This window comes from Brucella sp. NBRC 12950, from assembly GCF_030268145.1.
Classification (GTDB): domain Bacteria; phylum Pseudomonadota; class Alphaproteobacteria; order Rhizobiales; family Rhizobiaceae; genus Brucella.
Window position 1 is genome coordinate 57,672 of sequence record NZ_BSQC01000001.1, and the last position, 56,996, is coordinate 114,667.

Consider the following 56,996-nt stretch of genomic DNA (forward strand, 5'->3'; position numbering starts at 1 on the left):
GGGGTTTTCTTTTGATCTATCGTGAGACCAATTAGTCGATGTCGAAGGAAACGCCCTGTGCGAGCGGCAGAGCCTTCGAGTAGTTGATGGTGTTGGTTGCGCGGCGCATATAGCCCTTCCACGCATCCGAACCCGATTCACGGCCGCCACCAGTTTCCTTTTCGCCGCCGAATGCGCCGCCGATTTCAGCACCCGAAGTACCGATATTGACGTTTGCAATGCCGCAATCCGAACCTTCAACCGAAAGGAAGCGCTCTGCTTCCTGAAGGTTCAGCGTGAAGATCGACGAGGACAGGCCTGCGCCAACTTCATTGTGGCTCGCGAGCACGTCGTCGAAGTCGGAATACTTCATGACGTAAAGGATCGGTGCGAAGGTTTCTTCGAGAACCGGACCCTGCTGCTTTGGCATTTCGACGATAGCCGGACGCACGTAGTAAGCGTTTTCATGGCCAGCGTCGACGCGTTCGCCGCCCTGTACCTTACCGCCGTGAGCGGCTGCTTCCTTGAGTGCCTTCTGCATGTTGTCGAAAGCAACCTTGTCGATCAATGGACCAACCAGAGCTGTGGTTTCGAGCGGCGAACCAACGGTAACGCTGGCATATGCCTTCTGCAGACGTGGAACGAGAGCGTCGTAAACGCTTTCATGCACGAACAGACGACGGAGCGTGGTGCAACGCTGACCAGCGGTGCCCATTGCACCGAAAGCGATTGCACGCAGCGCCATGTCGAGATCGGCCGATGGGCAGACGATACCGGCATTGTTGCCGCCGAGTTCGAGGATTGCACGCGCAAAACGCTTTGCAAGGCGTGGACCAACTTCGCGGCCCATGCGGGTCGAACCGGTTGCCGAAAGAACAGGAACCTTCGGGCTGTCAACGAGAACTTCACCAACCGTACGGTCGCCGAGTACAACTTCAGCCAGACCTTCTGGAGCGTCGCCAAAACGCTTGATGGCGCGCTTCAGGATTGCGTCACATGCAATAGCGGTGAGCAGGGTCTTTTCAGATGGCTTCCAGACAACCGAGTTACCGCAAACGATAGCAAGAGCGGAGTTCCATGCCCAGACAGCAACAGGGAAGTTGAAGGCCGAGATAACGCCGACAACGCCAAGCGGATGCCAGGTTTCCATCATGCGATGGCCAGCGCGTTCGGTTGCGATGGTGAGACCGTAGAGCTGACGCGACAGACCGACTGCGAAATCGCAGATATCGATCATTTCCTGTACTTCGCCGAGGCCTTCCGAAGGGATCTTGCCAGCTTCGAGCGAAACGAGACGGCCGAGATCTTCCTTGGAAGCGCGGAGTTCTTCACCCAGAAGGCGGATCAGTTCGCCACGCTTTGGAGCTGGAACAGTGCGCCAAGCGCGGAAAGCTTCGTCAGCCTTGTCGATGATCTTGACTGCATCTTCTTTGCTGTGGGTTTTGATCGAAGCGATCTGTTCACCGGAGACCGGGCTGAAGCCAGCGAGGTCGCCCGACGTGTAGATGGCTGCGTCAACGCCAAGCTTTGAAAGCAGATCAGCGGCTTCTTTTTTCACGTCGAGTTTTTTAACAGCGGTGTTCATATTAATCCTCTTAGCCTGTCTAATTATTATTCTGCTGCTTCAAGACCGCTCAGGCGGGCCTGTACAGCTTCGATGGATTCGCGTTCGATACGGGCATAATGCTCGAATTCATTAAGAACCTTGGCGCCAAGGTCTTCCTCGAAACGCTTCTGGTTCGGGCTTTCCACAAAATCCTGCGCGTCGTCGTCGCCAAGATTGGACTGGAAGATACCAGCGGCACTGACCGGCAGGAAGTCTTCATAGATGATCGGATCGAACTGGACTGCGCCGCCTTCGATCAGAGTTTCGATATCGGTATCGGGTTTGAATGCTGCAAGACGTGCGGCATCCTTGACCGAATAGGCGAAATAGCCAAGCGCTTCTTCACGCACGCCTGCCCATGTGTCAGGGAAAGCGGCAAAGGTGTCGCTCAGTGCCTTCACATATTCAGCCGAGTTTGAACCATCTGGCGCTGGGCGCGCAACTGCGCGGGTGTCATTGAGCAGCTTGTCGTAAAGCGCCCGACCCTTTGGTGTTAACGCTACGCCACGCTGTTCGATTTCACCGAAACGGGCAGTGTGGGAGCCTGGTGTCCAGGTGCCGTCTGCGCTTACGAACGAAACTTCTTCTTCCAGTGCCTTGAACGAGGTCTGGCGCAGAAGGATCGGGCATTTGCGGGTTGGTGGACCTTCGACAACTGCCTTCGGGTTGATGCCGCGATCTGGCATCTGAACCTGCACGGCGTCGATGTCGAGCGTGCGTGGTGTCAGGTGGTTGATGTGCGGACCCTTGAAGGAAACAACGTCGGCGATCAGGCGATGCGCATCGTGGAGGCGATGGTAAAGCTCGGCACTGACATTGGCATGATCGTGCCAGCGGAACGTTTCGAGCACTTCTGCAACGAAGGTCTTCGCATCAGCTTCATCGAGGCCACCATTGGCTTCCGCCTTTTCGACAAGCGCAATCGCGCCCGGCGTGAAGATGTTGCGCTTCGCGAGCACGTCTTCCGATTCTGCGCGCAGTTTCGCATCAGAGATCAGATCAAGGCGCAGCAACGAGGTGAAAACACGGAACGGATTGTGCTTGAGTGCTGCATCGTCGATCGGGCGGAAGGCGGTGGAATGCACTGGCACGCCAGCAGCGCTCAAATCGTAGTAGCCAACCGGGAACATGCCCATGACCGAGAAAACGCGGCGCATCATCGACAGCTCAGCGGCAGTGCCCAAACGAATTGCACCGTGACGTTCTTCGGAAATGCGTTCGAGCGAATCTGTTTCCGTCAGACGCTCATGCAGATGCTTGTCGTCTGCGAGAACCTTTGCGTTCACATCGGAGACGAGTTCCATCAATGTGCCATAAGCAGGCACTTCTTCCTTATACATGGCCGACATGGCTGCCGAAAAGGCGGAGCGAATGGCGTCCGGTGAAACGAATTTCTGCGCGTTCATTGCAAGAGCTTCCGTAGAAGTTGGATCGTCTGCTTGGGAGGTATGTTAGAAAATAAAAAACACACCGCGATTATGATGAAAATGTATCATATCAGCCGTTTTGCCGTTATGATCGCGACGAACGCAACTATGTTAATGCGAGATTGGAATGAAGCTTAGCAGGAGACTGATCCCCGACATTGCCACGCTGCAAGCGTTTGAATGTGCGGCTCGACATGGCAGTTTCACGCAGGCTGCCAACGAATTGAACCTCACGCAGAGTGCTGTCAGTCGTCAGATCAAGGATCTCGAAAGCCAGCTCGGTGTATTGCTGTTTGAGCGCATCCGCCAGCGCATTCTTCTCTCAGATGCAGGGCGAAAATTCCTGCCGGAAGTGCGGCGTCTGCTCAACCAGACTGAGGACACGATGCTGCGCGCCATGGCGTCGGCGCAGTCGACCTCTTCATTCAGTGTAGCAACGCTGCCGACATTCGGTACGCGCTGGCTGATGCCGCGTATTCCGGATTTCGTCGAAAAACATCCCGGCATTGCAATCAATGTGGCCTCGCGTTCCGGCGTTTTTGACTTTGAAGAGCAGCCTTTCGATCTTGCCATCCATTATGGCCAGCCGGTCTGGGCACATGCGACCTGCACTTTCCTATGTTCAGAGGTGATTGTGCCTGTTGCAAGCCCGAGCCTTCTTAAAGCGCGCCATCCGGCAACCCCGGAAGAGCTGGAAAACGAGCCGCTGCTGCATCTCGCGACACGGCCTAAAATGTGGGCGCAATGGTTTGAAAGCTGTGGTGTTGAAGGCAAGTCCGCTTATCGTGGCCACCGTTTTGATCAGTTTTCGATGGTGATCGGGGCGGCACTTGCAGGCCTTGGCTTCGCACTGTTGCCGCTTTATCTGATTGAACAGGAATTGCGTAACGGCGAACTGGTCATGCTTTTCGAGCAGCCGATGCGGACCGAAAATGACTATTATCTGGTGGTTCCGGAAGGCAAACTTGAGAACCCGCTGACGCAGGTTTTCTGTCAGTGGATCGCAGGACAGGTGGGGAACGTCGTTCTTTAGTATAGGTCATTCCCAACCGGCATGAAATGTTGCAGAAATATTGCTGTTCTTGTGGCTTCCACAGCATGAAATAGTTGCGACGGTAAAAACCGCCAGTTTTCCAAAATAAGAAATGGTTGCCATCAATGTTGAACGATCCTCGCTCGCATGGTCTTTGGGAGAAGACCGCTCCAGCCGCACCCAAGACCACATCGCTGAAAGGTGATCTGTCTGCCGATGTGGTGATTGTGGGCGGCGGATTTACCGGCCTTTCGACGGCTTTGCATCTGGCTGAAAAAGGCACCAACGCCGTCGTGCTGGAAGGCATTGAAATCGGCTACGGCGGCTCGGGCCGCAATGTGGGCCTCGTCAATGCGGGCATGTGGGTTATGCCGGATGATCTGCCGGGCGTGCTTGGTCATCAATATGGCGACCGTCTGCTCGATGTACTCGGCAATGCGCCGAAGCTGGTTTTTGAAATCATCGAGAAACACAAGATTGCCTGCGAAGTTGAAAAGCAGGGTACGCTGCATTGCGCTGTTGGCAAGAAGGGTCTCAAGGAACTTGAAGACCGCTATGAACAGTGGGCGCGGCGCGGTGCCAATGTGAAGTTGCTCGACGCGCAGGAAACCGAAGCCAAGGTCGGCACCAAGGCCTATTCCGGGTCGCTGCTCGATCTGCGCGCCGGTACAATTCAGCCGCTTGCCTATGTGCGCGGGCTTGCACATGCAGCCGTTGCTGCCGGTGCCCGGATTTTCACGGGAAGCCTTGTGACCGGCGCCAGCGAACAAAACGGCAAATGGGTGGTCAAGACTGCTTCCGGCACGGTGACAGCCGATTGGATAGTGGTTGCAACCAACGCCTATACCAATGTGCCATGGCCGGAAGTACGCGCCGAGCTTGTGCACCTTCCATATTTCAACATGGCCACCAAGCCTCTCTCGGACAATATTAAGCGTTCCATTCTGCCGGAGCGTCAAGGTGCATGGGACACCAAGGAAGTTTTGTCGTCTTTCCGCTTTGACCAGCAGGGCCGTCTTGTGTTTGGCAGCGTCGGTGCGCTGCGCAATACAGGTGCGAGTGTGCATAAGGCATGGGCAAAGAAGTCGCTGAAACGTCTCTTCCCGCAAATCGGTGAAGTGGAATTTGAGTCGGAATGGTACGGCAAGATCGGTATGACCAATGACAGTCTGCCGAAGTTCCATCGCCTTGCACGCAATGTTGTTGGCTTCTCGGGTTATAACGGACGCGGTATTGCGCCGGGCACAGTGTTCGGCAAGCATCTTGCAAAGCTCGTTTCAGGCGAGATCGGGGAAGCTGATCTGCCACTGCCGGTTAGCGATCCGAGGGAACAGAGTTTCCGTGGTCTGCGCGAAGCCTATTATGAAGCGGGCGCTCAGGTAGCACACGCGGCTGAGATAATTATCTAAAGCTGCTTCACATTGTCATATAATTGAAGCCTAAGCCCTTTATGGCATCCGCATCGCTTCCGGGGTGGAAGAGATGCGGAAGGCAAATCAATCTGAAATGCCCTTCGCAGACCGTATATCTGCCGGAGGGCATTTTGCTTTCTGAAATCGTTTCCGATTTTCTGGCAGATGTTTTACAGACTTGTTTGACAGGTGAGTCATGAACAGGAATGATCGCGCTTCTCGATATGACAGTATCTGCGCCATTTCAGCTCGTATGCAGCGTAATCACGCTGGAGCAGCGGCACATGCTGCTGAAAATCACACAGAAATTCGAGGAGCAAACTCCATGACCAAGATGTTGAAGCGGGCTACGGCCATTCCAGCTCTTCTTGCTCTGTCCATGGCTGTCGCACAGGCTGACACGCTGACGCTTTACACGTCGCAGCCGGAAGCCGATGCGACCAAGACGGTTGAAGCTTTCCGCAAGGCCAATCCGGACACGGATGTGCAGATTTTCCGTTCGGGAACGAGCGAACTCCTCACCAAGCTTGCCGCTGAATTTTCAGCTGGCGCGCCACAGCCTGACGTTCTGCTGATCGCTGATGCGGTGACGATGGAAGGTCTCAAGAAGGACAAGCGCCTTCTACCTTACACGGACGCCAAGGTTGATGGTTTTGCTGCGGATAGCTATGACGCCGACAAGACCTATTTCGGCTCCAAGCTGATCACCACCGGTATCGCTTATAATACCGGTGCAAGCCAGAAGCCTGAACATTGGGCCGATCTCGCAAAGGTTGACTATAAGGGCCAGGTTGTCATGCCAAGCCCGCTTTATTCGGGTGCTGCGGCCTATCTCCTGAGCGGTTTCGCGCTCAACAAGGATCTCGGCTGGGATTATTTCAAGAACCTCAAGTCCAATGAACTGGCAAGCGTCAAGGGCAATGGCGCGGTTCTGAAGTCGGTTGCAAGTGGCGAAAAGCCATATGGCATTCTCGTTGACTTCATGGCGCTCAATGCCAAGGCCAAGGGTTCGCCGATCGAGTTCGTCTTCCCGTCGGAAGGTGTGCCTGCCGTGACCGAACCCGTTGCGATCATGGCGACCGCCAAGAACGTCGATGGTGCCAAGAAGTTCGTTGATTTTATCCTGTCGGACGATGGCCAGAAGCTGGCACTTGAGCAGGGCTATCTGCCTGCCAAGGACGGCGTCGGTCGCCCTGCATGGCTGCCGGAAGGCACCAAGATCAACATCATGTCTATCGACACTCAGAAGGTTCTCGATCAGACTGATGCCGACAAGAAGCAGTTCTCCGAGCTGTTTGGCGGATAAAAAGCGAAAATGCGGATGTTTCGAGATCTTCAGGGCCGTGATACGGCCCTGATTGTTGGTGTAACGCTGATTGTTGCGGTGCTGTCGCTCTCACCGATGGCGCGTCTGCTTGTTGAGCTTGTTGCGCCGCAGGGACAGCTTTCGACATCCGTTCTTTCTGAAACATTGAGCAGCCGCTCGACATGGATTGCCACATGGCATTCTCTGCAGATCGGTATTGGCGGCACGCTGCTGGCGTTGGTATTTGGCATTATTGCGGCGTTGCTCGTCGGCCTCACAGACATGCGCGGGCGCAATGTCTTTGTGCTATTTTATGTGACCCCGCTGCTGATTGCCCCGCAGGTGACAGCGCTGGCTTGGCTCCAGCTTTTCGGGCCTTCCAGCCAGTTCCTCAAGATCATTGGCATGGCGCCGCCGCTGGGAAGCCGCAATCCGCTCTATTCCGTCTGGGGCATTATCTTTCTGCTGGGCGTGCAATATGGACCGCTGGTCTTTCTGATTGCGCGCGCTGGTCTGCGCAAGCTTCCACGCGAGCTGGTGGAGGCCGGTCTGAGTGCCGGTGCCAGCAAATGGACCGTTCTGCGAACCATCATTCTGCCGCTGATGACGCCATCGATCATCGGTGCTGCTGCCTTGGCTTTCGTGTCGTGCGTCGGCAATTTCGGCATCCCGGCGTTTCTGGGGATTCCATCGAATTACCTCGTTTTGCCAACGTTGATTTATCAGCGTCTTGCGGGCGGTGGGCCAGCGGTGCTCTCCAGCGTCGCGGTGCTTTCTGTGCTGATCGGTCTGATCGCCTTGGCAGGGATCGCAGCACAGGATTATGCCTCGCGCCGTCGCGATTTCCGCATCGTTTCAACGTCGCTTCCAGCTGCACCTTTTGCGCTTGGCGTATGGCGTGTGTGGGCGGAACTGGCTGCTTGGCTGTTGATCGTGATCGTGCTGTTTCTGCCGCTGATCGGTTTGACGCTTTCAGCACTGGTTCCGGCCTATGGCGTGCCGCTTACATTTGCGACGGCAACGCTTGAAAATTTCCGCTTTGTGATGCTTGAACACAGCGGTTCAGCCCGCGCTTTTGGCAATAGCCTGATGCTGTCCTTTGCGGCGGCTGTTTTTGCTGTGCTGATTGCGGTTCCGCTTGCCTATATGCTCGCTTGGCGCAAACGGCGCTGGACGCCGATCCTCAATTTTGCAGCCGAGATGCCCTATGCGTTACCGGGCGTGGTGCTGGCCATCGCCTGTCTGCTGATGTTCTTAAAGCCGCTGCCGGTGGTGGGTGTCAGTCTCTATAATACCCTCTGGATCATCCTGTTTGCCTATCTTGCGCGCTTCTTCGTGCTGGCGCTGCGGCCAACGGTTGCTGGCCTCCACCAGATTGACCGTGCGCTGGAAGAAGCCGCGCGAATTGCAGGTGCTGGTCTTTTCTATCGGCTCAGGACCATTATATTTCCTCTTGTCGCACCAGCGACGCTTGCAGGCGGCGTGCTCATTTTCATGACCGCATTCTGTGAGCTGACGGTTTCAGCGCTTCTCTGGGCGTCGGGATCGGAAACGCTGGGCGTGGTGATGTTTTCTTTTGAACAGGCGGGCGATTCCGCCTATGCGGCTGCCATATCCATTCTGGCCGTTGCGGTGACATTCATGCTGATGCTTGCAACAAATCTGTTTGCGCGGCGTCTTCCAAACGGGGTGCTGCCATGGCGCGACTGAAAATCGCTTCTGTTTCCAAGGCCTTCAACGAGTTTCAGGCCCTGTCTGAAGTGTCGCTCGATGTGAAGGACTGCGAGTTCGTTGCCATTCTCGGACCATCGGGCTGCGGCAAGACCACGCTTCTGCGGATGATTGCAGGTTTTGAAGATGTTGACGGCGGCGAAATCCATATTGGGGACAGCCGCGTTTCTCATGTTGACGGCAACGTGCCACCGGAAAAGCGGCAGGTTGGCATCGTCTTCCAGAATTATGCGCTGTGGCCGCATATGACGGTCGCTGAGAATGTCGGCTATAGTCTGCGAGTGGCAAAGGTTGCCAAAGCCGAGCGCGAGGCCCGCGTCCGCCAAGCGCTGGCGCTGGTCGATCTGGACGGTTTTGGTGATCGCCGCCCGGCCAATCTTTCGGGTGGTCAGCGGCAGCGTGTGGCTTTGGCTCGCTGTCTGGTAGCAGCCCCTTCGCTGGTCTTGTTTGACGAACCGCTTGCCAATCTTGATGTGCATTTGCGTGCTTCGATGGAAGACGAGTTTGCGGCTTTCCACAAGCGCACCGGTACGACGATTATTTACATCACGCATGACCAGGCCGAGGCCATGGCGCTTGCTGACCGGATTGCAGTTCTCGATCACGGCAAGCTTCAGCAGTTCGATACGCCGCGCAAGCTTTACGAGGAACCGGCCAGTGAAATGGTCGCGTCCTTCATCGCGCATGGCATGGTTCTGCCTGCGGAGGTCGTGTCCTTTGCGCAGGCGGGACATTGTGAGGCGCTGGTGCTGGGAAGCCGTGCTGAGGTGCGTTGTTCCGGCATTGAAATGCCGCGTGCCAATGCGCAGCTCTGCATTCGCGCAGAAGATCTGGCATTGACTGAAACCGGCGGCATCCCTGTGCGGGTCAAGCGTTCAGTCTATCGCGGTGGCGGTTCGCGCATCGAGGCAAATCCGCTCACCAAGCCGGATATTCACCTGCATTTCGAAGTGCGCGATCCGGTAAGACTGGAAGAAGGCGATGAGGTTCGCATCGCTATTCGCGGTGGCTGGATCATTCCCACCGATGAAATGCCGGTGAGAAAAGTCTCAACCGGCTTTCCAATCGGTAACAAGATTTAGCTTATTTCTTCTTCATCGCTTCCAGAAGGGCTGCACCGAAACCGCCGGTTGACGGCTGTTCCTGTTTGCGCGGGGTGAAGTTTTGCTTTTGTGCAGGTTTCGTGTCGCGCTGCGCATTGTTGCGCGGGGCAGGGGCTTCGCCGCCGTCCTTGCGCATTGTGAGGCCGATGCGCTTGCGTGGCACATCCACTTCGGTCACGCGTACCTTCACCACATCGCCAGCCTTGACCACTTCATGCGGGTCTTTGACAAACTTATCAGCGAGCTGCGAAACATGGACAAGTCCGTCCTGATGCACACCGATATCGACAAAGGCACCAAAGGCCGCAACATTTGTGACGGTGCCTTCCAGCATCATGCCGGGTTTCAGATCCTTGATGTCATCGATGCCATCGGCAAAAGTCGCTGTCCTGAATTCAGGGCGGGGATCTCGGCCCGGCTTATCAAGCTCGGCAATAATGTCGCGCACGGTTGGCAGACCAAAACGCTCATCGACAAAGACGCGCGGATCAAGGCTTTTGAGTGCTGCGCTATCACCCATGAGGCTGCGCACATCGCGGCCGCAGGCGGAAACGATCTTTTTGGCAACGCCATAGGCTTCCGGGTGAACGGAGGACGCATCAAGCGGCTCGGTGCCGTTGGCGATACGCAGAAAGCCTGCACATTGTTCAAAAGCGCGGTTGCCGAGGCGAGCGACTTTCAGAAGTTCCTTGCGGTTCTTGAAGGCGCCTGCGCCATCGCGATGCGCAACAATTGCTTCGGCAAGAGACTTTCCCAGACCCGATACACGCGCCAGCAGTGAGGCGGATGCCGTGTTGAGATCAACGCCGACAGCGTTCACCGCATCTTCGACCACTGCATCGAGCGAACGTGCCAGACGAGACTGATCGACATCATGCTGATACTGGCCAACACCGATAGATTTAGGCTCGATCTTGACGAGTTCTGCCAGTGGGTCCTGCAGGCGGCGGGCGATGGAAACGGCACCGCGCAGCGATACGTCGAGCTGCGGAAATTCGTTCGCTGCTGCTTCTGACGCCGAATAGACCGATGCACCTGCTTCCGACACGATGACTTTGAGCGGTTTTGGCGCTGGCAGGTCGTTGAGCATATCCACGACAAGACGTTCGGTTTCGCGGCTGCCTGTGCCGTTGCCAATCGCAATCAGCTCGATCTTGTGTTTGCGGATGAGGCTTGCAAGCTCGGCTTGTGTGCCACGCACATCGTTCTTTGGCGGAAACGGATAGACCGTTGTTGTGTCGAGCAGTTTGCCAGTGCCATCGACGATTGCGACTTTGACGCCGGTGCGGATGCCCGGATCAAGGCCCATGGTGGCACGCGAACCGGCAGGGGCGGCGAGCAGCAGGTCTTTGAGGTTGCGGGCGAAGACGTTGATGGCTTCTTCCTCCGCGCGTTCACGCAGGTCGCGCATGAGGTCGAGTGACAAGGAGAGTGAGAGCTTGACGCGCCATGCCCAGCCTGCAACTTCCATCAGCCAGCGGTCACCGGGCAGGGTTGCGCCGATATTATAGGCGGCTGCAATTTTGCATTCGACCGGCTTTACAGGCGAGGTGTCGTCGGCGTCGATTTCAATGTCGAGCGACAGAAAATCCTCGTTGCGACCGCGCAGCATGGCCAGAGCGCGGTGGCCTGCAACATTTGCCCAGCGTTCGAAATGGTCGAAATAATCGGAGAACTTCGCGCCTGCGTCCTGTTTGCCATCCACAACTCTGGAGCGCAGAACAGCGCGATCTTTGAGATAGTTACGCAGATTACCGATCAGTTCAGCATTCTCGGTGAAGCCTTCGGCGATGATGTCGCGCGCGCCTTCAAGAGCTGCTTTGACATCGGCAACGTCGCCCGTGACATATTGTGTGGCAATCTCTGCGGGGACCAGTCTGCGGTCGCTCAGAATAGCTTCGGCAAGCGGTCCAAGACCACGTTCGCGGGCGATTTCTGCTTTGGTGCGGCGCTTAGGCTTATATGGAAGATACAGATCTTCAAGCTCGGCCTTGGTCTGGACGCCTGCGATTTTCAGCTCCAGTTCCGGCGTCAGCTTTTCCTGCCCGCGGATCGATTCCAGAATGGAAGTGCGCCGTGCTTCAAGCTCACGCAGATAAGAAAGTCGCTCATCCAGCGTGCGCAGCTGCGTATCGTCAAGGCCGCCGGTTACTTCTTTGCGGTAACGGGCGACGAACGGCACAGTCGAGCCTTCATCGAGAAGACCAATGGCTGCTATGGCCTGTTCGGGCTTTGCGTTGATCTCCGCTGCAATGATTGCGGCAATTCGCTTAATATCGTTGGCCATATTCATTCCAATCTCAAATCTTTACGCGAACATAGTCGGATAGGTTTTTGACGCAATCACGACCGCCATAATGGTCCACAGGAAAGCATGTATATTCTTTGTTCACGCGCCTGTGAACGCGTAGGGTCTTTTAAAATCGGAATTGAGCGATACATATATCGTGAAATGACGATATGAATGAAGATCAGCGAGGTGACCATGATGTCGGACATTCAATCTGTAGCACAGCCTAATTCATTGGCTATGCCGTTGGACGAGATACTCAAAGCACTTGGCCATCCAGTTCGTCTCGACATTTTAAGCTGGCTCAAGCAGCCGGAGAAGCATTTCTCCGCTCAGCACATGCCCCTGGAGATGGGTGTGTGCGCCGGTCAGTTCGAGCGGTGCGGCCTCTCCCAGTCCACCGTTTCTGCTCATTTGTCCGTGCTGACGAAAGCGGGGCTGATTACGCCCCACCGCGTTGGCCAATGGACCTTCTACAAGCGCGATGAGGAGGCGATTGCCGCCTTGCTCAAATCACTGTCCGATCTTTAATCCCATTTGCCCAATCGTTCCCACTTGAAGGAAATGTATCTATGGCCACATTGTTCGATCCAGTTACAGTCGGCGATCTCAAGCTTGCCAACCGTATCGTTATGGCACCGCTGACGCGCAATCGCTCGCCCCGCGCTGTGCCAAACGACCTCAACGTCACCTATTATGAACAGCGCGCAAGTGCTGGTCTCATCATCACCGAGGCAACGCCGATCAGCCATCAGGGACAGGGCTATGCCGATGTGCCGGGCCTTTATTCGGACGAGCAGCTTGCTGGCTGGAAGCGCGTCACTGACGCTGTTCACAGCGCAGGCGGCAAGATCGTCGTGCAGATGTGGCATGTGGGCCGTATTTCGCACGACAGCCTGCAGCCAAATGGCGGCAAGCCGGTTGCGCCTTCGGCCATCACAGCCAAGTCGAAGACCTATCTCGTGCATCCAGACGGCACCGGCGAATTTGCACCAACCTCAGAGCCACGCGCGCTTGAAAAGAGCGAGCTTCCAGAAATCGTTGCGACCTATGCCAAGGCTGCAAAGGATGCGGTTGAAGTGGCTGGTTTTGACGGCGTCGAAATCCATGCTGCAAACGGCTATCTGATCGACCAGTTCCTGCGTTCGGACAGCAATCATCGCACCGATGAATATGGCGGCTCCATCGAAAACCGCGCACGATTCCTGTTTGAAGTGGTAGACGCAATCACCAAGTCGGTTGCGCCGGGCAAGGTTGGCATTCGTCTTTCGCCGGTAACGCCTGCCAATGATGCATCGGATTCCGATCCGCAGCCGCTGTTTGACTATGTGCTCGAAAAGCTTGCCTCTTACGGTCTTGCATATGTTCATATCATCGAAGGTGCGACCGGCGGCCCACGCGATTTCCAGCAGGGTCCACAGCCATTCGATTATGCGCGTCTGAAGCAGGTTTATCGCGATGCCGGTGGCGAAGCTGCCTGGATGGTCAATAATGGCTATGATCGTGAACTGGCTGAACAGGAAATCGAAAGCGGCCGCGCTGATGTGGTTGCCTTTGGCAAGCCGTTCATCTCCAACCCTGACCTTGTCCGTCGTTTGAAGGACAATTCACCGCTCAACGAGCTGGATCAGCAGCATATGTATGGCGGTGGCGCTAAGGGTTACACGGATTATCCGATCCTCGCCTAATAGAAGTGAAAAAAGCCGCCATGCCAGTCTGCAAATGGCAATTTGTTTGCGTTCCGATGCTCATGTACCCGAAAGTACACTCCGCTTCGGTGCTCGAAAATCACCATTTTCGCCACGGCCTGCCGCTTTTTAATTCAGACACTTACTCATAAAATAAAAAGCCCGGCTTTGAGCCGGGCTTTTTTATTACAGACGTGCGCGCGTTGAGCGCGGTGTTGCCAACAATAGATTGGTTTCGCTGGCCTTGATCCCCGGCACCAGCCGGATGCGGCGCAGCACAGCATCGAAATCTGTCAGCGTTGCAGCACCCAGCTCCACCACCAGATCGAAACGACCATTGGTGGTGTGGATGGCTGAAATTTCGGAGAAGCCGCCAAGCGCCTTGACCACACGGTCGGCGACATGGCCTTCGATTTCGATCATCATGATACCACGCACCGGCAGATCAACCGCGTCAGACCGCAGGATCACCGTATAGCCGATGATGTCGCCGGACTGTTCCAGACGCTCCATGCGGGAGCGGACGGTTGCGCGCGAAACGCCGAGATCGATCGCCACATCCGAAATGCTGCGCCGGCCATTGTGACGTAAAAGCGTAATAAGCTTTTCATCCAGATCGTCCATGTTTTCTCCATTTTGAAAAGCCAATCCGACATTCTGATAAACCAAACCGTTAAAATTGCCAATCCGGTTGCTTCACATCGCCAAGCTTAAATGGTCAATCTATGGCGATAGAGCGGCTCCAGTTGCTACAGAATCGTGAGCCGCTCCATCTTTTTGTTACTATGCATTTGCCTACGCAAAACCGCTTCGCACTTTTGCTGGAAATGCTTTAATTTCTCAGGAGTAGCACTTTATGCATTGCAAGATTTTGGGATTGCCGGTTCAGGAAGGCACTGGACGTCTGGGCTGCAATATGGGGCCCGACGGTTATCGAGCCGCTGGCATTGCGGATGCGATTCGTGAACTCGGTCATGAGTTTACCGATCTGGGAAATCTGGCCCCGGCTGAACAGCGCCCGCTGACCCATCCCAATCCTGTGATCAAGGCTTTGCCGCAAGCTGTCGCCTGGATCGAAGCCATCAGTGAAGCCGCTTATCGTGAGAGCGAAGACGGTTTCCCGATCTTCCTCGGCGGCGATCATCTGCTTGCAGCAGGCACTGTTCCCGGCATTGCACGTCGCGCCGCGGAAAAGGGTCGCAAGCAATTTGTGCTGTGGCTTGATGCGCATACGGATTTCCATACGCTGGAAACAACGGGCAGTGGAAATCTGCACGGTACGCCTGTGGCCTATTACACGGGCCAGAAGGGCTTTGAAGGCTATTTCCCGGCATTGGCAGCACCGATTGATCCGGCCAATGTCTGCATGATGGGTATTCGCAGTGTTGATCCGGCAGAACGCGATGCGATCCAGAAAACTGCTGTTTCTGTTTTTGATATGCGCCTTATCGATGAGCACGGTGTGGCAGCGCTGCTGCGCCGCTTCCTGCAGCGCGTGAAGGACGAAAACGGTCTTCTGCATGTGAGCCTGGACGTCGATTTCCTTGAGCCGTCGATTGCGCCAGCTGTCGGCACCACGGTCCCGGGCGGCGCGACCTTCCGTGAAGCGCATCTCATCATGGAAATGCTGCACGACAGCGATCTGGTGACAAGCCTCGATCTGGTTGAGCTTAACCCGTTTCTCGATGAACGCGGACGCACCGCAACGGTGATGGTCGACCTGATGGCGAGCCTGTTGGGCCGCAGCGTCATGGACCGTCCAACCATCAATTATTGAATTCAGAAACCGCATTCGCTGCTGGCAGATCAATTGATCTGCCGCTGAATGCTAAGGAGCAAGAATGACCCAACCGAACCTCAATATCGTCCCTTTTGTCAGTGTCGATCACATGATGAAGCTGGTGCTTTCCGTCGGTGTCGAGACCTTCCTCAAGGAACTCGCCGATTACGTGGAAGAGGATTTCCGTCGCTGGGAAAGCTTTGACAAGACACCGCGCGTGGCTTCGCATTCCGATGAAGGCGTGATCGAACTGATGCCGACAAGCGACGGTACGATGTACGGCTTCAAATATGTGAATGGTCATCCGAAGAACACGCGCGACGGCCTGCAGACGGTGACAGCTTTTGGCGTTCTCTCGGATGTTGGCAGTGGCTACCCGATGCTTCTGACCGAAATGACCATTTTGACGGCGCTTCGCACTGCTGCAACATCGGCCGTTGCGGCCAAGCATCTTGCACCAAAGAACGCACGCACGATGGCGATCATCGGCAATGGCGCGCAGAGCGAATTTCAGGCTTTGGCGTTCAAGGCAATTCTCGGCATCGACAAGCTGCGTCTTTACGATATTGACCGCACGGCTTCGGAAAAATGCGCGCGCAATCTCGAAGGCGCAGGCATTGATATCGTGATCTGCAAGGATGTCGAAGAAGTGGTCGAAGGTGCGGACATCATCACCACCGTAACCGCCGACAAGCTCAATGCCACGATCCTGACAGACAACATGGTTGGCGCTGGCGTGCATATCAACGCAGTTGGTGGTGACTGTCCCGGCAAGACCGAGCTTCATGGCGATATTCTGCGTCGCTCGGATATTTTTGTCGAATATCCACCGCAGACCCGCATCGAAGGCGAAATTCAGCAGCTTCCGGAAGATTATCCCGTCAATGAATTGTGGGAAGTGATTACTGGCAAGACTGAAGGCCGCAAGGATGCGCGCCAGATTACGCTGTTCGATTCGGTCGGCTTTGCTACGGAAGACTTTTCGGCACTGCGCTATGTTCGCGATAAGCTCCAGGATAAGGGCTTCTATGAGCAGCTCGATCTTCTGGCTGACCCGGATGAGCCGCGCGATCTTTACGGCATGTTGCTGCGACACAAGCAGCAGCTTAAGGCGGAACAGTCCAAGCCTGCCGCATAAAACTTCAAAGCCTGCCTCTTCATCAGAGGCAGGCTTTTTGTTTTGTCTTAGACGCCAATCTTATCCGAAAATCGGTTCCTACTTTTCAGTATGCTCTATTTATTCGTTTATCGCGCATCTTATCTGAAAACCGCTTCGCACTTTTCAGGATGCGCTATAGCGGCTTACGTGAATGGCGCGGGGTAGAAATCGTCCCGCCATGGGTTGCGATTGCCATTTCAAAACTATCGGCGATACGTCGGGCGCGATCAATAAAGACAATGGCGCCTTCGGGCGGGAAAACCTCGCGCGCCGTCTGTTCAAACAGCTCCAGCCAGCGATCGAAATGATCGCCTTTCAGGCCAAGTCGCAGATGCGGCGGCATGGGGCGCCCTTCATAGCTGCCGGTTTTCAGAATGACCGATGACCAGAATTCCGCGATTTGATCAAGGTGGTGATCCCAATCCGCCACCGCTTGCGTGAAGATTGGGCCAATGACGGCATCTTCCCGCGCACGTCCATAAAACGTGTCGACCAGTTGTTTGATAGACGCTTTGTCGATGGATGGATGGGGCTGGTTTATAAGAGCGGTCATTTTCGGTGCCAATTGGATTGCTGCCGCAAGAACGGCCTTCGAGCCTGATATAGGCCTGCAATTCCCTTGATGCCAGAGAAGCTTTGCCGCACATGCCCGGAAGCTGCTGGCAATAACGTCTTTAAGCGGTTTCAAGACATATCTGATTTTTAATCACGCTTTGGGTGTAATTTGATGAGCCAAGTGAGGCTGAAATATTTGGAATCGTTCGCGTTTTACGACTGCAGTTACCGACGAGTTTCGTGCGGGATCTCAAATATGGAAATTATTTCCATTTAATTTAAGTTTTCGCGACCGGAGTTTAGCTTTGAACAAAGCGAAAAAATAACGGCTGATGTAAAAAATAACATTACTTCTAATTTTAGTATTTACTAATTAAAGTGTTTGCTCATGATTTCGGGCAATATGCTTATTGCTATCTATTTATTATGATTTAGTTTTAAAGATATTCACAAAAATGAAAGGAGATAGGTTTGATTTTTTAATAGATATTATTAGTTTAGGATAATCCGAAATATCAATGTTTATGGAGGATATATGCCAAATACAGAGGGGAATTTGGTTGCATTCCATGATGTAAGAAACGTTGAAGCTATTGAAATTCTAAAGACAAGTTCTGATCACGGCTGGAAAAACTTGTTTGCCTACACGGCACGTCTGCAACCATTTAATTCCGTATTCCAGCCCGTCGATTCGCTATTGGTTGCCATGGTCCTTAAAGGGCATCTGCAAGGAGCTTGGCAGATAGGTGGAGAGTTATCGGAACTCTATCTGCAGCCCGGATCAATTATTGTAATTCCTCCGGACGAGAGTTTGAAAGTTTCGATAAATAGTAATGCTGAAGTTATAAATATATATATATCCAAGAACCTAATGGATGATGTTTTTCTAGAATTTTCATCCGTTAGCAATAATCTATTCAAGCTTGACTACAGTCTTTCCATCTATGACGAATTCCTGGAACGGACAATTAATTCCGTTAAAGATATATTGTATGTCGGTGGACGGTTTTCATCCATTGAAGTGCAATATATAGCGCGTCTTCTTGTTGCGCGTGTCGTATCGAAATATTCTACACTGACATCGGGTGATCTTAACCCTGATGCTGGTCTTTCTCTTCCTACACTTCAAAAGACATTCGATTACATCGATGAAAACCTACATCGTCGCATTGTTATCGATAAGCTTGCCAATACCGCCGGAGTGGGGGCTGCGCAATTTGCCCGTCTGTTCAAGAGGGCAACGAATGTCACGCTGCACCAATACATCATTCGCCGCCGGGTTGATAAGGCGCGCGACCTTTTGATGGAAACGCAGATGCCGATTGCTGAAATCGCGCATGAGTGCGGTTTCGCAGATCAGGTCCATCTTACTCGTTTTTTTGGGAGAATTATCGGAACAAGCCCGGCATCCTTCAGGAGAAGAGCTCAACGATAGGTAGTCCAAAACATACAACTTAATTAGTACATTTTGTATTTATTATACAAAAGGAGTCGATATCAGCATAGACAAACCTCTACCGATAACGAAATCTTGAGACGGGTATTTATCGTCTTCGAGGGGTGTTCTCAGCAACTATTATGAAGTACAGATTTATGGCTTTACTTTATGCAAGGTTTATACTTTGCGGTTGGTCCTGTTTGTATTTAATATTTAGTTCACATTTTAAATAATATTGATGTCATAGATAAGCGCTCTCTCAATAGTTCGAGTTCTGTTTCACATAGGCCCTTGAAGCTCAGTTTCGGTTGAGGAGAGAGTCATGGTTGCAGTTGTTACGAATAAGGTGAGCGGCAGCTCGCGTACCATTACTGGTGATAACATCGTCCTTTCAGGACCTAGCATTGTTAAACTGTCGCTCAATCCAGATGCGATTGCGGAATACCAGAAGGTTGGCAACGATCTCCTTATTCGACTGCATAATGGCGAAACAATCCGAATTGTTCATTTCTATACGCATTATCAAAACGGTGAAGATAACGACCTCGTCCTGCAGGATGTTCATGGCAACCTGTGGGCCGGTAATCACAGTGAAGGCTTAGCTGATTTCACTTTTTCCGAGATACAATCTGTTGATCAGCTTGCCGGTGGCGACGGTGGTGGTTTGGGCCCAGTTCTGCTGGGCCTTGCTGGTCTGGGCGCCATAGGTGCCGCGATCGGAGCATCGTCGCGCGGTGATGATGATAATGACGCGGACGCAGATTCTGATGCCGATGCGGATGCCGATGCGGATGCCGATGCTGACGCAGACGCTGACGCCGATGCGGATGCTGATGCTGATGCCGACGCAGATGCCGACGCAGATGCCGATGCAGATGCCGATGCCGACGCAGATGCCGACGCTGATGCCGACGCGGATGCTGACGCCGATGCGGATGCGGATGCTGATGCTGATATAACATCCAGCAGTTTGTGCTGATGGGGCATAGCGGCGGTGCAACTGCGGCTGCAGCTTTGCTCACGCTTGGGCGCAATGATGTATCTTGTGCGGTGTTGACGTCGGGTGCATTCGGTCTTCTGGAACGTGCGCAGATGTTGCGTGCTGAATCCGGGCTGAAGCAACGGCCCGGACGTGACGCAACGGGACTGCCTATGCCCTATGATCCGATGGAACATATCCGTGGAATCGTACGAAATCCGCAGCTGAAGATTATTGTGATTGGCAATCCGAGGGATCGCGTTGCGCCATTTGTTTTGCAGCGCCGTTTTGTCGATTTGTTGAATGGGAATGGATATTCCGCACAGCTTATGACTTACGGCGCTTTTCCGCCGCAATACCATAAACTGCGTGACGATATCGGCCTGAAACAAGCAGAGACCTGCGCAAAGCAGTTGTAGCTTTAGGAAATCAATTTGTTTTGTCGGGAGAAAGTTACTTCACTTTGAAGTGATGGTAGCGGAGGACGGATTCGAACCGCCGACACAAGGATTATGATTCCTCTGCTCTAACCTACTGAGCTACTCCGCCACGTTTTCTGCGAACTCTGTTCACCACCGTTTCCAGTGTTTTGAACGAATGATTTCGCAAGGAATGGCGGCGGTATATGTGGGGAACGGGACCCTGTCAAGCACTCTTCGCATAGCTTTCGTCTTGTTTTCCACGTTTTGCGTAGATAAGTAACTAGCGGAAAGCAAAGGCTTAGTTTTATGGCACCTCGTATTGCGGTTTTGGGTTGTGGCTATTGGGGCGGCAACCATATTCGTACCTTGAAGGGGCTCGGTGTCCTTCAGGGTGTTTCTGACGCCAATCCACAGAATGCGGAACGATTCTCTTCTGAGTTCGGTGTTCCCAACATTCCGGTCGATGAACTCTTCTCGCATCCTGATATTGATGGCATCGTTTTGGCGCTGCCTGCGCAGTTTCATGCGCAATATGCGATTGAAGCAGTGAAAAACGGCAAAGACGTTCTGGTTGAAAAGCCGATCGCGCTGGAAGTTGCCGATGCGGAAGCAGAAGTTGCGGCTGCACGCGAAAATGGTCGCGTGTTCATGGTCGGGCATATTCTGCGCTTCCATCCGGCATTTGAGAAGCTGCTCGACATGGTGAAGGGCGGAGAGCTCGGCGATATTCGCTATGTGCATTCTCACCGCGTCGGTTTCGGAAAATTCCACGACAAGTTCGATGCGCTGTGGGATCTCGCCCCGCACGACCTTTCGATGATCCTCGCCATCACTGGCGAAGAACCGTCAGCTGTTCGCGGCGAAGGCACGGCGATCATCGACAAGATCAGCGATTTTGCGCATGTGCATCTCGAATTCCCGAGCGGCATTCGCGGCCATCTCTTCGCTTCCCGAATGAATTCCTATCGTGAGCGCCGCCTGAGCGTGACGGGAACCAAGGGTATGCTTGTCTTTGACGATGCCGAACCTTGGGATCGGAAGCTTGCATTCTACAAGCACGAAGTATGGCGCGAGAATGATCAGTGGGCTTTCAAATCGGTCGATCCGATCTATATCCCCGTCGAAGAAGGAATGCCGCTGACACGCGAGTTGCAGCATTTCCTGCACTGCATCGAAACGCGCGAAAATCCGCGCACTGATGGGCAGGAAGCAATCAACGTATTGCGCATTCTGACCGAAGGATCGGTCATTCATTCCAGATAACACACACTTGACGGAAATTTCTGTCAAGCGGTGTTACGGGAATAGCAAAACTTTGAACGCTCCACCCATGGCAGGGCGGGGCGCGAAGGAATAAGAGAATTGTCGTGGATTCGCTGAGCATTCTCAGTAAACCAGATAAATTGGAGCCAACATGCAGTTCATTGATCTTGGAGCGCAACGCGCGCGTATCGAAGACCGTCTTAATGCCGCCGTTTCCAAGGTTGTTGCGGAAGGCCGTTACATTCTCGGTCCTGAAGTGGCTGAGTTCGAAAAGAAGCTCGGTGAATATCTGGGCGTGGAACATGTGATCGCTTGCGCCAACGGCACCGACGCCTTGCAGATGCCTTTGATGGCGCGCGGCATCGGCCCGGGCCATGCAGTTTTCGTTCCGTCGTTCACGTTTGCAGCGACTGCTGAAGTTGTTGCGCTTGTTGGTGCAGAGCCGGTTTTCGTCGATGTCGATGCCGACACCTACAACATGAATATCGAACAGCTTGAAGCTGCCATTGATGCTGTCCGCAAGGAAGGTCGTCTTGAGCCAAAGGCAATCATTCCTGTCGATCTGTTTGGTCTTGCTGCCGATTACAACCGCATCACCGCAGTTGCTGATCGCGAAAACCTGTTTGTGATCGAAGACGCGGCTCAGTCGATTGGCGGCAAGCGCGACAACGTCATGTGCGGTGCTTTCGGCCATGTCGGTGCAACGAGCTTTTACCCTGCCAAGCCGCTCGGCTGCTATGGCGACGGCGGTGCAATGTTCACCAACGATGCCGAACTGGCCGACACGCTGCGTTCCGTGCTGTTCCACGGCAAGGGCGAAACGCAGTATGACAATGTTCGCATTGGCCTCAACTCGCGTCTCGACACCATCCAGGCAGCTATTCTTCTGGAAAAGCTGGCGATCCTTGAAGACGAAATGGAAGCGCGTGACCGTATCGCCAAGCGCTACAATGAGCTGCTCAAGGATGTGGTCAAGGTTCCGGGTCTGCCTGCTGGCAATCGTTCGGCCTGGGCACAGTATTCGATTGAAAGCGAAAACCGCGATGGTCTGAAGGCGCATCTTCAGGCAGCCGGCGTTCCATCGGTCATCTACTATGTGAAGCCGCTACATCTGCAGACGGCATACAAGCATTATCCGATTGCACCGGGTGGTCTGCCTGTTTCGGAAGCGCTGCCTGCACGAATCCTCAGCCTGCCGATGCATCCTTACCTTTCGGAAGAAGATCAGGACAAGATCATCGGCGCGATCCGTGGTTTCCACGGCAAGTAAGCCTGATTTACCAGTGATTGAGAAAAGCCCGGCGAAAGTCGGGCTTTCTTATTTTTGCCTTCTGGCAATGCGCGACGCAACGAAGCGGGCAATTGCCGGACCAGCAAGCAGCACGATGAAAAAGCGGCTGGTTTGCATGGCGATGATGAATGGCAGATCGACATTGCTCGATGCTGCGATAATGGCCACGGTATCTGCGCCGCCGGGGCTGGTGGCGAGGTAAGCGGTGAGTGGATCAAGGTCCAGCACATGGCCGAGTGTCATGCCGAACAGGCCGCAAACGGCAATCAGAATAAGCGCTGATGCGAGCACAGCCGGGAAGGCGCGGGCAGCGTGTGCAATGATCGCACGGGTAAAGCCAAGGCCAATGCGCCAGCCGATGAATATATAGCTCGCAGCCAGCAGCCATGGCGGCAGATCAATGACCATAAGGCCGAAATCCTGCAACAAGGCACCGAGCGCCAGCGGTACGAGCATCGCTCCGGTTGGAATGCGTGATATTTGGCCCAGAAAGGCGCCGCAGACGATCAAAGCGAGGGTTGGGCCAAGCGTATGCCAGTTTATTGCTGGAAACCATTCTACGGCCGCTGGAACGACTGTTTCGACATCGGCTGTAAACATGACAACAAGCGATGCAGTGGTTGCCACCAGCACCACGCGCAAATATTGCATGAAGGCGATAAGGCGTGCGTCAGACCCAAAGGATTCAGCCATGAGCACGATTGCTGTCGCAGCCCCCGGCGAGACACCCCAGACGGCGGTTGTTCCGGGCAAAACGCGAAAGCGTGCCAGAAGATAGCCTATTGTGGTGCTGGCGAGCAGCGTGAAGCCCGTCGAAAACAGGATGATCGGCAGATGTTGCCCCATATTGCTGAAGAATTCAGCGGTCATGGCACGGGCAATCAACAGGCCGACAATCGCCTGTGCGAGCAGGGAGAAATTCTTGTGAACCTTGATCGTGCTCTCACGAGACGCGAGAAAGATGGCGCCCAGCATCGCGCCCAGCAGCAATGCTGCGGGTAGTCCCAGCAGTTCTCCGAGGAAGATCAGCAAGGCAGAGGCGATCAGCAGCACGCCCCACTGGACTGGCTTCGGTATATTGCTGAACGTGAACGTATTGCGGGCCTTTTCTTGCCCGGGGGGGACGGGTTTTTGCATCGCGCTTCTTCCCTACAACTAGCGAAGGTGAGAATGCAAACGCGTTTTTCCCCCAAGGGCATATATGCTGCGAGAAGAAACTCACGCGGTTCGTACCATCAAACGATGGTACCGAATTCCATGCTGATGGGATCAATCAGCGACAGGAATGCATCGCAATCTGCATTGCCTTGCCAGCTTGCACAAATTTCGGTGGCGGTGGTCTGATTATCGGCGAAGGCCAGATCGACAAATGTCCCATCCGCGAGCTTTACGAGATGCTGTGCAAGCCAGCCCGGCTGATACGAGAGGTGGTTGCTCACCATCGCGGTATAGGCGTCTCGCATGGCTTGTTCATCCACGCCGGCTTTCAATCGGAAGCGCCCGAGTTCTATGCCGTTGCCTGATGTTACCAGCGGCTGAGGCTCTGTCTGGGCTCGGTAATGGCCTATCGATACCATTTCTTTTAGCGTTTCTCTAAAGGCGGCAAATTCAGGTGCGGTGCCAACGAGCGATGCTGCAGCCAGCGCATCATCCAGCGTGGACCAGGAAACGAGATCAACACGATCTCCCGCATCCGTTATGCCGCTAAATGGCACCCAAGAGATGAAGCCTGGAAGAGCACAGATTTGTTCGCGTGCATTTTCGCGCTCGTTGTCTGCGCTGGTTATGTCGTTGACCTTATATGTTACAATTTCGAAGTATGGCATGTTCACGAAAAGCTCCTGTGTGTTTGGTGTGCTGCACATACACGGAACCCCTGACATTTCCTGTCAGGGGCGTGCTATAGGCTTGGCATGAAAACACTGCGGCTCTTTTCTCTGCTCGATAGACTTCGTTCGGCTTCCACACCCGTTTCGGCGGAGGCGCTTGCGGATATGCTGGAAGTGTCACCGCGCACGATCTATCGCGATATGGCGACGCTGGTTGCAATGGGCGCGCCGGTCAGAGGTGAAGCCGGGTTGGGTTATCAGCTTGAGAAAGGTTACTTTCTGCCGCCGCTTCACTTCGATGCGGATGAGCTGGAAGCCATTATGCTCGGTGTGAGGCTTGTTATGGCCAGAGGTGATGGCGATCTTGGTGCCGCAGCGCAGCGCGTTTCGGGAAAAATCAGCTCAACGATGCAGGCCGGGGCGGGGGATCGTTACAAGAACCTGCCATTGAGGGCTGTGTCGAAATTGACCGAGGAACACAGCAAGGCGAACCTGCATCTTTCATTTCTGCGGCGTGCGGTTCGTGATCGCGTAGTTGTTACGCTCGAATATCTTGATCTGAAAGACAAAATCACAGAGCGTATTGTAAGGCCACTTGGTTTAACGATGTTCGATGCGGTCTGGCTGCTGACGGGTTGGTGTGAAAGTCGCAATGATTTCCGGAATTTCCGTCTCGACCGCATCAGTAAGGTTGAAACTGCCGGTCAGGTGTTTCGGCATCAGAAGGGGCAGCGCTTCGAGGACTATCTGCTCACGCTTTAGAGCGCCTTTGATTTGGCTACGCAGACTAAGCATAATTCCTTAAACTTGAATCAGTTTAAGGTAAAATTATGCTGTAAATATAAAGTTTTAGAGCGACCTTGTGCGCCTGGAAGGGCGCACGGAGCTCTAGCGCTCTCAAGGCTAAAAATACGAAAGGCACGGCTCCCCCGCAGAAGCCGCGCCTCATTTTTCTGCAATCCAAAGACTTCGCAGTTCGTAATCTTAGCCGATCATCGCGCGGCGCTGATTGACCGGGCGTTCCACGACATCACGCGGGGCTTTTACGCCGTCGCGTTCTTCCAGTGCTTCGGCTTTCGCAAGGTCAGCCTCGGCCACAACCAGTTCGGCCTCGGCGCCTTCCTTCTGCTGCATCAGATCGCGAATCGAACCAAACAGGTTATCGCGCCGCTGGCGCGCTGCCTTTGCGAAGGTCGGATAGGCGAAATGATTGATGTCAGTGATGCCTGCCTTCTTCTCTTCCGATAGAATCTGGGCGTCGAGTTCTCCGGCCATCCGCTCGAACTCGCCGATCATCAAGTCAAGTTGGCCCAGCTGACGGCGCTTTTCCTTCACCTGGAACAATTTCAGCCTGACGAGGCTTTCACGTGGCTTCATACGCAATACTCCTTGAACACCAACCAGCTCTCTTAACGTTGGGGCGTTCCCCCCGACTTTATTAACAGGCATATATGCGGGCGGTTTTCCCACAATATGCCGTGAAATCCGTTGCAATGCCTGGCTTTTAAGGGCTCCAGCTCTGCCACCAATTTTAAGAACAGCCTCAATAAGCGAAACAAAAAGTTAAGATTTCGCCCTTTTGGTAACCATTCCTTTACCGGCAACGTTAATCATACGCGTTAGGAATTAAGGCTCGGTAAATCTGGTGTGGTTTTTGAGTAACAGGTGAAAGCTAGAGTCAAATGAATCACTTAGGAAGTTTTCTTAATGTGATTCATAAGGGTCTAATGAGTCGAATAATTACATATGATTCAGTTGGATAAGAGTTTTTTCTAAACTGGAAAGAATTGTACTTGCCAACCGGAATCATATTTTGTTAACCATTTGCAGGCACCTTCATGCTAAGGCAACGACAGTTCCGTCAGCTGCCGTGAGGGAAAACTGATCAGCGGCGGAAAGGGGATAAGATATGCGCGTCCTTTTGATTGAAGACGACAGTGCTATCGCACAGAGCATTGAATTGATGCTGAAGTCCGAGAGCTTCAATGTCTACACCACCGATCTGGGTGAAGAAGGCATCGATCTCGGCAAGCTTTATGATTACGACATCATCTTGCTAGACCTGAATTTGCCGGACATGTCCGGTTATGAAGTTCTGCGTACCTTGCGCCTTTCGAAGGTCAAGACACCAATCCTCATCCTCTCCGGCATGGCTGGCATTGAGGACAAGGTTCGTGGTCTGGGCTTCGGTGCAGACGACTACATGACGAAGCCGTTCCACAAGGACGAGCTGATCGCCCGTATTCATGCGATTGTTCGTCGCTCCAAGGGCCATGCCCAGTCGGTCATCACCACTGGCGACCTGATTGTTAACCTCGACGCCAAGACGGTTGAGGTTGGTGGTCAGCGCGTTCACCTGACCGGCAAAGAATATCAGATGCTCGAGCTTCTTTCGCTCCGCAAGGGCACGACGCTCACCAAGGAAATGTTCCTCAACCACCTTTATGGCGGTATGGACGAGCCTGAGCTGAAGATCATCGACGTGTTTATCTGCAAGCTGCGCAAGAAGCTTGATGCCGTTTCCGGCAGCCAGAGCTACATCGAAACCGTTTGGGGTCGCGGCTATGTGCTGCGCGAGCCAGATGGCACAGAACTGCGTGAAAGCGCATAAGCGTTTTCAAAGCACTTAGCAGTTTTGCTGGAAATACCTGATTGAATAAGGCTCCGCGCAAGCGGGGCCTTTTCTTTTATGGGGTCGCAAACAAAAAAGGCGCAGGTTTTACCCTGCGCCTTTTCCGTAAAGAAATGCGTCTTATTCTGCGGCGAAGACGATGTCTTCGGCAGTCGCATGGATGGAAATGGTCATGCCTGCATCTTCAGCCAGAAGCAGTGTGTAGTATGGTTGAACCGCATGGGCGTCGATTGGCTCTTCCGGCTCTGCGCCTGAATGCAGTTCGAGGAACTTTGGCGGTACGCGCAGCATCCGGCCTTTGGCGGTGATGACAAAACGTGGATTGGTGTCGCCATTTTCGAGGCGAACAGCCAGCGAACCACCGCGTGGAATGGCTGCATTGCTGATCAGAAGCAGGTTGAGCAAAAGCTTGACCTTGTTCTTTGGCAGCAGAACGCGGGCACCTTCCCAGGTCAATTCCGGCTTTTCATTCTTGAAATATTCGGTTGCGACGTGCTGGGCATCGCCGGTATCGATCTGTACGCCTGCGGAACCGGCTGCACCGAACGCGATGCGGGCAAACTGAAGGCGGGCCGAAGCATTGCGCGCGCTCGACTTGATGAGCGCCATTGCGTCTTCGTCAGCGCCACCTTCTTCGAGCAGTTCGAGACCATTGTTAATGGCGCCAACCGGCGAGATGATGTCATGACAGATCCGGCTGCACAGAAGCGCACCAAGATCGAGTGCGGACAGGGTAACGGGCAATGGCATGGTGTTTTCTCCAGGCGCGAACCGGCTCTGCGAATCGACTTTGTAATCGAATGTCAGGCGGCAATCAGTTGATGAGCATAATCCCGACGAATCACCACCGGGAACCTTAGGAATCTGGATACACGCGACGTCCTGTTGCCGCAAGAAAGCTGTTTTTTGCCGCCATTCTAAAGCCAATTTCGGCGCTTAAAGATTTAGACAATAAATTCGCGGTTAAACTACGCGCGATTCGGCAAAGTGCTCGCAAGAAGCGCTGCCAGGCTTTTAACAGGGCCGTCAGACAGAGAAGCTGGTAGGCAAAAGGAATTATAGATGGCCATACCGTCCCTGTCGCAGATCAGGTTCCGCAACGCGGCGTATATTGTAGCGTTCTTTGCGGCCTTTCTGATCTCCATCATCGCCGTGCCGCACAAAGCGCAGGCACAGAGCAGCAACACATATTCGGCTGAGGAAGTTGTTGAATCCGGACACCGGTTCTTCGGTTCGACATCTGGCGGTATCGCCAGCGCAGTCGAAAAGGCGTTCCAGAGCTTCGGTCTTCCCAATGGCTATATTCTGGGTGAAGAGGGGTCTGGTGCCTTCATAGGTGGTCTCACCTATGGCGAAGGTACGCTCTACACCAAGAATGCTGGCGATCATCGCACGTTCTGGCAGGGTCCGTCGCTCGGCTGGGATTTCGGCGGGCAAGGCTCGCGCGTCATGATGCTCGTCTATAATCTCGACGATATTCAGAGCCTTTATGGGCGTTATGCCGGCGTTGCAGGTTCTGCTTATGTGATCGCCGGAGCAGGCTTCAACGTGCTAAAGCGTCAGAATATCATGCTGGTGCCAATTCGTACGGGCGTTGGTGCCCGCCTTGGCGTCAATATTGGTTATCTGAAGCTTTCTGCGGCTCCGACCTGGAACCCATTCTGATTTGGACTGGCGTTCGAGCTGGAAAGCGGAACGCCGCTCCATTATGAATAACAACCAGCCAAGTCTTTTGGCTGGTCCATTTTCCCATTTAGTGACAAAGCCGTGATCCAGTCTGCGCTCATTTTCATACTTGGCGTTCTCGTGGCGGTTTTCGTCGTGGTTCTGCTTGGTCCTTCGGTTTGGCGCCGCGCTTTCTTTCTGGCGCGTCGGCAGGTTCAAGCCGAACTGCCGATAACGCTTGCTGAAATCAGAGCGGATCGGGATGGCCTGAGAGCCGAACATGCGGTGGTGGCCAGCAAGCTTGCACAGCAGCTCAAGCTTGAACGTGATAAATCATCCGGCCAGCTGATCGAGCTCGGCAAGCAGAATGATGAACTCAAGCGTTTCGCTTCATTGGAAAATGATATCGCACAGCTAAAAGAGACACTGGCGGAACGTGCAAAGCAGGTCGCAGAAACGATATCGGAACGCGACACTGCTGCTGAAAAAGCAGAAATTGTTGAGGCCGAGGTTGAGCGGCTGCAGAAACATCTTTCATCTCTCGAAGAACTGGCCGATACGCTACGTATCGAAATGAGTGCCAAAGAGACCGAACATGGTCGTCTGATGAATGAGATGAGCGAAATGCGTCGGGAACGTAAAGATGCATCTGCCCGCTATAATGAGGTTTCGACGCAATTGACGACAGCACAGACTGAATTAAAGAGCGAGAAGCGCCGCAATACTGAATTGCAGGCCAAACTCGACAAGCTGATTACCGATTTCTCCGACGCTCAGGAAAAGCTCGAGCGCTTTACCCGCAAGGGTTCGGCATCAAACGCCGAAACAGAGCAACCCGCAGAATTCTCAAAAGAAAATGCGGCGCTTCGCGAAGAGATGGCAGCCTTGGCCGCGCGCATGGTTGCAGTCACCGCAGAGAAGGAAGGCGAAAACTCGCCTATCCATAAGTTGCTTGACGCTGAAGGTTCAGTTGGCAAGGGCAAAAATGCCAGCCCAAAGAGCCTTGCCAGTCGCATCCGCGATCTGCGCTGATATCAATCACTGGCTATAACGTCTGACCAATCTGGATGGCGCTTGACCTGTGCCTGCATGAAACTGCAGCGTGGGATGATTTTCCAGCCGGTTTTACGGGCGTCTTCGACAGCATTTAGCGCTAAGGCCTGCGCTACACCTTTGCCACGCATGGAATCGGGCACGAAGGTGTGATCGATAGAGATCAGTGCAGGCCCGAGCTTTGTATAAGTCATCTCCGCTTCGTCGCCATCGATATTGGCAAAGTAACGACCACTATCGGTGCTGTCAGCTTTCTGGATCTGAATATTTTCGGCCATTCCAGTCTCCCCATGAGGGTTTCAGTTCTCATTGATATAGTCATGAATGGCCAAAGAAAAACCCCGGCCGGTTAACCCGGCCGGGGCTTAATTTGCGTATCTGCCTTTTCCGGAGAAACCGGCAGATTATTAGTGTCTATATTGCTGGATACGTGTGGTCCTGAGACCGGCGAGACCATGCTCATCGATCGAGGACTGCCAGCCAAGAAACTCCTCCACCGTCAAGGTATAACGCTGACATGCTTCCTCAAGGCTGAGAAGCCCACCGCGTACAGCGGCGACAACTTCAGCCTTACGGCGAATGACCCAGCGCCTTGTAGTGGCGGGCGGGAGGTCCGCGATGGTCAGTGGACTGCCATCAGGACCGATAACATATTTTATACGCGGTCTTGTCAGATCGGTCATTGTACTCTCTACACAACACTCAAGGACCTAATCGAGACCGAGACTAACGCCACAGCTTTAAGAATTACCTAAACAGGCGGTAACTCTCTGGTAACACTTGCAAAAAAATGACTTATTTCGAAAGAAAGTCATAAAAAAACCAGGCTTGGCAGGCATTTGATAAAAAGTCTCACGGGAATTTGTGGTTGCAATGCCGCAAAACGGCCACTGTTTTTGCTGCGACATCTTGGCAAGTACCCGTTGTGTGACCTATATAGGGCACAAACCTAAACTTTTAAAAGCAGGGCATTTGCCCGGAAGCTGGAAATAATCATGAGCCTGAACAGCCTCGATCTACCGGGAAAGCCGGAAGACACGCGCGTTGTCGTCGCCATGTCGGGCGGCGTCGATTCCTCTGTTGTGGCAGGCATTCTCAAACGTGAAGGCTATGATGTTGTTGGCGTAACGCTGCAGCTTTACGATCATGGTGCGGCAGTGCATCGCGCCGGTTCTTGCTGCGCTGGCCAGGACATTGAAGATGCCCGCCGCGTTTCAGAAAGCCTCGGCATTCCTCATTATGTATTGGATTATGAAGCACGCTTTCGTGAAGCTGTGATCGATCCATTCGCAAATTCCTATGTGAGCGGTGAAACGCCGATTCCATGCGTATCCTGCAACCAGACTGTAAAGTTTTCCGATCTTCTGCAGACTGCGCGTGAGCTTGGTGCCGATGCGCTGGCAACCGGCCACTATATCCGCAGCAGTCAGAATGGCGACCATCGTGCGATGTTCCGCCCGGTCGATTCGGACCGTGATCAGAGCTACTTCCTGTTTGCGACCACGCAGGACCAGATCGATTATCTGCGTTTCCCGCTGGGCCATCTGCCAAAGGCACAGGTTCGCGAAATCGCCGAAGAAATGGGCCTGACTGTTGCCAAGAAGCAGGATAGCCAGGACATCTGCTTTGTTCCGCAGGGCAAATATTCCGACATCATTTCCAAGCTGAAGCCTGAAGCGGCAACGCCGGGCGATATCGTTCATATTGATGGTCGTGTGCTCGGTCGCCATGATGGCATTGTTCATTATACGGTCGGCCAGCGCCGTGGCATTGGTGTTGCAACCGGTGAACCGCTTTATGTGGTGCATCTTGATGCTGCCAATACGCGTGTGATTGTCGGCCCGCGTGAAGCCCTTGAAACCCATAAGGTTTTCTTGCGCGATGTTAACTGGCTCGGCGATGGTGCGATGGACGCGCTGCCAAAGGGCGGTATTGAAGTCTTCGCAAAGGTTCGCTCGACGCGTCCGCCACGTCCAGCTGTTCTGCATCATGCAGATGGCAAGACATGGGTGGAGCTGGTCGACGGCGAAAGCGGTATCGCACCCGGACAGGCGTGCGTTCTCTATTCAGATGATTCGAACACTGCGCGTGTGTTTGGCGGCGGTTTCATCGGTCGCTCCGAACGTGAACCGCAGGCAGAAGAAATGCTGCGTCGTCTGGTTGCCAATACGTCAAAGGTATCTGCAGCTTAGAGCGCGACATATGCGTTTACAGCGGTCCAGTTAAGAAAGAATTGTTGGAACCGCTGTAACTGTTTGTTTTTACGCATTATCCGACGCAAAACCGCTTCGCACTTTTGCTGGAAATGCTATAAAATCAAAAGCCTCCGACATTGTTCGGAGGCTTTTTCATTTGGATAGTTATTTTTAATCGAAACGACTGAAGCGGGATAATGCTATGCCCGACGCCGTTGCCACGTTGAGGCTATCGAACTCCTTGGACATCGGTATGCGTGCCGTTGCTAATCGCTGTAATAGGTGAGGGGGCAAACCTTCGCCTTCCGTACCTAACAGCAAAGCCTGTTTTTTATGGTCCGGTGCCTTGAAGATGCTTGTTTCAGAAGAAGGGCTTAACGCCAATAGATTGAAGTTGGCAGCTTGCAGCGCTGCAATGATATCTTCGATAGAAGCACCGTGGAAATATGGCATTTTCAGCGTGGCGCCGACAGAAACGCGAATGGCTTTTCGGTAAAGTGGATCGCAGCAGGTCTCATCCATAAGAACGCAATCTGCTTCAAATGCTGCCGCATTGCGGAAGATCGAGCCGACATTGTCGTGATTGGAAATGCCACACAGCACAACAACCAGAGCATTCTCTGGTAGCTGGCCGACCATTTCTTCAAGGGTTGGCTGAGTTTTGCGTCGTCCGACCGCGAGAATGCCGCGATGGACGTGAAATCCCGCAACTTCATCCATAACGGATTGAGGCACACAATAGACAGCGACGCCATCGGGACGCTGTTTTAATTGCTCCTCAAGCCCGTTCAGGCGATTTTCCAGAACGAGCAAGGATTCTGTTTGAAAGCGTGCATGAGAGGAGAACAGAACGTTGACGACCACTTTTCCCTCAGCGATGAAACGCTGCTGGCGACCGACAAGATCTTTTTCGCGAATGTTCGTGTAGGGGGATAAACGAGCATCGGCAGAATCAGAGATGCTTACGACAAAGTCGTGCGATCCGGTTTGTTCCTTCATCGCACGACTTATGCCTCATATAGGTGCGTTATTGGTGAACGACCGCAGCAATCTCACGTCGACGCGGTGCAGGACTCATATAGAGACTTGAAAGCGTAGACAACATCAACTCGATGTGTGGTGAAGATACCATGTAATATATGGTTTGCGCGTCACGCCGCGTCGATACGAGGTCAAGTGCCCGTAGTTTTGCGAGGTGCTGGGATAGCGCGGATTGGCTAAGATCAATTGCTTTTGCTAAAGCACCAACAGACATTTCATTGTGAAGTAACTTGCACAAAATGAGTAGTCTTTTGTTGTTAGCAAGAGCTGAAAGAAAATCAGCCGCTTGATCAACGTTTTCTATTAAATCAAAAAAATTATGTTCATTGGTCATTTGCAGTCATACCCCCGTAAGACAGCATTCGGTTAAAAAAATGCCTGTGGTTCATTAGCCGCAGACACCCCAAAATTAATACTATACCGAGAAATTGAAAAGGGCTTGCTTATATTAACCAGCTCAAAAAATCATCGATTTGTCCCAAAAATAGCTGGGTTTTGTTTCAGCGCTCGGCTTTGAACAAGCCTTGCAGCATTTTCATTGCGTTCTCACCAGAATCGGCCCGAGCTGAAAAATCAGAGCGGATGATGTGGTCACCACTCGACATATTGAAGCCGTCGGGATCGAAACTCGTTATCTTCCAGTTTTTTGCCACGTCTTTGTGACGGGCGGCGTGAAGATTGATTTCGTTACCATATTTGTTGTTGAGGTCATCAATCGTGTCCTGTTCGGAAACCGCGATTGCACCGACGCTCTCAGGCGGGTTTGTGAGGTCGTTATTGGTCAGATTAAATGCCTTGCCGAAGCCGCCATTCAGGCTGGCAGACTCAATTGTCAGTCGGAAAAAGGCAAAGTCTCCCAGGTCGACATATAAAGCGCCCTTGGGATTATGGTTGAGATAACGCCGTCTTACACGAGGATACTCGCTAGAGATTCGTTCAATTTTGTTGGCATTACAGTGAAGGGTGATGCGCGGATGGGCGAGCGGATCTCCCTTTCCTGCCTCACCAAGCAGCAGCGAGCAGGCGGGATTGGCGATTAACCCGGGGGTATGTGCTGCCAGTGCCGAAATGAGAATAATCGGCGTTCCGTCGATGTCCGTGGCGACAGCCACTCGGCTTGCAAGCGGTCTGCCCGTCTTGGGATCAAGAACTGCGATTGCGCCATAACGGGACGTGCGCAGCAAGGCTTTGGCCAACTGGATCGCTTCTGGCGTGGTGGGCCGAATAGGGCTTTTTTCTTCGGGCATGGAACGCAGCTCAAATGTGAGTGAATTTATCCAGTTAATAGCTCATCCGCATATTGGAGTATAGAAGCGGATCAATTTTTGCTTATCGAAGAGTGATAGCCTGTAGCAATATCCAATCTTTTGCTAAATTATGTTTGGAGTACGAATGCATAATGTGCCGAACAGTACACCTCTGACGGGATGTCAGGTGGCTGTTGTCGCACATATTTTAGATGCGAAGATTATTATAATTCCATGCCGTTTAGCGCAATTTTCTAAAACCCAACGCTGTCATGGAATAAAAATCTAATAAAACTGGGTAAAATCGGTTGAGAATATGACGCGATTCTAAAAATTGCGCTTGCATTGTGGCAAGCCAAGCGTTTCGATAAGGTCCAATTGCGTGCTTAGGTTGCGCGCAATATTATTTTCCGTGGAGGCGGGCACTACAATGAAATTCTACCAGAAACTTTTGGCGGCAACTGCAGTTGTCGCTCTAATGAGCGGCGCTGCATCGGCTAAGACCTTTGTATATTGCTCGCCAGCATCGCCTGAGGGCTTTGATCCGGCAGCTTACACCGGTGGTGACACGTTCGATGCGTCGGCGCATCCGGTCTACAACCGCCTTGCAGAGTTCAAGAACGGCACGACCGAAGTCGTACCGGGTCTGGCAGAAAGCTGGGAAGTTTCGGAAGACGGTAAGGAATATACCTTCCATCTGCGTAAGGGCGTAAAGTTCCATTCGAGCGATTACTTCACGCCAACCCGTGATTTCAACGCCGACGACGTGATCCTTTCCTTCGACCGTATGGGTAACAAGGAAAACCCTTGGCACGAATATACGGCTGGCATTTCCTACGAATATTTCGATTCGATGGAAATGGGCTCGCTGATCAAGGAAATTCAGAAGATCGACGACAACACCGTCAAGTTCGTTCTGAACCGTTCGGAAGCTGCTTTTCTCGCCAATATCTCGATGCCTTTCGCTTCGATCATCTCGAAGGAATATACCGACAAGCTCGCAGCTGACGGTAAGAAGGACGATCTCAATCAGGTTCCTGTCGGCACTGGTCCTTTCCAGTTCGTAGCCTACCAGAAGGACGCTGTTGTTCGCTTCAAGGCTAACAAGGATTATTGGGGCGATAAGCCAAAGATCGACGATCTGGTTTTCGCAATCACGACCGATCCTGCAGTCCGCGCGCAGAAGCTCAAGGCTGGCGAATGCCACCTGATGTCTTATCCTGCTCCAGCAGACATCAAGGACCTTCAGGCTGATTCCAACCTTAAGGTTGACGAACAGGCTGGTCTGAACATTGCTTACTTCGCTTACAACACGACTGTCGCTCCATACGACAAGCCGGAAGTTCGTAAGGCACTCAACCAGGCTGTTAACAAGCAGGCTATCGTTGATGCAGTGTTCCAGGGTCAGGGACAGGTTGCTAAGAACCCGATCCCACCGACAATGTGGAGCTACAACGACAAGATCGAGGACGACAAGTACGATCCGGAAGCTGCCAAGAAGGCTCTCGAAGCCGCTGGCGTCAAGGATCTGAAAATGAAGCTCTGGGCAATGCCTGTGAGCCGTCCTTACATGCCAAACGCACGTCGTACTGCTGAACTCATGCAGTCCGATCTTGCCAAGGTTGGCGTAAGCGCTGAAATCGTTTCGATGGAATGGGGTGAATATCTCAAGAAGTCCGGCGAAAAGGACCGCGACGGTGCCGTCATCCTCGGCTGGACCGGTGACAATGGTGATCCGGATAACTTCCTCGGCACGCTTCTGGGCTGCGCCGGCGTTGGTTCGAACAACCGTGCACAGTGGTGCTACCAGCCGTTCGAAGACCTGATCCAGAAGGCAAAGGTCTCGACCAACCATGAAGAACGCGTCAAGCTTTATGAAGAAGCTCAGGTGATCTTCAAGGAGCAGGCTCCATGGAACACCATCGCTCACTCGACCGTATTCGTGCCGATGTCGGCCAAGGTTACGGGCTTCAAGCAGAGCCCGCTTGGTGATTATCGCTTCGAAGATGTCGATATCTCCGAGTAAAATCTAACAACACCAGCGGCCGGGTGTGGAGGTTTCCTCCGCACCCGGTCGGAGTTTTTGTATGTTTCGTTTTATATTAAACAAACTCATCTATCTGGTGCCGACTTTCATTGGCATCACGATCGTTGCTTTCGCATTCGTCCGCGTTCTACCGGGCGATCCCGTGCTGTTGATGGCAGGCGAACGCGGCGTCAGTCCTGAGCGCCATGCACAGCTGCTGGCTCAGCTCGGCTTTGACCGCCCGTTGTGGGAGCAATATATCAACTATGTCTGGAACCTTCTCAATGGTGACTTCGGCCAGTCTCTGGTCACGAAAAAGCCGGTTCTGACCGAATTCTTCGCCCTGTTCCCTGCAACTGTCGAGCTTTCAATCTGCGCGATTATCGTGGCTATCCTGGTTGGTATTCCCGCAGGTGTCATCGCGGCTGTGAAGCGCGGTTCATGGTTCGATCAGGGCCTGATGGGCATCTCGCTCGTTGGTTATTCGATGCCGATCTTTTGGTGGGCTTTGCTGCTCATCATCTTTTTCTCGGGCATGATGCAGTGGACGCCGGTTTCGGGCCGTATCTCATTGCTGTATTTCTTCCCGCCAGTAACAGGCTTCATGCTGATTGACAGCCTGCTGTCAGGTCAGAAGGGCGCTTTCGCTTCTGCGGCTTCGCATCTCATCCTGCCGACCATCGTGCTTGCAACGATCCCGCTTGCGGTGATTGCGCGCCAGACACGTTCGGCAATGCTGGAAGTGCTGGGTGAAGATTATGTGCGTACTGCTCGTGCAAAAGGCCTGCCGGTTCGCCGCGTTATCGGTCTTCATGCGCTGCGTAACGCAATGATCCCGGTCATCACCACCATCGGCCTTCAGGTCGGTGTGCTTATGGCGGGTGCTATCCTGACTGAGACTATCTTCTCATGGCCCGGAATTGGCAAATGGATGCTCGATTCCATTTCGCGTCGCGACTATCCGGTCGTGCAGAGCGGACTACTGATTATCGCTTTCATCATCATGATCGTAAATCTGGTTGTCGATCTGCTTTACGGCCTGATCAATCCGCGTATCCGGCACAAGTGAGGGTATCATGACACACTCAGCAATTCAGCCGGAAGCCGTAAACGAAGTCGGAAAAATCCGTGCTTTGAAAGATTTCTGGTTCTATTTCAGCGTCAATCGCGGCGCTGTCATCGGTCTTTTTGTATTTCTGGCGCTTGTCATCGTCGCGATCCTCGCGCCGGTTCTCGCACCGCACAATCCTTCGGAACAGTTCCGTGACTTCATGCTGGTTCCTCCTTTCTGGGAACAGGGCGGCACAACGCAGTTCCTGCTTGGCACGGATGCTGTAGGTCGCGATATGCTTTCGCGTTTGATCTATGGCGCTCAGTATTCGCTGCTGGTCGGCTTTGTCATCGTCATCATTTCGATGTGCCTTGGCATCACCATCGGCCTTCTCTCCGGCTATTTTGGCGGCGGTGTCGATACGATTTTCATGCGTATCATGGACGTCATTCTGGCGTTTCCATCGCTGTTGCTCGCACTGGTTTTGGTGGCGATTCTGGGACCAGGCCTCATCAACGCCGTTCTTGCGATCACGCTGGTTCTGCTTCCGCACTTCTCACGTCTGACCCGCGCCGCTGTCATGGCCGAAAAGGAACGTGAATATGTGACCGCAGCCAAGCTTGCCGGTGCAAGCAAACTGCGTCTGATGTTCAAGACCATTCTGCCAAACTGCCTTGCACCTCTGGTTGTTCAGGCAACCATGTCGTTCTCCAACGCCATTCTCGACGTTGCAGCGCTTGGCTTCCTTGGCATGGGTGCGCAGCCGCCGACACCGGAATGGGGCACAATGCTTGCAGAAGCGCGTGAATTCATCATGCGTGCATGGTGGGTTGTGACTTTCCCGGGTCTAGCGATCCTGATCACCGTTCTCGCGATCAATCTGGTCGGCGATGGTCTGCGCGATGCGCTTGACCCGAAACTGAAGAGGAGCTGATCGATGGCTCTGCTTGAAATCAAGAACCTTACGGTTTCGTTTGATACCTCGACTGGCCCGTTCAAGGCTGTCGATGGCATCGATATCTCGGTGGACAAGGGTGAAGTTCTTGCCATCGTGGGTGAGTCAGGCTCTGGTAAATCCGTCGGCATGCTTGCTGTCATGGGCCTGCTGCCCAAGACTGCAACCGTAACTGCTGACAGCATGACGTTTGACGGGCAAGACCTGAAAGGGATGTCCGACAAGGAACGCCGCAAGATTATCGGGCGCGATATTTCGATGATCTTTCAGGAGCCGGTTGCAAGCCTCAATCCGTGTTTCACGGTGGGCTATCAGCTTGAAGAAGTGCTTAAGCGCCATATGGGGCTTAAAGGTTCTGCAAGCCGTGCCCGCGCGATTGAGCTGCTGGAACTCGTTGGCATCCGTGATGCTGCCGAGCGCCTGTCCAGCTTCCCGCATCAGATGTCTGGCGGTCAGTGCCAGCGCGTTATGATCGCAATTGCAATCGCCTGTAATCCGAAGCTGTTGATTGCCGACGAGCCGACAACCGCGCTTGACGTGACGATCCAGAAGCAGATCCTCGATCTGCTGATGCGTCTTCAGGTGGAGCACGGTATGGGCCTCATCATGATTACCCATGATATGGGCGTTGTTGCCGAAACTGCTGACCGAGTGATCGTGCAGTATAAGGGCCACAAGATGGAAGACGCTGACGTGTTGTCGTTGTTTTCCGCGCCAAAGCACCCATATACGCGTGCGTTGCTTTCGGCTTTGCCGGAAAATGCGACCGGCGACCGTCTGCCGACGGTTTCCGATTTCGTCTTTGCAAACAATGCCGCAGGAGAAGCGTGATGAGCGAGATCGTTCTCGAAGCGCGCGATATCAAGCGCGACTACCATGTTGGCGGCGGTCTTTTTGGCAAGCCCAAGGTTGTTCATGCCGTCAAGGGCGTGAGCTTCAAGCTTGAAAAAGGCAAGACGCTGGCAATCGTCGGTGAATCAGGTTGCGGCAAGTCAACGCTCGCCCGCATCCTGACCATGATCGACCCGCAGACCTCTGGCGATCTGATGATCGGCGGCAAGGATGTGAACATTGCCCGTGATGGTCTGACAGCCGAAATGCGCCAGAAGGTGCAGATCGTGTTCCAGAACCCTTACGGTTCGCTGAATCCGCGCCAGAAGATTGGCGATGTGCTGGCTGAGCCTCTGCTGCTCAACACCAATATGTCTGCCAAGGAACGTCGTGAAAAGTCGATGGAAATGCTGCTCAAGGTTGGTCTTGGCAAGGAGCATTTCAATCGCTACCCGCACATGTTCTCGGGCGGCCAGCGTCAGCGTATCGCTATTGCACGCGCATTGATGCTCAATCCGAAGCTGCTCATTCTCGATGAGCCGGTTTCGGCGCTCGATCTTTCTGTGCAGGCGCAGGTGCTTAATATTCTTGCTGATCTGCAGGAAGAATTTGGCCTGACTTACGTTTTCATCAGCCACGATCTGTCGGTTGTCCGTTACATCGCTGACGATGTGATGGTGATGTATTTCGGTGAAGTTGTTGAATATGGCTCGCGTGACGACGTGTTTAACAACCCGCAGCACGACTATACGAAGAAGCTTTTTGCAGCCACGCCGCGTGCGGATGTGGATGCGATCCGCGCCCGTGTTGAAGCGCGTGCCGCTGCACGCGAGGCCGCACAAGCTTAAAGCCTTCAATCGATAATAAAAAACGCCGCCCTTTGAGGCGGCGTTTTTGTTTGAAGCCCTTGTTGTAGAGCGACTTTGTGCGCCCACAAGGGCGCACGGTGCTCTATCCATTTGTTTTTACGCGCATCTTGTTCCAAAAACCGCTTCGCACTTTTCGGGATGCGCTCTAATGCTGACCACGTTGCTGGTGCCAGGCAAGGGCGCGCACAATGTCATCTGCGGCAATTTTGCCGATGATGGCGCCATTCTCGACAATCCCCACATCCCCGCTGCTATCCGCAACTGCGCCCATCAGGTCGCGAATAAGGGTTTCGCGTCGAGCGGTTGCGGCAAAGGGGCGAGGTGCGGCAGTGCGGTCAAATGGCGTCATGATATCGCCTGCACACAAAACGCCGAGCGGGTTCATATGCGCTACGAAATCGGCGACATACTGATCCGCCGGCTGCAGAAGAATTTCTTGCGGCGTACCACATTGAACGATGCGGCCGCCTTCCATGATGGCGATACGATTGCCGATTTTCATGGCTTCGTCGAGATCATGGCTCACGAAAACGATTGTTTTCTTGAGCCGTGACTGGAAAGCCAGCAGTTCATCCTGCAAACGCGTGCGGATCAACGGATCGAGTGCGGAAAACGGCTCATCCATGAGCAGAATCGGTGCGCCGGTTGCAAAGGCACGCGCCAGACCGACGCGCTGCTGCATACCGCCGGAAAGTTCGCCCACCTTGCGCTTGGCCCAGTCCTGCAGGCCCACCAGCTCAAGCTGCTTACGCGCTTGTGCCAGCCGCTCATCCTTGCGCATACCGGAGATTTCCAGCCCAAACGCGACGTTTTCTTCAACCGTGCGCCATGGCAGCAGACCAAACTGCTGAAACACCATTGAAACAAGTTCCGTGCGCAGATGGCGAAGCGTTCCCCGATCGGCTTTGCCGACATCGATAGTCCGCTCGCCATCACGCACCAGCACGCGGCCGCGTGAAATCGGGTTGAGCCGGTTGATGGCCCGCAGGAGCGTCGATTTTCCAGAACCCGAGAGCCCCATCAGGACGAGAATCTCGCCTTCCTGAATATTGAGCGCGCAGTCATGCACGCCCAGAACGAGATCGGTTTCAGCCTGAATTTCCGAACGTGAAGCGCCTCGGTCCGCAAGTTCCAGTGCGTTATCGACATTTTTGCCGAAAATGATGCTGACATCTTCCAGTGCAATGATTGTCATGATCGGCTCCTATTTCTCGCGTCCGGCGCGGAAGATGCGGTCGAGCACGATAGCGACCACGACAATGACAAAGCCCGATTCAAAGCCCAGTGCGGTATTGACCGAGTTCAGGGCTCGAACGACCGGCACACCGAGGCCGTCAGCACCGACAAGCGCCGCAATCACCACCATGGAAAGCGACAGCATGATCGTCTGTGTCAGGCCAGCCAGAATTTGCGGCATGGCGTAAGGCAGCTCGATTTTCCAGAGAAGCTGTGTGCGGGATGCGCCGAAAGCTTCACCGGCTTCGATCAATGACGAAGGTGTCGATGAGATACCGAGATGGGTCAGTCGTACCGGCGCGGGCAGCACAAAGATCGCGGTTGCCAGCAGGCCGGGAACCATGCCGATGCCGAAGAAGACGATGGCCGGGATCAGATAGACGAAGGTTGGCAACGTCTGCATCAGATCGAGAATCGGTCGCAGGACTGCATAAAGGGTAGGGCGGTGCGCTGCGGCGATGCCGAGCGGGACGCCAATTGCCATACAGAGGAAACAGGCCGACAGAACCAGCGTCAGTGTCTTGAGTGTGCCATCCCAATAGCCCTGATTGATGATGAACAGAAAACCCAGGATGGTGAGGATCACCACCGAGATGCGGCGCTGGATAAACCAGGCGATCACTGCAAAAATGACGATCAGGACAAGCGGATGCGGCAGTTGCAACAGATACAACAGGCCGTCGATAAGCCACTGCATAACCGCAGCCAGCCCATCGAAAAAGCCACCCATATTGTCCGTGAGCCAATCGACCACCGACTTTGCGGTGGGTCCGACCGGAATTTTATAGTCCGTCAGCCAGTTCAACGATTATGTCTCCTGCCGCGTTCTTTCAGTCGTGGAGCGTGGTGCGACCTGCTTTATCAGATCGCTTCGCTGCTCCAGCTGTTTATCTTAACGCGCATCCTGTCCGAAAACCGCTTCACCCTTTTCGGGATGCGCTTCGATAGTTTACCTACAAAAGAGTAGGCCGCGGTAATCCGCGGCCTGACTTTCTAAGGATTACAGGCCCAGTTCCGACTTAACGGCTGGCAGACCTTCCTTGCCGTCAACGGTGGTCACACCGTCAAGCCACTTGTCGAGCACAGCAGGATTTGCCTTGAGCCAGGCAGTTGCGGCCTTTGCCGGATCTTCGCCATCGTCGAGAATCTTGCCCATGATCTCGTTTTCCATTTCAAGCTGGAACTCAAGATTGGTCAGGAACTTGCCGACATTCGTGCATTCCTGCGTATAGCCAGCACGGACATTGGTTTCGACCTTGGCGCCACCAAGGTTTGGTCCGAAGAAGTCGTCGCCGCCGGTCAGATAAGCGATCTCAAAGCGCTTGTTCATCGGATGCGGTTCCCAGGCGAGGAAGACGACCGGGTCTTTGCTTTTGATGCTGCGGGCGACCTGCGCCAGCATTCCCTGTTCAGACGATTCTGCCAGTTCGAACGACTTGAGGCCGAACGCATCCTTGCTGATCATGTCGAGAATCAGACGATTGCCGTCATTGCCCGGTTCAATGCCGTAAATCTTGCCGCCGAGCTTGTCCTTGAAAGTGGCGATGTCTTTGAAGTCCTTCAGGCCTTCGTCATAGGCATATTTCGGCACGGCGAGGGTGTATTTTGCGCCCGTCAGGTTGGTGCGGAGGGTTTCGACGCTCTTGTCATCCAGATAAGGCTTGAGATCAGCGCTCATCGATGGGTTCCAATAGCCGAGGAAAACGTCAATGTCCTTCTTGCTGAGCGACGCATAGGTCACCGGCACGGAAAGAACCTTGATGTCGGTCTTGTAGCCAAGGCCCTTGAGGATCTCGGTGGCTACTGCCGTGGTGGAGGTGATGTCGGTCCAGCCCACATCGGAAAAGCGGACAGTCGAGCAGCTTGCAGGCTCCGCAGCCGAGGCGGTTGCGGGCAGCGCAAAGATCGCTGTCGTGATGGCTAACATACTCAAGGCATATTTGAGCGTAGGCGTCGAAGTGGACTTCATTTTTCTCTCCATTAACCGGGCCGCTTTAACGGTTGATTGTTTTTCCGGTTCCGGCTTTTAGCAAACACCAAAGATTTCGCCGATCAAGTACCATTGCGGCGAAAATATTTCTGATTGCGACTTTGGGGTGTGTTGTACTCGTTTTTCTGGACCGTCAGACAAAAGGTTCTGCAGATAAAGCGTTAAAAGCCGAAGCAGTGCGAAGTGGCGCCATGTTACGCACAGCCCGTCTTGTTTCAACCCATGAAGGCTTGAAAACACCCAATAAAGTCCGAACCTGTCTGGTTGATGGTTGTCGAAAAGCCTGACGCACTCTATTTGAGAAGTGTGAAACTTATCAGCATATGCTGCTTGGTAATCGGCGATTTTCCGGGTCTGTGATCCGGATGGGTAAAAGTGTCGGAGAGCCTGCAATTGCAGGTAACAGGAAGGATTCGTTACAGTGTGGAATGCAGTTCGGGGCGTTTTCTCCTTCCTTGGTCGTTTTATCGCGGCATTGGCTCGCGTGATTGCAGTGCCACTCGGCGGTCTGTGGGGACTTTTTCTCAAGTTGGGAAATTTGTGGAAAGTTGCGATTGCGGTGATCGTGATCGGACTTGGCGGCCTTTATGTCTATTTTATCTGGCAAACGCAGGTCTGGACCAACTTCAATCCTGATTATCCAGCCAAGTATAGCTACCAGAATGCTGTGACGCCTGGTGAAGTGGTGCAGACGACACCTCAGCCCCTGACTTCAACACCAGAGTCTGGAACGCCGGAGCCTGCAACCTCAACGCCTTCCGAAAACAGTGCGAGCGGGACAGACACCACGCCTGCAACGGATGATGGTGACACGTCAACGCAGACACCGCCCATGCAGGCAGCGCAAATTCCGTCGACTGCGCGCAAGTGTTCGCCTTCCGCGATTGCTGAAGTCGCCGCTGATCTTACCGATTTCAATGTGAACCAGAACGCGTGGATTTCTTCCATGCTGCTCTACAAGGTTGGCTTCTTCGGTGTTGATTGGGATCGAACGCCTTTCCTCGACAACAAGGCGTCGTTCCAGCGCGGTATCAATGCAGCTGTGCGCCGCACGGCAATCGAACTGGTGGACAATATCGGCCGTCTGCGCGGCACCTCGCAAATTGATGGCGACCTGCAGAAAGCACGCGGCAATCTGCAGTTTGCAGAAGACGCCTGGTATTTTGGCCTGAGCCCGTTTGGTCCAAAGACCCCGACGCCGAGCTATTATCGTTCGGCGATCAAGGATCTGCGCTCGTTCAACACCCGTCTTGAAAACTGTCAGGCAACCTTTGATGCACGCGCAGACAATCTGATCCAGTTTGTTGATCGTATTGCGAGCGATCTGGGTTCGACCTCTGCAATCCTCAAGGATCGTGCCGAAAACTATCATGCTGGCTGGTTCGATACGCGTGCCGATGATCGCTTCTGGTTCGCCTATGGCCAGCTCTATGCCTATTACGGCCTGCTGCGTGCGTCGCATTCGGATTTCCGTAATGTATTGGCGGAAAAGCATCTTGATGGCGTTTGGGACGAAATGGAGCGACAGCTGCGCTCGGCGCTCGATATGCAGCCATTTATCGTTTCCAATGGTAGCCCGGATGCTTGGTTTACACCGTCGCATCTGACGACCATGGGCTTTTACATCCTGCGCGTTCGCTCCAATCTGGTGGACGTGAAGCAGGTTCTGGAGCGCTAATTTCTAATGGAACTGCCATCACTATTGCGTCAGGCTGTGGACGCGTCGCTTGAAGGGGTTGCTCTGGCTGACCTCAAGCGTGCGTCTGAGGTTCTTTCGCGGCGCTATCGCGCGGAAACGCGCGATGGTCGTCTGCATATTTCGGATGAACTCGCCGCAAAAGCCTATCTGGCTGCGCGACTGCCTGCGACCTATGCGGCTGTGCGCGCAAGCCTTGAGAGTGTTGCGGAAATGTGCCCGGATTTTACCCCTGCCACCATGCTTGATGTTGGCTGTGGACCAGGGACCGCACTCTGGGCCGCACGCGGATGCTGGTCTGACTTGCAATCAGCCACGATGATCGAAGCAAGCCCGGCAATCCGTGCTGTGGGAAGCAAGCTTGCAGAAAATGTTGGGCTTCAAACCGAGTGGCGTGCAGGCGATCTGGTTAAGGAAAAGATCGATTTTCCGAAAGCCGATCTCGTGACGATCGCCTATGTTCTGGATGAACTCGCTCCCCTTGATCGCAAAGCACTTGTCGAGCGGTTATGGGCCTCGGCTCGCCATCTGTTTGTGATTGTGGAGCCGGGAACACCTGCCGGTTGGCAACGCATTCTTGATGCACGGGCCGCACTGATTGCGCAAGGTGCGCATATCGCAGCGCCATGCACGCATCAGCACGACTGTCCGTTGATTGCACCTGACTGGTGCCATTTTTCGCGCCGTGTTGCCCGGTCCCGTATCCATCGCCTGACGAAGGATGCTGAAGTGCCGTGGGAAGACGAGAAGTTCATCTATCTGGCTGCAACGCGTGATCCGTCGATGAGTGCCACGGCGCGTGTGATTGCGCCTACGCGCGTTGGCGGCGGCAAGGTTTCACTTAAGCTCTGCAACGATGATGGCAGCGCCGAAGAGCGTCTTGTCACCAAGCGGGATGGCGAGTTTTTCCGTTGGGCGCGTCGTGCCGATTGGGGCGACGCAGCACTGGGAAACTAAGCGATGAAGATCAGTCTCGTGCAGCTGCGTTTGCTTGAAGCGGTAGCCGAAACCGGCAGTGTCGGTGCCGCAGCGCGCAAGCTTGGCCTCACCCAGTCGGGTGCAAGTCAGGCGCTGGCGACATTGGAGAAAATCCTCGGGCTGGATCTGCTTGCGCGCAAACGCGACGGTGCGATGCTGACTGCTTTCGCACAGACCATTCTCGATGATGCACGCAGCGCTTTATCGGCGGTTGATCGGATCGAAGCGCGGGCACGCAAGATGGTCACGAATGCGCCCGACAAGTTGCGTGTGGCGGCTATTCCCAGCCAGCTCGAATATGTGGTGCCGGAGCTGCGCAAAAACTTTTTGCGGCTTCATCCGCGTGTTGAGTTCAGCACCTTTGAAGGTGGTCATGACGATGTGAGCCTTTGGGTCAGCGAAGGAATTGCCGATCTGGGCATTACCTCATTACCGACTTCCGGCCTTGAAGCAGACGAAGTCGGGCAGGAAGAGCTGGTCGTCGTGGGGCGTCGTGACGATCCGTTCATGCGCCGCGATCTCATCTCTCCCGGTGATTTGCGTGATCGACAGCTGATTGCGGCTGCAGGCTGTGAGCTGATTATCGACCGCATCATTCATGCAGACGGCGGCGCACGCAGCGAGCAGGTCAGAACGCGAGACGTTGCGACCGTGCTTGAAATGGTACGCCATGGGATCGGCTTGACGCTGTTATCGGAAATCAGCCTTCCGGGGTCCAATCTGCACGATCTCAGGGCGATCAAGCTGGATCCACCGACATTCAGAACCGTTTATATCGTCTATCGTGCAGATAGTCCGGTCAGGCATTTGATTGACAGTTTCTGCGCGATTGCCAAACAAGCAAATGTCAAAGCGGCATAAGAATTTCTAATATCTGATATCTGATTTATCCGTGCCGTATGCATTCATGGTTTCTGTAATAGTCGCCCGACTATTCACGAAGCAGAGCACAGCAAATATGACGGCGACCACCGATACGACCATTCCCGTTTCAACCTCCGACACAGTGAAAGGCCTTGTTTGGGGCCTCTCAGGAGTTCTCGTTTGGTCTGGCTCATTCGTTTTGACCCGCTTTGGATTCAAGACGGCGCTCATGCCTTCCGACATCATCGCATTGCGATTTGGGGTGGCTGGACTGGTTCTGCTGCCGGTTGTATTCGCCAAAGGGTTTGGCTTCCGGCAATTGGGGCTGCTTGGCTTCGTGCTGCTCGCATCTGGTGCCGGATTTCCCTATGCGCTTCTGACGGTTTATGGGCTGCAATTCGCGCCTGCATCGCACGCGGCAGCGCTTATTCCCGGCCTGATGACAGCACTTGTTGTGGTCCTTGGCGTGTTGCTGCTTCAGGAGCGATTGGCGCTGTCGCGCTGGGTCGGGGTGATACTGATCCTGATCGGTAGTGGCTTGATCGCTGGCCTGTCACAACTTGGCGGGCAGGAGATGATGGGTCATCTCTCGTTTTTTGCAGCTGCGCTGGTTTGGTCGATCTACGTGATGGTCTTTCGCCGGAAAGGCATGGACGGCCTTCATGCCACTGCGATTGCAGCGGTTGCCTCTGCACTGGTGTTTCTGCCGATTTACATCCTGTTGCTCGACAAAGGCATCGGACAGACTTCGTGGGGTGATATTGCCTTGCAGGGCTTTTATCAGGGTGTGCTGACGTCGGCTTTCGGTGTTTTTGCCTTTAATCGTGCTGTTGTGCTGTTGGGAACAGCCGCAGGAGCGGCCTTATCCGCACTCATACCGGTTGCGACACTGGTTTTGGGGCTCTTGCTGCTTGGTGAGGTGCCGGGATGGACCGACACCGCTGCTGCCCTTCTGATCAGCTTGGGTGTGCTGGCGCTGAACAGAAAGGGCAGGAAGCGTTGAGTATTATGATGCCTGCAAAGCGGGTCTTGGAGCTGGCCTGCTGATGATGAACACCATGGCGGCTGCAGCGAAACACATCGCCCCTGCCAGAATGAGGGCAGGTGTATAGCTGTCATAATCGGTGCGGACGAAGCCTGCAAAAGCTGCGGCTGCAGCTGCACCCACCTGATGGCCGGTGAATACCCATCCGAACACCATGCCAGCCTTTTCCGGACCAAAACGTTCTGCGGCAAGCTTGACCGTTGGCGGTACGGTTGCAACCCAATCGAGACCATAGAAGACGGCAAAGAGTGCCAGTTCATAGAGCGTGAAATCGGTAAAGGTCAGGTAGATCAGTGACAAGCCGCGCAGGCTGTAGAACCAGAACAGCAGCCAGCGGTTGTCAAAACGGTCGGAAAGCCAGCCGGCGCCGATGGTGCCGATCAAATCGAAAGCACCGATGACGGCCAGAATGCCTGCTGCACCCACAGGTACGATGCCGAAATCGCCGCACAATGCGATCCAATGGGTCTGGATCAGACCGTTGGTGGAAAAGCCGCAGACGAAGAAGGTGACGAACAGCACCCAGAAGGTTGATGTGGACGATACTTCGCGCAAGGTAATCAGCGGGGAAGCGAGCAGCGAAGCAAAGCTTTTCTTAGGCTCTGGGGCAGGGAGAGGGGCGGTTCGGCCATAAGGCTTCAGCCCGATATCTGCGGGATGATCGCGCATCAGGGCAAGCACCAGCACGAGTGCTGCGATAAGAAAGCCGACGACAATGGTTAGCGACGTGCGCCAGCCGATATTCTGGCTCACACTGGCGAGGATCGGCATGAAAACAAGTTGGCCGGTTGCATTGCTGGCTGTCATGAGGCCAACCACGAGACCCCGGCGCTTTTCAAACCAGCGAGCAGCAACAGTCGCACCCAGGACAAGTGCGGTCATGCCGGTGCCAAGGCCGATAACGATGCCCCAAAGGCCGACCATCTGCCATTCTTCAGTCATGAAGATCGAGCCGACCAGTCCGCAGGCGATCATGACGAGTGCTGCGGACACAACGCGTCGCAGGCCAAACTGGTTCATGAAAGCAGCAGCAAAAGGCCCCATCAAACCAAACAGCACCAGACGCAGCGCCATGGCGAAGGAAATATTGGCATTGGTCCAGCCGAATTCCTTCTGCAATGGCTCGATCAGGATGCCCGCCGAGCCCATGGCTGCAGCGGTTGCAAGCATGGTCAGAAACGTGATGGCAGCAACAACCCATCCATAGTGGATGTTTCGCTTTTGAAGAAAGCTTGCAAGGCTGGCAGAAATCATCTTCGGCGCTTTCGGAGACTGGCTGATTTTTGAACAGCCGCAAAGTTGAAGGTCAACCCAGTTCGCCAGTTACAGGCTCAATGGGTTTTGGTCATTGTTTTCAGTCAAAGGCGCGGAGAAGGGTAAGCAATTGCTCCACGCCTTCGCTGCCAAGTTTTGCTTCTATTTCATCTTGTGCCTGATCCCAGAGCGGCCCACCGCGTTCGACAAGGTCACGGCCTGTCGACGTCAAAGCGATGTGCGTCTCACGATGATCTTCGCCCGGTGTCTGTTCGATAAGGTCCATACGCTGCAACACCTTCGCATTGCGGCCCATGGTTGATCGATCAAGGTCGGCAAGCCGGGCAAGCTCGGTCAATGAGATGGATTGCGCACGCGCAATTTTTCGCAGCAGACTGAACTGCGCGACATTGATGCCGAGCGGCGCCAGCGCCCTGTCGTAAACGCTGGATGATTTTCTCGCGGCCTGCCGCAGAAGGATGCAGAAACATGGATTAGACATAATGCGGGTATATACCCGTAAATAATTATTGGCAAGCCTGTATCGGCAATAAGCCAATCTATATTGTCATCACGCTGGCAATAAATTCAGGTCGATAGCCGACGATAGCGACGTCACACAGCGATGTGTGACGTTTCCTTGACCTCTTCCATTACGGCGTAGGTGTGGGATTCCCTTACGCCAGGCAGGGATAGAAGTGCTTCCGAGAGAAAACGGCGATAGTGATCCATATCGGAGACGCGTGCCTTGATCAAATAATCGAAGCCGCCTGCAACCATATGACATTCGAGAATATCGGGATTGCCGCGCGTGAAGGCGGAGAAGGTTTCAAAGACCTCTGGCGTGGTGCGATCAAGCTTGATTTCAATGAAAACCAGCATGGACCGATCAAGCATCTTTGGCGACAGATGGGCAGAGTAGCCGAGAATATAGCCTTCGCGGGTGAGGCGTTTGACGCGTTCTGCGGTGGCTGTCTGAGACAGATTAATACGATCGGCAAGTTCAGTATTGGTCAGTCGCCCGTTCTCTTGAAGGGCGTGCAGAATACTCCTGTCCATTACATCAAGATTCTTCATTGGTGTCCCCACTCGACCGCCTGCGATGGCGGCTTTTTATTGTTAGTTTATAAATGATTTGCTTGCGAAATGAATCCGAAATCCGTCTCGCACGCAAGGCAAAATTTTTGAAACATACTTAAATTACAGCTGCATTACACGGTTTGGTAGAAGGCTACGACGATAGACTTGACAGTTGCGGAAATGTGCAATCCATAGTAGTAAATAGGTGTACTTAAAGTGATATTGCACGCATAGAGTTAAGACTTTTGGCAGGTGTTATACCCACGGCGGGCCGGAAAAGGTACTCCAACCTTTAGTCAATTTGTCCTTATCAAGGACTAGGGAGAATCCGGACTATTTAAAGCAGTCCGGATTTTCTTTTTGTGCGGGATGAAACATTCTAGAAATTTTGCGCCGCTGAAACACGTCAATTCTGACAGGTCGACATCAGTGATTTGAAGCTTTGAATTTTCCAGTTGCAAGCGATGCGAGGGAAGGCTAACAGTATCGCCATGAACATTTCGCGCATTGACACAAAAATCTGGTGGTGGGCTCGCTAAAAGCGGCCACGCAGGCGTTTGTGCATTTGCGTTTTAGTTAAGGCCGCTGGGATTATCCGGGCGGCCTTTTTGTTTGGCTGTTTGAATAATGCCACCGCATGTTGCCCAAGAGTGGAAACCGGTTTTGGGCTAAGACATACGAGAATAAAAAGCCGAAGCACGATGCGCTTTGGTTGAGGGGCCTGAGCTTTGGAAGTGCTCGATAACGAATAACACTTGGGAATTGCCAGTCATGAATGCGAAGATTGCGGATAGCGAGATATTCACGCACGAGACAGCGGGCGGCATTGTTGTCGAACGTGTGCGCCATTTGACTGCTTATAAGGGAGCTATCGAGACTTATATCGATGCTCTCAATGAGCGGCGAGGCGCGGTCTTTTCTTCCAACTACGAATATCCCGGCCGCTACACGCGATGGGACACGGCAATTGTCGATCCGCCAGTCGTGATTACCTCCCGCAATCGCCAGATGCGCATTGAAGCGCTGAACAAGCGCGGAACGATCCTGCTGCGCCCGATCCTCAAGACGGTTCAGGCGCTTGCCGAAGTGAAGGTCGATAAGGCCAGTGAAGATCTTATCGAGCTGACGATTGCTGAACCGACCGGCACATTCACCGAAGAAGAACGCTCGCGTATGCCTTCGGTCTTCACTGTATTGCGCGCGATTGTGGGCCTTTTCTTCTCTGAGGAAGATGCAAATCTCGGCCTTTACGGTGCGTTTGGCTATGATCTGGCATTCCAGTTCGATCCAATTCAGTACAAGTTGAAGCGCCCGGATGATCAGCGTGATCTGGTGCTTTTCATCCCGGACGAAATTTTTGTGGCCGACCACTATTCGGCGCGCGCATGGGTGGATCGCTACGAATTTGTCTGCGGCGGCTCTTCAACGCATGATCTTGCACGGGCGACACCGGTGCAGCCATTCAAGCCCGCAGAGCGCGATCTGCCGCGTGGCGATCATAATCCGGGCGAATATGCCAAGCTGGTCGAACGCGCGAAGGAAAGCTTCAAGCGCGGCGATCTGTTTGAAGTCGTGCCGGGGCAGACTTTCTATGAGCGCTGCCACACGGCCCCTTCGGAAATCTTCCGTCGCCTGAAGTCGATCAATCCATCGCCTTATTCGTTCTTCATCAATCTTGGAGAGAACGAGTATCTGGTGGGCGCTTCGCCGGAAATGTTCGTGCGCGTCAATGGCCGTCGCATCGAGACCTGCCCGATTTCCGGCACCATCAAGCGAGGTGAAGATGCAATTTCGGATTCGGAACAGATTCTGAAACTGCTCAATTCCAAGAAAGACGAGTCCGAGCTGACCATGTGTTCGGACGTTGATCGCAATGACAAAAGCCGGGTTTGTGAGCCAGGTTCGGTGCGGGTGATCGGTCGTCGTCAGATCGAGATGTACTCGCGTCTGATCCACACTGTTGACCATATCGAAGGCCGTCTGCGTGACGGTATGGATGCCTTTGACGGCTTCCTCAGTCATGCATGGGCTGTAACCGTAACCGGTGCGCCAAAACTTTGGGCCATGCGCTTTCTCGAAGAAAACGAGCGTAGCCCACGCGCATGGTATGGCGGTGCCATCGGCATGATGCACTTCAACGGCGACATGAACACCGGGCTTACGCTGCGCACGATCCGCGTTAAGGATGCTGTGGCACAGATCCGCGCCGGTGCGACGCTGCTGTTTGATTCCAATCCTGAAGAGGAGGAAGCAGAAACCGAACTGAAGGCATCCGCGATGATCGCTGCTGTGCGTGAAGCACAGAAGAGCAATCAGGTTGCTGAAGAACGTGTTGCTGCAAAGGTGGGCGAGGGGATTTCGATCCTGCTGGTCGATCACGAAGACTCCTTCGTGCACACGCTCGCCAATTACTTCCGCCAGACGGGTGCTACGGTTTCTACGGTACGCTCGCCGGTCGCCGAGGAAGTGTTCGACCGCATTAATCCTGATCTTGTTGTGCTGTCGCCCGGACCGGGTACACCGCAGGACTTCGATTGCAAGGCGACCATCGACAAGGCGCGTAAGCGTCAGCTGCCGATCTTCGGTGTCTGCCTTGGGCTTCAAGCTTTGGCAGAAGCCTATGGCGGCACGCTGCGTCAGCTGCGCATTCCGATGCATGGCAAGCCCTCGCGTATCCGGGTTTCAAAGCCTGAACGCATCTTCTCGGGCCTGCCGAAGGAAGTAACGGTTGGCCGCTATCACTCGATCTTTGCTGATCCTGAACGTCTGCCGGATGATTTTCTGGTTACGGCGGAGACAGAGGACGGCGTCATCATGGCTTTCGAACATAAGAAAGAGCCTGTGGCAGCCGTTCAGTTCCACCCCGAATCCATCATGACGCTTGGTCATAATGCGGGGATGCGAATGATCGAAAATGTCGTGGTGCATTTTGCAGCAAAGCACAAAGCGCGTCGCAGCAATTACTAGAGCATTTCCTGTTTTGATTGAGTCATTGGAAATGCTCTATCTATTTTTTGCGCGCATCTTGTTCCGAAAACCGCTTCGCACTTTTCGGGATGCGCTCTAATTGATTTTCTCAGTTGCAAAATAATGAGCCGGCCGTGGTGAAAACCGCGGCCGGTTTTTTGTTTATGGCCTTATAAAATCATGGTTTTTCAGAGCTGCTTTGGCGAACCATTTGCAACTGTAATGCATTGCATTCGCAAGAGAAAATTAAATGCGCGAAGTAAAAAAACAGGGTTTCGAAATTTGGATTTTATGGGCTATAGAACGGCTATCGAAATGCTGCTTACCGGCCACGCCGGAGTGAATGCGCAATAGGCTTCTTGTTAGCCTGAACCCGCCTGTCGGGATAAGAATTAAAGTATCTGAAGGTTTGTGATGGACGCGAGTGTAAAAGTTCGGCGGCTCGCCGCTTGGTCGATTCCTGTTGCGCTGGGCGTAATGGGGCTGAAATATCTGGCCTATGCAGTGACCGGCTCCGTGGCACTCTATTCGGATGCTCTGGAATCCATCGTCAATGTGATTGCGGCACTTGGCGCCTGGTGGGCGATCAGTGTCAGCTATAAGCCAGCGGATGAAAACCACCCGTTTGGCCATCATAAAGCAGAGTATATTTCGGCAGTTGTCGAAGGCGTACTGATTACGATTGCGGCGCTTTTGATTGCAAAAGAAGCATGGTCTGCGCTTGAGAATCCGCGTCAGCTTGATGAGCCGTGGCTGGGTCTTGCGATCAATACGGGCGCTGCTGTGATAAATGCTTTCTGGGCCATGCTGCTTATTCGCACGGGTCGCAGTGCGCGCTCGCCTGCTTTGGAAGCAGATGGTCAGCATATTATGACTGACGTGTTTACGTCGGTCGGTGTTCTGGTCGGTCTTGTTGGAGCCGTCATAACAGGCTGGGCGATCCTCGATCCGCTGCTTGCCATTCTGGTTGCGATCAACATTCTTTGGCAGGGCTGGGGTGTTATCAATAAATCCGTACAGGGCTTGATGGATATCGGTGTCGAACCTTCTGAGGAAATGCGCATTCGCGATGTGATTTCGGCCAATGCCGGTGGCGCTATCGAGGTTCATGATCTCAAGACCCGCATTGCAGGCCGTGTAACTTTCATCGAGTTTCATCTGGTCGTGGCTGCTGAAATGAGCGTGGGCGACGCGCATGTCATATGCGACCGAATCGAAGACGCACTGAAGACGCAGATCGAAAGCGCGCGTGTTGTGATCCATGTTGAGCCGGAAGATGAGGCAAAACTGCCGATTGGCACGAGTTCAGTGCCTTTCGCCTAGAGCGCATTTCGATCTGATTTTATCAGATCGGCGCTCTAATCTTTATATTTGATGCGCTTCCTATCCGAAAACCGCTACACACTTTTCGGGGTGCGCATGAAACAAATAGCGGCTTGCGCGTTTTGAACCTCGAGTGTAAAAGCGTTTCCATGGTTATGAAGAACGCAACATCTATGGAACATTCCGCAGCCGCTTCCAGCGCGCGCGTGAACGTTTGCGTTCTAAACTCGCTTCTTACCCTCGGCCTTAGCGGCGATCGCCGGGCTCGTTGAAAGGAGCGTCCGGCGGTCGATTGAAGTCCCGCTGACGCATGCTCCTTTCTCAAAATCCACATTTGAATTTTAAGACGAGATATCCGTGTCGTTACAGCAGTACAGAACTGCTTAGTACGCCGGGAGGATGAGATGACCATGAATCAGAACGTAAACACGCCGAATTCCGCTGCTAAGCATAAAGGTATGCCAGACGCGGCCGTGAAATATTCGCCGTTTCCTTACCCAAAACTCGACGACCGCACTTGGCCTGCAAAGCGCATCGAAAAGGCGCCGATCTGGTGTTCGGTCGATTTGCGCGACGGTAATCAGGCACTGATCGACCCAATGGGCCACGACCGTAAGGAACGCATGTTCCGCTTGCTGGTCGATATGGGTTTCCCTGAAATTGAAATCGGCTTTCCATCGGCTTCGCAGACAGATTTCGACTTCTGCCGTTGGGCAATCGAGCAGGGCGACACGCCTGACGAAGTTGATCTGCAGGTGCTGGTGCAGTGCCGTCCTGAATTGATCACGCGTACGTTTGAAGCGCTGGAAGGTGCTAAGACGCCAATCATCCACTTCTACAATTCGACCAGTGAATTGCAGCGCCGCGTTGTTTTCAACAAGGACGTTAAGGGCATCAAGCAGATTGCGACCGATGCCGCAAAGATGATCATGGACATGGCTTCCAAGGCAGGTGGTGGTTATCGTTTCCAGTATTCGCCAGAAAGCTTCACCGGCACCGAGCTGGAAGTGGCGCTGGAAATCTGCAATGCGGTGACGGAAATCGTCAAGCCGACAGCAGAGCACAAGCTGATCCTCAACCTGCCATCCACTGTCGAAATGAACACGCCAAATGTTTACGCCGACCAGATAGAATGGATGTGCCGCAATCTCGACAATCGCGAAAACCTGATCATTTCGCTGCACCCGCACAATGATCGTGGAACGGGCATCGCTGCAACGGAACTCGGCCTGATGGCGGGGGCTGATCGCGTTGAAGGCACGCTGTTCGGCAATGGCGAACGCACCGGCAATGTTGATGTGGTGACGCTGGCGCTCAACATGTACACGCAGGGCATTGATCCAGAGCTGGATTGCACGGACATCAATCGCATGAAGGATGTCTACGAATATTCAAACCAGCTGAAGATTGCCGAGCGTCATCCCTATGTGGGCGAGCTGGTCTATACGGCTTTCTCGGGTTCGCATCAGGATGCGATCAACAAGGGTATGAAGGTTCGCAAGACCGCCAATTCGCCGGTCTGGGAAGTGCCTTATCTGCCAATCGATCCACAGGATGTTGGCCGTTCCTATGAAGCGATCATCCGCATTAATTCGCAGTCTGGTAAGGGCGGTATCGCCTATATTCTGCAGGCTGATTACGGTTTGAACCTGCCGCGCAATCTGCAGGTCGAGTTCCGCGAAATCATCCAGAACATCACGGATGATGAAGGCAAGGAACTGCCATCAAAGCGCATTCATGAAGAGTTCCAGAAGCTCTATGTCGAACAGGCAGAAGGCCGCATCAAGTTCGTGGATCACCACACCTATCCAGATCCTGAACAGAAGGGTCGTCGTATTCTGACCGCTGAAATCACCGATAACGGCGTGACCAAGAATATCGAAGGCAAGGGTACAGGCCCGATTGATGGCTTCATCGATGCGCTGTCGAAATATCTGGGCGTGAAGATGTCGGTTATCGATTACTCCGAGCATTCGCTAAAGCAAGGTTCGGACGCGGCTGCTATTTCCTATGTTGAAGTTGCATACCCGGACGGCAAATTGTTCGGCGCCGGTATCAACGACAACATCGTGAGCGCCTCGCTCGAAGCAATTGTTTCGGCAGCCAATCGCGTAATCGGAAAATAATACGGGCAATTTATTCTATTAAAGGCGGCGCTATGCGTCGCCTTTAATTTACGTATCTATTATATGTGCCTTTATGTTTATTTATAGTTTGGGATTGTCATCATATATTCATATTTATAAATATAAGGCCCAGTGAATTATTTTATTTATTGGGTATGTTTATGAAGAATATTCTAATGTTAGTAGTATTTTTATCTGTTGTTGCCGGTTGTGCATCGCGCTCCAGTAGTATTTCGGCGAGTTATGTATCTCCTTCGGCATAAAGCTCGCTTTCATGTGCCGCTCTGAAAGAAGAGGCCGTGCGTGTTTCATATAGTGCAGCCGCGGCTTCAGGGCGCCAAGATTCAGCGGCGACTGGAGACGCAGTAAAAACAGGGGTTGGTCTTGTCCTGTTCTGGCCCGTACTTTTCTTCAATGAAGGTAATGGTGCAAAAGCCGCCGATGTTGCCCGCTTGAAAGGTGAAATGCAGGCATTGGAGGTCGCTGCAGCCCAGAAGAGCTGCAATATCACGTTTCGCTCTCGCTGAACTTTAATGATGTAATGAGTGGTTTGAATTTAGCGTTTGATATCGTCGGTTGAA

52 protein-coding genes and 1 tRNA gene are annotated in these 56,996 nt (G+C 53.5%); 32 read left to right on the top strand and 21 right to left on the bottom strand.

Annotated elements, in window-relative coordinates; genetic code table 11:
• Positions 1-31 precede the first annotated feature (31 nt).
• Positions 32-1,564 carry an L-piperidine-6-carboxylate dehydrogenase gene (gene amaB / locus QSJ70_RS00260; protein ID WP_007876181.1) on the bottom strand — a complete coding sequence of 511 codons (1,533 nt, stop codon included), beginning with the start codon at positions 1,562-1,564 and terminating at the stop codon, positions 32-34.
• 26 nt (positions 1,565-1,590) lie between these two features.
• Positions 1,591-2,991: a 2-oxoadipate dioxygenase/decarboxylase HglS gene (gene hglS, locus QSJ70_RS00265; protein ID WP_215775606.1), complete on the bottom strand. Its 1,401-nt coding sequence runs from the start codon at positions 2,989-2,991 to the stop codon at positions 1,591-1,593.
• 148 nt (positions 2,992-3,139) lie between these two features.
• Here hglS and QSJ70_RS00270 point away from each other — a divergent pair, with 148 nt between their 5' ends.
• From QSJ70_RS00270 to QSJ70_RS00290, 5 genes are all read left to right on the top strand, one after another.
• On the top strand, positions 3,140-4,045 hold the full coding sequence (locus QSJ70_RS00270) for a LysR family transcriptional regulator (protein ID WP_007876178.1): 906 nt from the start codon (positions 3,140-3,142) through the stop codon (positions 4,043-4,045).
• 125 nt (positions 4,046-4,170) lie between these two features.
• Positions 4,171-5,454 carry an NAD(P)/FAD-dependent oxidoreductase gene (locus tag QSJ70_RS00275; protein ID WP_215775605.1) on the top strand — a complete coding sequence of 428 codons (1,284 nt, stop codon included), beginning with the start codon at positions 4,171-4,173 and terminating at the stop codon, positions 5,452-5,454.
• Positions 5,455-5,782: 328 nt separating this feature from the next.
• A complete protein-coding gene (locus tag QSJ70_RS00280) occupies positions 5,783-6,763 on the top strand; it encodes an ABC transporter substrate-binding protein (RefSeq protein WP_215775604.1) in 981 nt (326 codons plus the stop codon).
• A 9-nt stretch (positions 6,764-6,772) separates the two neighbouring features.
• Positions 6,773-8,473: an ABC transporter permease gene (locus QSJ70_RS00285; RefSeq protein WP_215775603.1), complete on the top strand. Its 1,701-nt coding sequence runs from the start codon at positions 6,773-6,775 to the stop codon at positions 8,471-8,473.
• The gene (locus QSJ70_RS00290) at positions 8,461-9,576 is read left to right on the top strand and encodes an ABC transporter ATP-binding protein (RefSeq protein WP_215775602.1); all 1,116 of its coding nucleotides are present in this window, start codon (positions 8,461-8,463) and stop codon (positions 9,574-9,576) included. Before QSJ70_RS00285 ends, QSJ70_RS00290 begins: the two co-directional genes overlap by 13 nt.
• Position 9,577: 1 nt before the next feature.
• Here the strand turns inward: QSJ70_RS00290 and QSJ70_RS00295 are convergent, their stop codons facing one another.
• The gene (locus QSJ70_RS00295) at positions 9,578-11,884 is read right to left on the bottom strand and encodes a Tex family protein (RefSeq protein WP_215775601.1); all 2,307 of its coding nucleotides are present in this window, start codon (positions 11,882-11,884) and stop codon (positions 9,578-9,580) included.
• A 243-nt stretch (positions 11,885-12,127) separates the two neighbouring features.
• On the opposite strand from QSJ70_RS00295, the gene QSJ70_RS00300 reads away from it, so the two are divergent.
• Together QSJ70_RS00300 and QSJ70_RS00305 are read left to right on the top strand one after the other, a co-directional pair.
• Positions 12,128-12,418, top strand: a complete 291-nt coding sequence (locus QSJ70_RS00300) for an ArsR/SmtB family transcription factor (protein ID WP_007876169.1) — start codon at positions 12,128-12,130, stop codon at positions 12,416-12,418.
• Between the two features lie 41 nt (positions 12,419-12,459).
• Complete coding sequence (locus QSJ70_RS00305) at positions 12,460-13,575, top strand: alkene reductase (RefSeq protein ID WP_007876168.1); 1,116 nt, start codon at positions 12,460-12,462, stop codon at positions 13,573-13,575.
• Positions 13,576-13,761: 186 nt separating this feature from the next.
• Here the strand turns inward: QSJ70_RS00305 and QSJ70_RS00310 are convergent, their stop codons facing one another.
• Complete coding sequence (locus tag QSJ70_RS00310) at positions 13,762-14,199, bottom strand: Lrp/AsnC family transcriptional regulator (protein ID WP_007876167.1); 438 nt, start codon at positions 14,197-14,199, stop codon at positions 13,762-13,764.
• A gap of 232 nt (positions 14,200-14,431) precedes the next feature.
• Between QSJ70_RS00310 and rocF the strand changes: the two genes are divergently transcribed.
• Both rocF and ocd read left to right on the top strand, forming a co-directional pair.
• Entirely contained in the window at positions 14,432-15,352 is a 921-nt protein-coding gene (gene rocF / locus QSJ70_RS00315) for an arginase (RefSeq protein ID WP_064320911.1), read from the top strand.
• Between the two features lie 64 nt (positions 15,353-15,416).
• Positions 15,417-16,493 (top strand): ornithine cyclodeaminase, encoded by a 1,077-nt coding sequence (gene ocd / locus QSJ70_RS00320; protein WP_215775600.1) that lies wholly within the window; start codon positions 15,417-15,419, stop codon positions 16,491-16,493.
• 154 nt (positions 16,494-16,647) lie between these two features.
• On the opposite strand, the gene QSJ70_RS00325 is transcribed toward ocd, so the two are convergent.
• Positions 16,648-17,067: a group III truncated hemoglobin gene (locus tag QSJ70_RS00325; RefSeq protein ID WP_215775599.1), complete on the bottom strand. Its 420-nt coding sequence runs from the start codon at positions 17,065-17,067 to the stop codon at positions 16,648-16,650.
• A 537-nt stretch (positions 17,068-17,604) separates the two neighbouring features.
• On the opposite strand from QSJ70_RS00325, the gene QSJ70_RS00330 reads away from it, so the two are divergent.
• The 3 genes from QSJ70_RS00330 (at position 17,605) to QSJ70_RS00340 (ending at position 19,905) form a co-directional block, all read left to right on the top strand.
• On the top strand, positions 17,605-18,504 hold the full coding sequence (locus QSJ70_RS00330) for a helix-turn-helix domain-containing protein (protein WP_285534432.1): 900 nt from the start codon (positions 17,605-17,607) through the stop codon (positions 18,502-18,504).
• Positions 18,505-18,829: 325 nt separating this feature from the next.
• A complete protein-coding gene (locus QSJ70_RS00335; protein WP_215775598.1) occupies positions 18,830-19,486 on the top strand; it encodes a BapA/Bap/LapF family prefix-like domain-containing protein in 657 nt (218 codons plus the stop codon).
• Positions 19,486-19,905 (top strand): hypothetical protein, encoded by a 420-nt coding sequence (locus tag QSJ70_RS00340; protein WP_215775597.1) that lies wholly within the window; start codon positions 19,486-19,488, stop codon positions 19,903-19,905. Before QSJ70_RS00335 ends, QSJ70_RS00340 begins: the two co-directional genes overlap by 1 nt.
• A gap of 53 nt (positions 19,906-19,958) precedes the next feature.
• Here the strand turns inward: QSJ70_RS00340 and QSJ70_RS00345 are convergent.
• Positions 19,959-20,035 (bottom strand) — tRNA-Met (locus tag QSJ70_RS00345).
• Positions 20,036-20,214: 179 nt separating this feature from the next.
• Between QSJ70_RS00345 and QSJ70_RS00350 the strand changes: the two genes are divergently transcribed.
• Both QSJ70_RS00350 and QSJ70_RS00355 read left to right on the top strand, forming a co-directional pair.
• Positions 20,215-21,171: a Gfo/Idh/MocA family protein gene (locus QSJ70_RS00350; protein ID WP_285534433.1), complete on the top strand. Its 957-nt coding sequence runs from the start codon at positions 20,215-20,217 to the stop codon at positions 21,169-21,171.
• A 151-nt stretch (positions 21,172-21,322) separates the two neighbouring features.
• Entirely contained in the window at positions 21,323-22,441 is a 1,119-nt protein-coding gene (locus QSJ70_RS00355) for a DegT/DnrJ/EryC1/StrS family aminotransferase (protein ID WP_285534434.1), read from the top strand.
• Positions 22,442-22,489: 48 nt separating this feature from the next.
• Here the strand turns inward: QSJ70_RS00355 and QSJ70_RS00360 are convergent, their stop codons facing one another.
• The gene (locus QSJ70_RS00360) at positions 22,490-23,599 is read right to left on the bottom strand and encodes an AbrB family transcriptional regulator (RefSeq protein ID WP_215775595.1); all 1,110 of its coding nucleotides are present in this window, start codon (positions 23,597-23,599) and stop codon (positions 22,490-22,492) included.
• Between the two features lie 98 nt (positions 23,600-23,697).
• The gene (locus tag QSJ70_RS00365; RefSeq protein WP_252349046.1) at positions 23,698-24,288 is read right to left on the bottom strand and encodes a hypothetical protein; all 591 of its coding nucleotides are present in this window, start codon (positions 24,286-24,288) and stop codon (positions 23,698-23,700) included.
• An 87-nt stretch (positions 24,289-24,375) separates the two neighbouring features.
• Here QSJ70_RS00365 and QSJ70_RS00370 point away from each other — a divergent pair, with 87 nt between their 5' ends.
• A complete protein-coding gene (locus QSJ70_RS00370; protein ID WP_215775593.1) occupies positions 24,376-25,053 on the top strand; it encodes a helix-turn-helix transcriptional regulator in 678 nt (225 codons plus the stop codon).
• A gap of 222 nt (positions 25,054-25,275) precedes the next feature.
• Here QSJ70_RS00370 and QSJ70_RS00375 read toward each other — a convergent pair whose 3' ends face one another.
• On the bottom strand, positions 25,276-25,668 hold the full coding sequence (locus QSJ70_RS00375; protein ID WP_007876119.1) for a hypothetical protein: 393 nt from the start codon (positions 25,666-25,668) through the stop codon (positions 25,276-25,278).
• A gap of 532 nt (positions 25,669-26,200) precedes the next feature.
• Here QSJ70_RS00375 and ctrA point away from each other — a divergent pair.
• Positions 26,201-26,902: a response regulator transcription factor CtrA gene (ctrA, locus tag QSJ70_RS00380; RefSeq protein ID WP_007876117.1), complete on the top strand. Its 702-nt coding sequence runs from the start codon at positions 26,201-26,203 to the stop codon at positions 26,900-26,902.
• Positions 26,903-27,043: 141 nt separating this feature from the next.
• Here the strand turns inward: ctrA and chpT are convergent, their stop codons facing one another.
• Positions 27,044-27,673, bottom strand: coding sequence for a histidine phosphotransferase ChpT (chpT, locus tag QSJ70_RS00385; RefSeq protein WP_215775592.1), 630 nt, complete (start codon positions 27,671-27,673; stop codon positions 27,044-27,046).
• 312 nt (positions 27,674-27,985) lie between these two features.
• Here chpT and QSJ70_RS00390 point away from each other — a divergent pair, with 312 nt between their 5' ends.
• The gene (locus tag QSJ70_RS00390; protein WP_064320902.1) at positions 27,986-28,588 is read left to right on the top strand and encodes a DUF1134 domain-containing protein; all 603 of its coding nucleotides are present in this window, start codon (positions 27,986-27,988) and stop codon (positions 28,586-28,588) included.
• A gap of 126 nt (positions 28,589-28,714) precedes the next feature.
• Positions 28,715-29,620: a coiled-coil domain-containing protein gene (locus tag QSJ70_RS00395; protein ID WP_215776617.1), complete on the top strand. Its 906-nt coding sequence runs from the start codon at positions 28,715-28,717 to the stop codon at positions 29,618-29,620.
• Positions 29,621-29,622: 2 nt separating this feature from the next.
• On the opposite strand, the gene QSJ70_RS00400 is transcribed toward QSJ70_RS00395, so the two are convergent.
• Together QSJ70_RS00400 and sciP are read right to left on the bottom strand one after the other, a co-directional pair.
• Positions 29,623-29,919 carry a GNAT family N-acetyltransferase gene (locus QSJ70_RS00400; RefSeq protein WP_007876113.1) on the bottom strand — a complete coding sequence of 99 codons (297 nt, stop codon included), beginning with the start codon at positions 29,917-29,919 and terminating at the stop codon, positions 29,623-29,625.
• Positions 29,920-30,048: 129 nt separating this feature from the next.
• A complete protein-coding gene (gene sciP / locus QSJ70_RS00405; protein ID WP_007876112.1) occupies positions 30,049-30,324 on the bottom strand; it encodes a CtrA inhibitor SciP in 276 nt (91 codons plus the stop codon).
• A gap of 312 nt (positions 30,325-30,636) precedes the next feature.
• Here sciP and mnmA point away from each other — a divergent pair, with 312 nt between their 5' ends.
• Complete coding sequence (gene mnmA, locus QSJ70_RS00410) at positions 30,637-31,833, top strand: tRNA 2-thiouridine(34) synthase MnmA (RefSeq protein ID WP_215775591.1); 1,197 nt, start codon at positions 30,637-30,639, stop codon at positions 31,831-31,833.
• Positions 31,834-32,007: 174 nt separating this feature from the next.
• Here mnmA and QSJ70_RS00415 read toward each other — a convergent pair whose 3' ends face one another.
• The 3 genes from QSJ70_RS00415 to QSJ70_RS00425 all read right to left on the bottom strand — a co-directional run bounded on the left by QSJ70_RS00415 (position 32,008) and on the right by QSJ70_RS00425 (position 34,124).
• Positions 32,008-32,835 carry a TrmH family RNA methyltransferase gene (locus tag QSJ70_RS00415; RefSeq protein WP_285534440.1) on the bottom strand — a complete coding sequence of 276 codons (828 nt, stop codon included), beginning with the start codon at positions 32,833-32,835 and terminating at the stop codon, positions 32,008-32,010.
• A gap of 28 nt (positions 32,836-32,863) precedes the next feature.
• Positions 32,864-33,211, bottom strand: a complete 348-nt coding sequence (locus QSJ70_RS00420; RefSeq protein WP_007876108.1) for an ArsR/SmtB family transcription factor — start codon at positions 33,209-33,211, stop codon at positions 32,864-32,866.
• 166 nt (positions 33,212-33,377) lie between these two features.
• Entirely contained in the window at positions 33,378-34,124 is a 747-nt protein-coding gene (locus QSJ70_RS00425) for a HugZ family pyridoxamine 5'-phosphate oxidase (protein ID WP_215775589.1), read from the bottom strand.
• A 430-nt stretch (positions 34,125-34,554) separates the two neighbouring features.
• Here QSJ70_RS00425 and QSJ70_RS00430 point away from each other — a divergent pair, with 430 nt between their 5' ends.
• The 5 genes from QSJ70_RS00430 (at position 34,555) to QSJ70_RS00450 (ending at position 39,835) form a co-directional block, all read left to right on the top strand.
• The gene (locus tag QSJ70_RS00430) at positions 34,555-36,150 is read left to right on the top strand and encodes an ABC transporter substrate-binding protein (RefSeq protein ID WP_007876103.1); all 1,596 of its coding nucleotides are present in this window, start codon (positions 34,555-34,557) and stop codon (positions 36,148-36,150) included.
• A gap of 61 nt (positions 36,151-36,211) precedes the next feature.
• Entirely contained in the window at positions 36,212-37,219 is a 1,008-nt protein-coding gene (locus QSJ70_RS00435) for an ABC transporter permease subunit (RefSeq protein WP_007876101.1), read from the top strand.
• A 7-nt stretch (positions 37,220-37,226) separates the two neighbouring features.
• On the top strand, positions 37,227-38,135 hold the full coding sequence (locus QSJ70_RS00440) for an ABC transporter permease subunit (RefSeq protein WP_007876099.1): 909 nt from the start codon (positions 37,227-37,229) through the stop codon (positions 38,133-38,135).
• Between the two features lie 3 nt (positions 38,136-38,138).
• A complete protein-coding gene (locus QSJ70_RS00445; RefSeq protein ID WP_007876094.1) occupies positions 38,139-38,987 on the top strand; it encodes an ABC transporter ATP-binding protein in 849 nt (282 codons plus the stop codon).
• Positions 38,987-39,835, top strand: a complete 849-nt coding sequence (locus tag QSJ70_RS00450) for a dipeptide ABC transporter ATP-binding protein (protein WP_064320898.1) — start codon at positions 38,987-38,989, stop codon at positions 39,833-39,835. Before QSJ70_RS00445 ends, QSJ70_RS00450 begins: the two co-directional genes overlap by 1 nt.
• Before the next feature lie 166 nt (positions 39,836-40,001).
• Here the strand turns inward: QSJ70_RS00450 and choV are convergent, their stop codons facing one another.
• From choV to QSJ70_RS00465, 3 genes are all read right to left on the bottom strand, one after another.
• Entirely contained in the window at positions 40,002-41,051 is a 1,050-nt protein-coding gene (choV, locus tag QSJ70_RS00455; RefSeq protein WP_007876090.1) for a choline ABC transporter ATP-binding protein, read from the bottom strand.
• 9 nt (positions 41,052-41,060) lie between these two features.
• Positions 41,061-41,897 (bottom strand): choline ABC transporter permease subunit, encoded by an 837-nt coding sequence (gene choW, locus QSJ70_RS00460; protein ID WP_079212155.1) that lies wholly within the window; start codon positions 41,895-41,897, stop codon positions 41,061-41,063.
• Between the two features lie 195 nt (positions 41,898-42,092).
• A complete protein-coding gene (locus QSJ70_RS00465) occupies positions 42,093-43,061 on the bottom strand; it encodes a choline ABC transporter substrate-binding protein (protein WP_064320896.1) in 969 nt (322 codons plus the stop codon).
• A 442-nt stretch (positions 43,062-43,503) separates the two neighbouring features.
• Between QSJ70_RS00465 and QSJ70_RS00470 the strand changes: the two genes are divergently transcribed.
• The 4 genes from QSJ70_RS00470 to QSJ70_RS00485 all read left to right on the top strand — a co-directional run bounded on the left by QSJ70_RS00470 (position 43,504) and on the right by QSJ70_RS00485 (position 47,623).
• Positions 43,504-44,760: a DUF2333 family protein gene (locus QSJ70_RS00470; protein ID WP_215775587.1), complete on the top strand. Its 1,257-nt coding sequence runs from the start codon at positions 43,504-43,506 to the stop codon at positions 44,758-44,760.
• 6 nt (positions 44,761-44,766) lie between these two features.
• On the top strand, positions 44,767-45,735 hold the full coding sequence (locus QSJ70_RS00475; protein WP_215775586.1) for a small ribosomal subunit Rsm22 family protein: 969 nt from the start codon (positions 44,767-44,769) through the stop codon (positions 45,733-45,735).
• Between the two features lie 3 nt (positions 45,736-45,738).
• Complete coding sequence (locus QSJ70_RS00480) at positions 45,739-46,617, top strand: LysR family transcriptional regulator (RefSeq protein WP_215775585.1); 879 nt, start codon at positions 45,739-45,741, stop codon at positions 46,615-46,617.
• 97 nt (positions 46,618-46,714) lie between these two features.
• On the top strand, positions 46,715-47,623 hold the full coding sequence (locus QSJ70_RS00485) for a DMT family transporter (protein WP_285534445.1): 909 nt from the start codon (positions 46,715-46,717) through the stop codon (positions 47,621-47,623).
• A gap of 3 nt (positions 47,624-47,626) precedes the next feature.
• On the opposite strand, the gene QSJ70_RS00490 is transcribed toward QSJ70_RS00485, so the two are convergent.
• The 3 genes from QSJ70_RS00490 to QSJ70_RS00500 form a co-directional block, all read right to left on the bottom strand.
• Complete coding sequence (locus tag QSJ70_RS00490; protein WP_285534447.1) at positions 47,627-48,919, bottom strand: MFS transporter; 1,293 nt, start codon at positions 48,917-48,919, stop codon at positions 47,627-47,629.
• Positions 48,920-49,019: 100 nt separating this feature from the next.
• Complete coding sequence (locus QSJ70_RS00495) at positions 49,020-49,421, bottom strand: MarR family winged helix-turn-helix transcriptional regulator (protein WP_215775583.1); 402 nt, start codon at positions 49,419-49,421, stop codon at positions 49,020-49,022.
• 113 nt (positions 49,422-49,534) lie between these two features.
• Positions 49,535-49,996: an Lrp/AsnC ligand binding domain-containing protein gene (locus tag QSJ70_RS00500; RefSeq protein WP_007876078.1), complete on the bottom strand. Its 462-nt coding sequence runs from the start codon at positions 49,994-49,996 to the stop codon at positions 49,535-49,537.
• A gap of 774 nt (positions 49,997-50,770) precedes the next feature.
• On the opposite strand from QSJ70_RS00500, the gene QSJ70_RS00505 reads away from it, so the two are divergent.
• The 4 genes from QSJ70_RS00505 (at position 50,771) to QSJ70_RS00520 (ending at position 56,942) form a co-directional block, all read left to right on the top strand.
• A complete protein-coding gene (locus QSJ70_RS00505; RefSeq protein ID WP_285534448.1) occupies positions 50,771-52,966 on the top strand; it encodes an anthranilate synthase component I in 2,196 nt (731 codons plus the stop codon).
• A gap of 414 nt (positions 52,967-53,380) precedes the next feature.
• Positions 53,381-54,289, top strand: coding sequence for a cation diffusion facilitator family transporter (locus tag QSJ70_RS00510; RefSeq protein WP_007876074.1), 909 nt, complete (start codon positions 53,381-53,383; stop codon positions 54,287-54,289).
• 410 nt (positions 54,290-54,699) lie between these two features.
• A complete protein-coding gene (gene leuA / locus QSJ70_RS00515; protein ID WP_215776615.1) occupies positions 54,700-56,415 on the top strand; it encodes a 2-isopropylmalate synthase in 1,716 nt (571 codons plus the stop codon).
• Between the two features lie 299 nt (positions 56,416-56,714).
• Positions 56,715-56,942: a hypothetical protein gene (locus tag QSJ70_RS00520; RefSeq protein ID WP_285534449.1), complete on the top strand. Its 228-nt coding sequence runs from the start codon at positions 56,715-56,717 to the stop codon at positions 56,940-56,942.
• Positions 56,943-56,996: the final 54 nt, after the last annotated feature.

Excerpts from the sequence above, each read along its gene's own strand:
- QSJ70_RS00355 (WP_285534434.1), top strand. The coding sequence starts at position 21,323 with ATGCAGTTCATTGATCTTGGAGCGCAACGCGCGCGTATCGAAGACCGT.
- chpT (WP_215775592.1), bottom strand. The coding sequence starts at position 27,673 with ATGCCATTGCCCGTTACCCTGTCCGCACTCGATCTTGGTGCGCTTCTG.
- QSJ70_RS00510 (WP_007876074.1), top strand. The coding sequence starts at position 53,381 with ATGGACGCGAGTGTAAAAGTTCGGCGGCTCGCCGCTTGGTCGATTCCT.
- QSJ70_RS00420 (WP_007876108.1), bottom strand. The coding sequence starts at position 33,211 with ATGACCAATGAACATAATTTTTTTGATTTAATAGAAAACGTTGATCAA.
- QSJ70_RS00495 (WP_215775583.1), bottom strand. The coding sequence starts at position 49,421 with ATGTCTAATCCATGTTTCTGCATCCTTCTGCGGCAGGCCGCGAGAAAA.
- QSJ70_RS00350 (WP_285534433.1), top strand. The coding sequence starts at position 20,215 with ATGGCACCTCGTATTGCGGTTTTGGGTTGTGGCTATTGGGGCGGCAAC.
- QSJ70_RS00480 (WP_215775585.1), top strand. The coding sequence starts at position 45,739 with ATGAAGATCAGTCTCGTGCAGCTGCGTTTGCTTGAAGCGGTAGCCGAA.
- mnmA (WP_215775591.1), top strand. The coding sequence starts at position 30,637 with ATGAGCCTGAACAGCCTCGATCTACCGGGAAAGCCGGAAGACACGCGC.
- QSJ70_RS00285 (WP_215775603.1), top strand. The coding sequence starts at position 6,773 with ATGCGGATGTTTCGAGATCTTCAGGGCCGTGATACGGCCCTGATTGTT.
- hglS (WP_215775606.1), bottom strand. The coding sequence starts at position 2,991 with ATGAACGCGCAGAAATTCGTTTCACCGGACGCCATTCGCTCCGCCTTT.
- QSJ70_RS00325 (WP_215775599.1), bottom strand. The coding sequence starts at position 17,067 with ATGACCGCTCTTATAAACCAGCCCCATCCATCCATCGACAAAGCGTCT.
- QSJ70_RS00425 (WP_215775589.1), bottom strand. The coding sequence starts at position 34,124 with ATGCCCGAAGAAAAAAGCCCTATTCGGCCCACCACGCCAGAAGCGATC.
- QSJ70_RS00295 (WP_215775601.1), bottom strand. The coding sequence starts at position 11,884 with ATGGCCAACGATATTAAGCGAATTGCCGCAATCATTGCAGCGGAGATC.
- QSJ70_RS00305 (WP_007876168.1), top strand. The coding sequence starts at position 12,460 with ATGGCCACATTGTTCGATCCAGTTACAGTCGGCGATCTCAAGCTTGCC.
- QSJ70_RS00340 (WP_215775597.1), top strand. The coding sequence starts at position 19,486 with ATGGGGCATAGCGGCGGTGCAACTGCGGCTGCAGCTTTGCTCACGCTT.
- ocd (WP_215775600.1), top strand. The coding sequence starts at position 15,417 with ATGACCCAACCGAACCTCAATATCGTCCCTTTTGTCAGTGTCGATCAC.
- choV (WP_007876090.1), bottom strand. The coding sequence starts at position 41,051 with ATGACAATCATTGCACTGGAAGATGTCAGCATCATTTTCGGCAAAAAT.
- QSJ70_RS00375 (WP_007876119.1), bottom strand. The coding sequence starts at position 25,668 with ATGAAGCCACGTGAAAGCCTCGTCAGGCTGAAATTGTTCCAGGTGAAG.
- leuA (WP_215776615.1), top strand. The coding sequence starts at position 54,700 with ATGAATCAGAACGTAAACACGCCGAATTCCGCTGCTAAGCATAAAGGT.
- QSJ70_RS00485 (WP_285534445.1), top strand. The coding sequence starts at position 46,715 with ATGACGGCGACCACCGATACGACCATTCCCGTTTCAACCTCCGACACA.
- QSJ70_RS00280 (WP_215775604.1), top strand. The coding sequence starts at position 5,783 with ATGACCAAGATGTTGAAGCGGGCTACGGCCATTCCAGCTCTTCTTGCT.
- QSJ70_RS00415 (WP_285534440.1), bottom strand. The coding sequence starts at position 32,835 with ATGAAGGAACAAACCGGATCGCACGACTTTGTCGTAAGCATCTCTGAT.
- QSJ70_RS00400 (WP_007876113.1), bottom strand. The coding sequence starts at position 29,919 with ATGGCCGAAAATATTCAGATCCAGAAAGCTGACAGCACCGATAGTGGT.
- QSJ70_RS00360 (WP_215775595.1), bottom strand. The coding sequence starts at position 23,599 with ATGCAAAAACCCGTCCCCCCCGGGCAAGAAAAGGCCCGCAATACGTTC.
- QSJ70_RS00300 (WP_007876169.1), top strand. The coding sequence starts at position 12,128 with ATGCCGTTGGACGAGATACTCAAAGCACTTGGCCATCCAGTTCGTCTC.
- QSJ70_RS00275 (WP_215775605.1), top strand. The coding sequence starts at position 4,171 with ATGTTGAACGATCCTCGCTCGCATGGTCTTTGGGAGAAGACCGCTCCA.
- QSJ70_RS00310 (WP_007876167.1), bottom strand. The coding sequence starts at position 14,199 with ATGGACGATCTGGATGAAAAGCTTATTACGCTTTTACGTCACAATGGC.
- QSJ70_RS00435 (WP_007876101.1), top strand. The coding sequence starts at position 36,212 with ATGTTTCGTTTTATATTAAACAAACTCATCTATCTGGTGCCGACTTTC.
- QSJ70_RS00330 (WP_285534432.1), top strand. The coding sequence starts at position 17,605 with ATGCCAAATACAGAGGGGAATTTGGTTGCATTCCATGATGTAAGAAAC.
- QSJ70_RS00270 (WP_007876178.1), top strand. The coding sequence starts at position 3,140 with ATGAAGCTTAGCAGGAGACTGATCCCCGACATTGCCACGCTGCAAGCG.
- rocF (WP_064320911.1), top strand. The coding sequence starts at position 14,432 with ATGCATTGCAAGATTTTGGGATTGCCGGTTCAGGAAGGCACTGGACGT.
- QSJ70_RS00370 (WP_215775593.1), top strand. The coding sequence starts at position 24,376 with ATGAAAACACTGCGGCTCTTTTCTCTGCTCGATAGACTTCGTTCGGCT.
- QSJ70_RS00490 (WP_285534447.1), bottom strand. The coding sequence starts at position 48,919 with ATGATTTCTGCCAGCCTTGCAAGCTTTCTTCAAAAGCGAAACATCCAC.
- QSJ70_RS00450 (WP_064320898.1), top strand. The coding sequence starts at position 38,987 with ATGAGCGAGATCGTTCTCGAAGCGCGCGATATCAAGCGCGACTACCAT.
- QSJ70_RS00390 (WP_064320902.1), top strand. The coding sequence starts at position 27,986 with ATGGCCATACCGTCCCTGTCGCAGATCAGGTTCCGCAACGCGGCGTAT.
- QSJ70_RS00430 (WP_007876103.1), top strand. The coding sequence starts at position 34,555 with ATGAAATTCTACCAGAAACTTTTGGCGGCAACTGCAGTTGTCGCTCTA.
- amaB (WP_007876181.1), bottom strand. The coding sequence starts at position 1,564 with ATGAACACCGCTGTTAAAAAACTCGACGTGAAAAAAGAAGCCGCTGAT.
- QSJ70_RS00290 (WP_215775602.1), top strand. The coding sequence starts at position 8,461 with ATGGCGCGACTGAAAATCGCTTCTGTTTCCAAGGCCTTCAACGAGTTT.
- QSJ70_RS00445 (WP_007876094.1), top strand. The coding sequence starts at position 38,139 with ATGGCTCTGCTTGAAATCAAGAACCTTACGGTTTCGTTTGATACCTCG.
- sciP (WP_007876112.1), bottom strand. The coding sequence starts at position 30,324 with ATGACCGATCTGACAAGACCGCGTATAAAATATGTTATCGGTCCTGAT.
- QSJ70_RS00465 (WP_064320896.1), bottom strand. The coding sequence starts at position 43,061 with ATGAAGTCCACTTCGACGCCTACGCTCAAATATGCCTTGAGTATGTTA.
- QSJ70_RS00475 (WP_215775586.1), top strand. The coding sequence starts at position 44,767 with ATGGAACTGCCATCACTATTGCGTCAGGCTGTGGACGCGTCGCTTGAA.
- ctrA (WP_007876117.1), top strand. The coding sequence starts at position 26,201 with ATGCGCGTCCTTTTGATTGAAGACGACAGTGCTATCGCACAGAGCATT.
- QSJ70_RS00365 (WP_252349046.1), bottom strand. The coding sequence starts at position 24,288 with ATGCCATACTTCGAAATTGTAACATATAAGGTCAACGACATAACCAGC.
- QSJ70_RS00500 (WP_007876078.1), bottom strand. The coding sequence starts at position 49,996 with ATGAAGAATCTTGATGTAATGGACAGGAGTATTCTGCACGCCCTTCAA.
- QSJ70_RS00335 (WP_215775598.1), top strand. The coding sequence starts at position 18,830 with ATGGTTGCAGTTGTTACGAATAAGGTGAGCGGCAGCTCGCGTACCATT.
- QSJ70_RS00505 (WP_285534448.1), top strand. The coding sequence starts at position 50,771 with ATGAATGCGAAGATTGCGGATAGCGAGATATTCACGCACGAGACAGCG.
- QSJ70_RS00440 (WP_007876099.1), top strand. The coding sequence starts at position 37,227 with ATGACACACTCAGCAATTCAGCCGGAAGCCGTAAACGAAGTCGGAAAA.